Source organism: Nitrospira sp., assembly GCA_035968315.1.
GTDB lineage: Bacteria > Nitrospirota > Nitrospiria > Nitrospirales > Nitrospiraceae > Nitrospira_D.
Genome location: JAVYIN010000006.1, coordinates 114,155 through 171,825, shown reverse-complemented (window position 1 = coordinate 171,825; position 57,671 = coordinate 114,155). Strand labels below are relative to the sequence as shown.

Annotated in this window: 56 protein-coding genes (2 of these 56 running past the window's edge); 52 read left to right on the top strand and 4 right to left on the bottom strand. The window is 60.2% G+C overall.

Features of this window, described 5'->3' with window-relative positions; translation table 11 throughout:
• Positions 1-1,744 carry the end of a calcium-binding protein gene (locus RI101_09740; GenBank protein MEC4890327.1) on the top strand. Its footprint begins 5,561 nt before the window's first position, so the window shows 1,744 of its 7,305 coding nt (coding positions 5,562-7,305); its start codon lies beyond the left edge, outside the window; the stop codon is at positions 1,742-1,744.
• A gap of 166 nt (positions 1,745-1,910) precedes the next feature.
• Here the strand turns inward: RI101_09740 and RI101_09735 are convergent, their stop codons facing one another.
• A complete protein-coding gene (locus tag RI101_09735) occupies positions 1,911-2,096 on the bottom strand; it encodes a hypothetical protein (GenBank protein MEC4890326.1) in 186 nt (61 codons plus the stop codon).
• Between the two features lie 144 nt (positions 2,097-2,240).
• Between RI101_09735 and RI101_09730 the strand changes: the two genes are divergently transcribed.
• From RI101_09730 to RI101_09715, 4 genes are all read left to right on the top strand, one after another.
• The gene (locus RI101_09730) at positions 2,241-4,439 is read left to right on the top strand and encodes a type I secretion system permease/ATPase (GenBank protein ID MEC4890325.1); all 2,199 of its coding nucleotides are present in this window, start codon (positions 2,241-2,243) and stop codon (positions 4,437-4,439) included.
• An 11-nt stretch (positions 4,440-4,450) separates the two neighbouring features.
• Complete coding sequence (locus tag RI101_09725) at positions 4,451-5,842, top strand: HlyD family type I secretion periplasmic adaptor subunit (GenBank protein MEC4890324.1); 1,392 nt, start codon at positions 4,451-4,453, stop codon at positions 5,840-5,842.
• Between the two features lie 19 nt (positions 5,843-5,861).
• Positions 5,862-7,199 carry a TolC family protein gene (locus RI101_09720; protein MEC4890323.1) on the top strand — a complete coding sequence of 446 codons (1,338 nt, stop codon included), beginning with the start codon at positions 5,862-5,864 and terminating at the stop codon, positions 7,197-7,199.
• A 121-nt stretch (positions 7,200-7,320) separates the two neighbouring features.
• Positions 7,321-7,758: a hypothetical protein gene (locus tag RI101_09715; GenBank protein MEC4890322.1), complete on the top strand. Its 438-nt coding sequence runs from the start codon at positions 7,321-7,323 to the stop codon at positions 7,756-7,758.
• A gap of 124 nt (positions 7,759-7,882) precedes the next feature.
• Here RI101_09715 and RI101_09710 read toward each other — a convergent pair whose 3' ends face one another.
• Positions 7,883-8,008 (bottom strand): sodium-dependent bicarbonate transport family permease, encoded by a 126-nt coding sequence (locus RI101_09710; GenBank protein ID MEC4890321.1) that lies wholly within the window; start codon positions 8,006-8,008, stop codon positions 7,883-7,885.
• A 75-nt stretch (positions 8,009-8,083) separates the two neighbouring features.
• Between RI101_09710 and RI101_09705 the strand changes: the two genes are divergently transcribed.
• On the top strand, positions 8,084-8,281 hold the full coding sequence (locus tag RI101_09705; protein ID MEC4890320.1) for a hypothetical protein: 198 nt from the start codon (positions 8,084-8,086) through the stop codon (positions 8,279-8,281).
• Positions 8,282-8,422: 141 nt separating this feature from the next.
• On the opposite strand, the gene RI101_09700 is transcribed toward RI101_09705, so the two are convergent.
• Both RI101_09700 and RI101_09695 read right to left on the bottom strand, forming a co-directional pair.
• On the bottom strand, positions 8,423-9,151 hold the full coding sequence (locus RI101_09700; GenBank protein MEC4890319.1) for a hypothetical protein: 729 nt from the start codon (positions 9,149-9,151) through the stop codon (positions 8,423-8,425).
• 213 nt (positions 9,152-9,364) lie between these two features.
• Entirely contained in the window at positions 9,365-10,222 is an 858-nt protein-coding gene (locus RI101_09695; protein MEC4890318.1) for an HDOD domain-containing protein, read from the bottom strand.
• Positions 10,223-10,556: 334 nt separating this feature from the next.
• Between RI101_09695 and RI101_09690 the strand changes: the two genes are divergently transcribed.
• The 46 genes from RI101_09690 to hyfB all read left to right on the top strand — a co-directional run.
• Positions 10,557-11,930, top strand: coding sequence for a sigma-54 dependent transcriptional regulator (locus RI101_09690; GenBank protein ID MEC4890317.1), 1,374 nt, complete (start codon positions 10,557-10,559; stop codon positions 11,928-11,930).
• The gene (locus tag RI101_09685; protein MEC4890316.1) at positions 11,927-13,024 is read left to right on the top strand and encodes an ATP-binding protein; all 1,098 of its coding nucleotides are present in this window, start codon (positions 11,927-11,929) and stop codon (positions 13,022-13,024) included. Before RI101_09690 ends, RI101_09685 begins: the two co-directional genes overlap by 4 nt.
• Positions 13,025-13,249: 225 nt before the next feature.
• Positions 13,250-13,636, top strand: coding sequence for a response regulator (locus tag RI101_09680; protein MEC4890315.1), 387 nt, complete (start codon positions 13,250-13,252; stop codon positions 13,634-13,636).
• A gap of 64 nt (positions 13,637-13,700) precedes the next feature.
• Entirely contained in the window at positions 13,701-15,098 is a 1,398-nt protein-coding gene (locus RI101_09675; GenBank protein ID MEC4890314.1) for a sigma-54 dependent transcriptional regulator, read from the top strand.
• A 527-nt stretch (positions 15,099-15,625) separates the two neighbouring features.
• The gene (locus tag RI101_09670) at positions 15,626-20,509 is read left to right on the top strand and encodes a hypothetical protein (protein ID MEC4890313.1); all 4,884 of its coding nucleotides are present in this window, start codon (positions 15,626-15,628) and stop codon (positions 20,507-20,509) included.
• Positions 20,510-20,644: 135 nt separating this feature from the next.
• On the top strand, positions 20,645-21,607 hold the full coding sequence (locus tag RI101_09665) for an SUMF1/EgtB/PvdO family nonheme iron enzyme (protein ID MEC4890312.1): 963 nt from the start codon (positions 20,645-20,647) through the stop codon (positions 21,605-21,607).
• A gap of 26 nt (positions 21,608-21,633) precedes the next feature.
• A complete protein-coding gene (locus tag RI101_09660; GenBank protein MEC4890311.1) occupies positions 21,634-22,596 on the top strand; it encodes a formylglycine-generating enzyme family protein in 963 nt (320 codons plus the stop codon).
• Positions 22,597-22,720: 124 nt separating this feature from the next.
• On the top strand, positions 22,721-23,404 hold the full coding sequence (locus RI101_09655) for a hypothetical protein (protein ID MEC4890310.1): 684 nt from the start codon (positions 22,721-22,723) through the stop codon (positions 23,402-23,404).
• A 3-nt stretch (positions 23,405-23,407) separates the two neighbouring features.
• The gene (locus RI101_09650) at positions 23,408-24,016 is read left to right on the top strand and encodes a hypothetical protein (protein ID MEC4890309.1); all 609 of its coding nucleotides are present in this window, start codon (positions 23,408-23,410) and stop codon (positions 24,014-24,016) included.
• A gap of 15 nt (positions 24,017-24,031) precedes the next feature.
• The gene (locus RI101_09645; GenBank protein MEC4890308.1) at positions 24,032-24,511 is read left to right on the top strand and encodes a DUF4149 domain-containing protein; all 480 of its coding nucleotides are present in this window, start codon (positions 24,032-24,034) and stop codon (positions 24,509-24,511) included.
• Positions 24,512-24,623: 112 nt separating this feature from the next.
• The gene (locus RI101_09640; protein MEC4890307.1) at positions 24,624-25,892 is read left to right on the top strand and encodes a hypothetical protein; all 1,269 of its coding nucleotides are present in this window, start codon (positions 24,624-24,626) and stop codon (positions 25,890-25,892) included.
• 276 nt (positions 25,893-26,168) lie between these two features.
• On the top strand, positions 26,169-26,597 hold the full coding sequence (locus tag RI101_09635) for a DUF2231 domain-containing protein (GenBank protein ID MEC4890306.1): 429 nt from the start codon (positions 26,169-26,171) through the stop codon (positions 26,595-26,597).
• A gap of 26 nt (positions 26,598-26,623) precedes the next feature.
• The gene (locus RI101_09630) at positions 26,624-27,091 is read left to right on the top strand and encodes a hypothetical protein (GenBank protein MEC4890305.1); all 468 of its coding nucleotides are present in this window, start codon (positions 26,624-26,626) and stop codon (positions 27,089-27,091) included.
• Between the two features lie 129 nt (positions 27,092-27,220).
• On the top strand, positions 27,221-28,459 hold the full coding sequence (locus RI101_09625; protein MEC4890304.1) for an FAD/NAD(P)-binding oxidoreductase: 1,239 nt from the start codon (positions 27,221-27,223) through the stop codon (positions 28,457-28,459).
• A gap of 77 nt (positions 28,460-28,536) precedes the next feature.
• Positions 28,537-28,725 (top strand): DUF2892 domain-containing protein, encoded by a 189-nt coding sequence (locus RI101_09620; protein MEC4890303.1) that lies wholly within the window; start codon positions 28,537-28,539, stop codon positions 28,723-28,725.
• A gap of 26 nt (positions 28,726-28,751) precedes the next feature.
• A complete protein-coding gene (locus tag RI101_09615) occupies positions 28,752-29,804 on the top strand; it encodes an efflux RND transporter periplasmic adaptor subunit (protein MEC4890302.1) in 1,053 nt (350 codons plus the stop codon).
• A 9-nt stretch (positions 29,805-29,813) separates the two neighbouring features.
• Positions 29,814-33,077, top strand: coding sequence for an efflux RND transporter permease subunit (locus RI101_09610; protein MEC4890301.1), 3,264 nt, complete (start codon positions 29,814-29,816; stop codon positions 33,075-33,077).
• A 570-nt stretch (positions 33,078-33,647) separates the two neighbouring features.
• Positions 33,648-35,450, top strand: a complete 1,803-nt coding sequence (gene ftsH / locus RI101_09605) for an ATP-dependent zinc metalloprotease FtsH (GenBank protein ID MEC4890300.1) — start codon at positions 33,648-33,650, stop codon at positions 35,448-35,450.
• A 53-nt stretch (positions 35,451-35,503) separates the two neighbouring features.
• Complete coding sequence (locus tag RI101_09600) at positions 35,504-36,616, top strand: ABC transporter permease (GenBank protein ID MEC4890299.1); 1,113 nt, start codon at positions 35,504-35,506, stop codon at positions 36,614-36,616.
• A 94-nt stretch (positions 36,617-36,710) separates the two neighbouring features.
• The gene (locus tag RI101_09595) at positions 36,711-37,472 is read left to right on the top strand and encodes an ATP-binding cassette domain-containing protein (protein MEC4890298.1); all 762 of its coding nucleotides are present in this window, start codon (positions 36,711-36,713) and stop codon (positions 37,470-37,472) included.
• A gap of 12 nt (positions 37,473-37,484) precedes the next feature.
• Positions 37,485-38,447: an MlaD family protein gene (locus tag RI101_09590; GenBank protein MEC4890297.1), complete on the top strand. Its 963-nt coding sequence runs from the start codon at positions 37,485-37,487 to the stop codon at positions 38,445-38,447.
• Positions 38,448-38,588: 141 nt separating this feature from the next.
• A complete protein-coding gene (locus RI101_09585; GenBank protein MEC4890296.1) occupies positions 38,589-39,224 on the top strand; it encodes an ABC-type transport auxiliary lipoprotein family protein in 636 nt (211 codons plus the stop codon).
• 22 nt (positions 39,225-39,246) lie between these two features.
• Entirely contained in the window at positions 39,247-39,597 is a 351-nt protein-coding gene (locus tag RI101_09580; GenBank protein ID MEC4890295.1) for a cytochrome c, read from the top strand.
• Positions 39,598-39,607: 10 nt separating this feature from the next.
• Positions 39,608-40,090, top strand: coding sequence for a hypothetical protein (locus RI101_09575; GenBank protein MEC4890294.1), 483 nt, complete (start codon positions 39,608-39,610; stop codon positions 40,088-40,090).
• Positions 40,091-40,103: 13 nt separating this feature from the next.
• Positions 40,104-40,658: a hypothetical protein gene (locus RI101_09570; GenBank protein MEC4890293.1), complete on the top strand. Its 555-nt coding sequence runs from the start codon at positions 40,104-40,106 to the stop codon at positions 40,656-40,658.
• A 17-nt stretch (positions 40,659-40,675) separates the two neighbouring features.
• On the top strand, positions 40,676-41,125 hold the full coding sequence (locus RI101_09565) for a DsrE family protein (protein MEC4890292.1): 450 nt from the start codon (positions 40,676-40,678) through the stop codon (positions 41,123-41,125).
• Positions 41,126-41,203: 78 nt separating this feature from the next.
• Entirely contained in the window at positions 41,204-42,406 is a 1,203-nt protein-coding gene (locus RI101_09560; GenBank protein ID MEC4890291.1) for a sensor histidine kinase, read from the top strand.
• A 26-nt stretch (positions 42,407-42,432) separates the two neighbouring features.
• Positions 42,433-43,083 (top strand): response regulator transcription factor, encoded by a 651-nt coding sequence (locus RI101_09555; protein ID MEC4890290.1) that lies wholly within the window; start codon positions 42,433-42,435, stop codon positions 43,081-43,083.
• A gap of 201 nt (positions 43,084-43,284) precedes the next feature.
• Positions 43,285-43,653 (top strand): hypothetical protein, encoded by a 369-nt coding sequence (locus RI101_09550; protein MEC4890289.1) that lies wholly within the window; start codon positions 43,285-43,287, stop codon positions 43,651-43,653.
• Positions 43,654-43,886: 233 nt separating this feature from the next.
• The gene (locus tag RI101_09545) at positions 43,887-45,014 is read left to right on the top strand and encodes an outer membrane beta-barrel protein (protein MEC4890288.1); all 1,128 of its coding nucleotides are present in this window, start codon (positions 43,887-43,889) and stop codon (positions 45,012-45,014) included.
• Between the two features lie 149 nt (positions 45,015-45,163).
• Positions 45,164-45,598: an OsmC family protein gene (locus tag RI101_09540; protein MEC4890287.1), complete on the top strand. Its 435-nt coding sequence runs from the start codon at positions 45,164-45,166 to the stop codon at positions 45,596-45,598.
• Between the two features lie 187 nt (positions 45,599-45,785).
• A complete protein-coding gene (locus RI101_09535; GenBank protein MEC4890286.1) occupies positions 45,786-46,154 on the top strand; it encodes a cytochrome c in 369 nt (122 codons plus the stop codon).
• A gap of 95 nt (positions 46,155-46,249) precedes the next feature.
• Positions 46,250-46,468: a DUF2892 domain-containing protein gene (locus RI101_09530; protein MEC4890285.1), complete on the top strand. Its 219-nt coding sequence runs from the start codon at positions 46,250-46,252 to the stop codon at positions 46,466-46,468.
• A gap of 10 nt (positions 46,469-46,478) precedes the next feature.
• A complete protein-coding gene (locus RI101_09525) occupies positions 46,479-47,336 on the top strand; it encodes a c-type cytochrome (protein MEC4890284.1) in 858 nt (285 codons plus the stop codon).
• A 60-nt stretch (positions 47,337-47,396) separates the two neighbouring features.
• Positions 47,397-47,963, top strand: a complete 567-nt coding sequence (locus tag RI101_09520; protein MEC4890283.1) for a YeeE/YedE thiosulfate transporter family protein — start codon at positions 47,397-47,399, stop codon at positions 47,961-47,963.
• Complete coding sequence (locus RI101_09515; GenBank protein ID MEC4890282.1) at positions 47,960-48,490, top strand: DUF6691 family protein; 531 nt, start codon at positions 47,960-47,962, stop codon at positions 48,488-48,490. The genes RI101_09520 and RI101_09515 overlap by 4 nt, the downstream gene beginning before the upstream one ends.
• Complete coding sequence (locus RI101_09510) at positions 48,487-48,924, top strand: OsmC family protein (protein MEC4890281.1); 438 nt, start codon at positions 48,487-48,489, stop codon at positions 48,922-48,924. The genes RI101_09515 and RI101_09510 overlap by 4 nt, the downstream gene beginning before the upstream one ends.
• Positions 48,921-50,105, top strand: a complete 1,185-nt coding sequence (locus RI101_09505) for a sulfite oxidase (GenBank protein MEC4890280.1) — start codon at positions 48,921-48,923, stop codon at positions 50,103-50,105. The genes RI101_09510 and RI101_09505 overlap by 4 nt, the downstream gene beginning before the upstream one ends.
• A 17-nt stretch (positions 50,106-50,122) precedes the next feature.
• Entirely contained in the window at positions 50,123-50,752 is a 630-nt protein-coding gene (locus RI101_09500) for a c-type cytochrome (GenBank protein ID MEC4890279.1), read from the top strand.
• Positions 50,753-50,789: 37 nt separating this feature from the next.
• A complete protein-coding gene (locus RI101_09495; GenBank protein ID MEC4890278.1) occupies positions 50,790-51,800 on the top strand; it encodes a c-type cytochrome in 1,011 nt (336 codons plus the stop codon).
• Positions 51,801-52,075: 275 nt separating this feature from the next.
• Complete coding sequence (gene ppk2, locus RI101_09490) at positions 52,076-53,131, top strand: polyphosphate kinase 2 (protein ID MEC4890277.1); 1,056 nt, start codon at positions 52,076-52,078, stop codon at positions 53,129-53,131.
• Between the two features lie 20 nt (positions 53,132-53,151).
• On the top strand, positions 53,152-53,685 hold the full coding sequence (locus RI101_09485; GenBank protein ID MEC4890276.1) for a c-type cytochrome: 534 nt from the start codon (positions 53,152-53,154) through the stop codon (positions 53,683-53,685).
• Between the two features lie 136 nt (positions 53,686-53,821).
• The gene (locus RI101_09480) at positions 53,822-55,216 is read left to right on the top strand and encodes an ATP-binding protein (GenBank protein ID MEC4890275.1); all 1,395 of its coding nucleotides are present in this window, start codon (positions 53,822-53,824) and stop codon (positions 55,214-55,216) included.
• Positions 55,213-56,571: a sigma-54 dependent transcriptional regulator gene (locus RI101_09475; protein MEC4890274.1), complete on the top strand. Its 1,359-nt coding sequence runs from the start codon at positions 55,213-55,215 to the stop codon at positions 56,569-56,571. The genes RI101_09480 and RI101_09475 overlap by 4 nt, the downstream gene beginning before the upstream one ends.
• Positions 56,572-56,956: 385 nt before the next feature.
• A complete protein-coding gene (locus tag RI101_09470; protein ID MEC4890273.1) occupies positions 56,957-57,196 on the top strand; it encodes a hypothetical protein in 240 nt (79 codons plus the stop codon).
• Positions 57,197-57,253: 57 nt separating this feature from the next.
• A protein-coding gene (gene hyfB, locus RI101_09465) for a hydrogenase 4 subunit B (protein MEC4890272.1) crosses the window boundary here: on the top strand, positions 57,254-57,671 show its beginning. It continues 1,607 nt past the right edge of the window; the window shows 418 of its 2,025 coding nt (coding positions 1-418); its start codon is at positions 57,254-57,256; its stop codon lies beyond the right edge, outside the window.

Sequence of the window (57,671 nt, the reverse complement as noted above, 5' to 3'; positions counted from 1 at the left end):
GTTCGCATTCGTGGTTCAGACGGCGACGTGGACGGATGAGGATGCGCTGCACGGGGATACGCTGACGTACAACGCGACGCGAGCGGATGACTCGGCGCTGCCGTCCTGGCTTACCTTCGATCCCCTGACACGGACCTTCAGCGGGACGCCGCAGGGGCCGGATATCGGCATGATTGAGGTGCGGGTGACCGCTACGGATTCCGGCGCGCTCAGCGCCAGCAATAACTTTGCGCTTACGGTGCTGCCGATCACCGGGACGGCGGGCAATGACTCCCTCACCGGCACCGGTGGTGATGATGTTATCGAAGGTCTGGCGGGGGACGACACCCTGGCGGGTCTTGCGGGGAACGATCTGCTCACCGGCGGCGTGGGGGCGGATTGGTTAATGGGTGGAGAGGGGGATGACACCGTCCAGCTCTCGGTCGATGGTGTCTGGGGTGCTGGTTATGTGGCCAAGAACAGCGGCAGCCCTGGCAGCGCCGGGACGGGGCAGATCGTCAGTTTGACCGGGAAGAACCGGTCGTTCGATGTATTGCAGGGGGATGCGGGCGTCGATCGGATTGTGGGCAGTGCCGGCGATGATGTGCTGGCGCTGGACGATGCCTTCAGCCCGTTCCCAGGAACGGCCGGTCCGCGTGTGTCGGGCGTTGAGCTGATCGACGTCGGGGATGGCCACGACGTGGTGGATCTCACGAGTGCGACGTACGGGTATGGCGACGTCACGCTCCTGGGCGGGACCGGCGACGATATGCTCTGGAGCAACGCCGGGAATGATCGTCTAGAGGGGGGAGCGGGAAACGACAATCTGTACGGCGGCGCGGGCGTCGATTATCTGCTTGGCGGGGAGGGCAACGATACGCTCGACGGCGCGGGAGGGGCGGATACTCTCGTTGGCGGCCTGGGAAACGACACGTATCTTATCGATACCGTAAACGATGCCGTGAGTGAGAACGTGAACGAAGGCACGGATACGGTCAAGAGCAGCATCTCCTATGCGCTGGGCGCGAATCTGGAGAATCTGACACTCATTGGCACGGTGGCGGTCACCGGCACGGGCAATACTTTCAACAACGTTCTACGGGGCAACAGTGCGGCCAATGTGCTCACGGGTGGGGCGGGCAATGACACCTATGTCGTGAGCATGGGCGATACGGTGGTCGAGAACGCGAACGAAGGCATTGACACGGTGCAGAGCGATGTCTCCTGGGCTCTAGGGGCGAATCTTGAGCATCTCACCCTCACGGGCAACGCTGCGATCAACGCGACCGGGAACAGCGCAGCGAATACGTTGATCGGCAATGGCGCGGCGAACCAGCTCGCGGGGGGGGCGGGGAATGACACGCTGAAAGGCGGATTGGGCAATGACACCTATGTCGTTAACCGGAGTGAAGGGCGTGATGTGATCGCGGAGAATGACGGTACCGCCGGCAACCGCGATCTGTTGCTCTACGGCGCGACGATCAATCCGCTGGACCTTGTCCTCAGCCGGCAGGTCAATGATCTGCGCCTGGCGATTCATGGCGGTACCGACTCCGTGACGATTCAGAATTGGTACAGCGCCCCCACCACGGCTCAGGTAGAGACGATCCAGGCGGGCAACGGGCAGATGCTCGTCAGCGCACAAGTCGATCAGCTCATCCAGGCCATGGCCACGTTCAGCCAGCAGACCGGCCTCACGTGGGATCAGGCCCTCGATCAGCGGCCGCAGGACGTGCAGACGGTGCTGGCGGCAAGCTGGCAGTGAGAACGGCGCGACGAGCGGGACGAGCGAGAGGTGCTCGATCTGGTTTATTCGGTCTGTCTGGGGCCGGACGAGACAGACCGGAGAGACGAGATAGACCAGAGAGACCAGTCTGACGAGCAAGGCGTCAACTGGAACTTTGGTCGAGGTCGAGGACTTCGGTGAGGGCCTATTCGAGGATAGCGAACTCGCGATTGACGCGCAGGCTTTCTTTTCGGCCTTTCTTTGAGGTGTCGGCCAGCCGTTTGGCCAGAAGCAACGCGTGTGTTTGCCGGTTCATGCGGTCGATGGCGCGGCGAATATAAGCCGCCCTGGAGAGGTGCAGGGTGTCCGCGCACAGGCGGCTGGTTTCCAATACATCTTCTGGCAGCTTGAGAGAGATTGCTTCCAGGGTATGTCTCCTTGATATGCGCGTGAGATACTTTAGAGTGATAGTCGTAAACCGGGTGAGCTGGCAAGAGGCTCATTCATTCTCCTCCCAGGCCGATTGAGCCGTGTGATGCGAGACTTTTCAAAATCGGCTCAAACGAAGGCCTCTTCCGGAACCGTACAGACGCCGGTCTCACCTACTGATACGGGACTTCTTTGTCTCCTGATCCTGGCCCGCTTCTACGACCTGCCCGCCGATGGCGCCCAGCTCCGCCATCAATTCGCCCAGTCCGGTCAGCCGTTGTCCGATGCCGAGTTGCTGCGTGCGGCGAAACATCTTGGATTGAAGGCCGGGCCCCTGGCCACGCGTTGGGACAAGCTCGCCGGTGTGCCATGCCCTGCGCTGGCCAAGCGAAGGGATGGCCGGTTCGTGGTGCTGGCGAAGATCGACGGGGAGAAGGTCCTCATCCAGGATCCGGTCGAGGCTCGCCCGCTGGTGCTGTCGCGTGAGCAGTTTGAGTCGGCCTGGAGCGGAGAACTGCTGCTCTTCACCAAGCGCGCGAATCTCCGCCTGCAGGATCTTAAGTTCGACTTCACTTGGTTCATTCCGTCCCTCGTCAAATACCGCTGGCTTTTGGGAGAGGTGCTGCTCGCCTCATTCTTTCTCCAGCTCTTTGCCTTGCTGACGCCGCTATTCATCCAAGTCGTCATCGATAAGGTGCTGGTCCACAAGGGGTTCACGACGCTCCATGTGTTGGCGATTGGCATGATCGGGCTGGCGCTGTTCGACGCGTTACTCGGCGGACTCCGGACCTATCTCTTTTCGCACACGACGAACCGGATCGATGTGGGCTTGGGGGCGCAGCTCTTACGCCATATCCTGGCTCTGCCGCTCTCCTATTTTGAAGCGAGGCGTGTCGGCGATACGGTGGCGCGGGTGCGCGAGCTGGAGCAGATTCGTCAATTTCTCACGAGCCATTCCGTCACGGTTGTGCTGGATGTCGTGTTTACGGTCGTGTTTCTCGCCGTCATGTGGTTCTACAGTCCGATGCTCACGATCGTGGTGATGGCGTCGCTGCCGCTCTATGCCTTGTTGTCTCTGGCGATTACGCCGGTCATTCGGGCGCGGTTGCATGAAAAGTTCAATCGGGGCGCGGAGAATCAATCGTTCCTGGTGGAGGCGATCAGCGGGATTCAGACGGTGAAAGCCCTGGCGGTGGAGCCGCCCCTGTTGCGGAAGTGGGAGGAGCAACTGGCCGGGTATGTTCGCGCCAGCTTTCGCGCGACCAGTGTGATGACCGTGGCGGGTCAGACGGCGACCTGTCTTCAAAAGATCACGACGGTGGCTGTGTTGTGGGTCGGCGCCTACCGGGTGATCGACGGCGATCTCAGCATCGGCCAGCTCATCGCCTTCAATATGCTGTCGGCGCAGGTGACGGGCCCGCTGTTGCGGATGGTCAATCTGTGGCAGGAGTTTCAGCAGGTAGGGGTGTCGGTGCAGCGACTGGGCGATGTGCTGAATACGCAGCCGGAGCCTTCCTATAACCCGAATCGCACCACCTTGCCGCAGGTGGCCGGGCAGGTGGTGTTTGAGGAGGTCACGTTCCGGTATCGCCCCGACGGAGCGGAGATCTTGCGCAAGGTGTCGTTTGCGGTGGCCCCGGGGCAGGTGATCGGGATCGTCGGGCGGTCAGGTTCCGGCAAGAGCACGATTGCCAAGCTGCTGCAGCGGCTCTATGTGCCGGAGCGAGGGCGCATTCTCGTGGATGGGGTCGATCTCGCGCAGGTGGATCCGGCCTGGCTGCGCCGGCAAGTCGGCGTGGTGCTGCAAGAGAACTTTCTCTTCAATCAATCGGTCCGCGACAACATTGCATTGACGGACCCCGGGCTGGCCATGGAGCAGGTGATCCAGGCGGCGAAATTAGCCGGCGCGCACGAGTTTATCCTGGAATTGCCGGAAGGCTACGACACGATGGTGGGTGAGCACGGCTGTTCGCTGTCGGGCGGACAGCGGCAGCGGATTGCCATTGCCCGGGCGCTGGCCGCCAATCCGCGCATTCTCATTTTCGATGAAGCGACGAGCGCACTGGATTATGAATCGGAAGCGATCATCCAGCAGAACATGGCGCATATCTGCAAGGGGCGGACGGTGTTCATCATCGCCCATCGTCTGAGCACCGTGCGTCCAGCGCATCGCATTTATGTCGTGGAGAAGGGCGAGCTCCTGGAGCAGGGGACGCATGAGGACCTCGTTCGTGCTGGCGGGGCCTACGCGCGGCTCTATCAGCATCAGGACGGCCGCCCAGTGGCGGCGCCTAAGGGGTCATAGGAAAGTCTGGTATGGGATTGGGATTGCTCTCCCGGTATTGGTCGGTGTTTCGGGCGGCCTGGCAGGCCGAGCGTGGCGCGCCCCTTGGCACGGTGTCGGGCAGTCGTGCGACGGAATTTCTGCCGGCTGTCCTCGAAATTCAGCAGGCCCCGCCTTCTCCGATCGGCCGGGCCGTGCTCTGGACGATTCTCGCCGCCGTTACTGCCGGAGTTATGTGGGCGACGTTCGGATGGATCGATATCGTCGCGACCGCGCAGGGCAAGATTATTCCGAGCGGCTATTCCAAGGTGATTCAGCCCTATGAGGCCGGGGTCATTGCCGCAATCCATGTGCAGGATGGGCAAGCGGTCAGCAAGGGCGAGGTGCTGATCGATCTCGATCCGACGCAGAATCGGGCCGATCATGACCGGGCGTCGAACGAATACCGGGCCGCGAAGGTGGACGCGGCGCGATTGCGGGCGTTGATTGCCGGGGTGGCGGACTTCGAGGCTCCCCCGGAGAGCGATCCGTCCTATGTTCTGCTGCAGCAGCAGCTGCTGCGTGACCAGCTGGCTGAGTTTCAGGCCCGCGTGGCGGCGGCGCTGCATCTCATCGATCAGCGGAAAGCGGCGCGGGATCAAACGAAAGAGAATCTCCGGCGATTGGAGGCCACCGTGCCGATGGAGGCCGAGCGGGCGGAGTCCTATCGGAAACTGCTTGAGCACGAGGCGGTGACCAAGATGGATTACATGCAGGCGGAGGAGCAGCGGATCGACAAGACACAAGAGCTGGCGGGGCAGAAGAGCCGGCTTCTTCAGGATTTGGCGGCGCTGGCGGAAGCGGAGAAAAATTATCGCGTGTTGGTCTCCGAATTCCAGCAGACCAAGCAGGTTGAGCTGTCCACGCTGGAGACGAAAGCGGCCTCGTTGGTGCAAGACGTGACGAAGGCGGGGCAGAAAACCGACCTCCAGCGGCTCGTGTCTCCGATCGACGGCGTGGTGCAGCAACTGGCGGTGCATACGGTGGGCGGCATTGTGACGCCGGCGCAGGAGCTGCTCACGGTGGTCCCGCAAGACCATCCTGTTGAAGTGGTGGCGCAGGTCGAGAACAAAGATGTGGGGTTTGTGAAAGAAGGCCAGCCGGTTGAGATCAAGATCGAGACCTTTCCCTTCACGCTGTATGGCACGATTCCCGGCAGGGTGCTCAGCGTGTCGGACGATGCGGCGCCGATCGAGAAGGTTGGATTGGTCTATCCCACGCGTGTGAGCATGGACCGCGGGACGATTCAGGTGGAAGGGAGGCAGGTGAATCTGACTCCCGGTATGGCTTTGACGGTGGAGATCAAGACCGGCCAGCGGAGGATTATCGAGTATCTTCTGAGTCCGCTGCTGAAATCGGTGAAAGAAAGCATGAGAGAACGGTAAGAGTGTGATGAAGTGGCTCATGGGTAAGCTCCATTGCGGGCTAGTGGTGGGACTCTGGCTGTGCCTCTTGCCGGGCGCCAGCGCCGCTGCGGATGTATTGGCGACGCCGGTGCACGCGGCGGCTCCGGCTCCCTTGCTGTTGTCTCTGCGTGGGGCGTTGGATGCCGCGGTGGAGAATAATCCCGACGTCTTGCTCTATCGGGAGCGCATTGAAGCGGCGCGCGGCCAGGTGCAAACCCAACTGGGCGCGATGTTGCCCAATATTTCCGGGAACGTGCGGCAGTCCAGACAGACCCAGTTTTTGGGCACCTTCGGTCTCTCTCCGATTCGGACCGATCCCTTCAGCATTTTTGACGCTCGCCTGACCGCCTCGCAAAATCTGCTGAGCGTCAGCTTGATTCAGCGGTGGCGGGCTTCACGCGAAACCATGCATGTCACCGAGTTTGAGTCCGACATCCGGAAGTTCGATACGATGTCCAGTGTGGCTCTCCTCTATATGGAGGGTGTGAAGGCCTTGGCGATGGTCAAGATGCACGAGGCCAATCAGCAGGTCATGATGGAACTGCTGGCCATGGTGAAACATCGCCAGCGCGGCGGCGTAGCGACCGGCCTCGATCTGGTCAGGCTGGAAGGACAGTTGGCCAATGAACGCCAGGCGGGCGCCTCGGCGCGGTACGATGCCGCGCGAGCCAAGCTGGGGTTGATCAACCTGCTGGGATTCACCTTCGAGATCCCTGTGACGCTCACCGACGACTTTCAGCCAGAGGTGCGAGAGGCCCCACAGCCTCAGTCCGCGGTCGAATCCGCATTGACCAACAGGCCGGAAGTGATGGCGCAGTACACCCGTATGCGTGCGTCGGAGCTGACGTACTCCTCGATCACCGGCGAGCGGCTGCCGTCGCTTGTGGCTCAGGGAGACTATGGAACGATCGGCAATCGGTGGAATAGCACGATCGACACCTACAATATGGCGCTCTTGTTCCAAGTCCCGATCTTCGATGGAGCGCAGCGCGAAGGGAGGATCGCCGAGGCCCGAAGTCAATTGCGCCAGGAATCATTCCGCATGCGGTCGGTGCTCAATCAGGTGAAGATGGAGGTGCATGATGCGTTAGCCGCGTTGGGATCAGCGAAGGAGCAGGTCGTGATCGCCCAAGCCGGGTTGCAATCGGCGACCAGGGAGTTGGAGCTGGCGCGCGAACGCTATGCCGTTATCACTGCCGCCAGCCAGTTCGAAATAACCAATGCCATTACGGCGGTCTCGCGCGCCCGAGAAAATGCCGTGACCGCCCTGTTTCAGCTTAACGCTGCGCGGGTGAACCTCGCACGGGCCACCGGCACTCTCTCCACGCTTCAGTAGCAGAGGGGTGTGCGCGGATAGCACGCGTGCTCAATCGAATGTCCGGAGAAGCATGCGCGAACGGGTTCAGTCTCGAGGCCCAGCGAATGACGCTGCGGTATATAAAAAGAGAGGAGTCTGCATGCAAAGGGATTGGCGACGGATCGTCGGCATTGCGTGTATTGGGGGTATGGTATTGGGCTGGAGTCTTCAAAGTTGGGCGGCAGAACCGGTGACGCCTATCGGCACTCTTTGGGGGAATCCCAGTGCGTTGCATCGGAAAGTGATGAAGCTTGAAGGGATTGCCAAAGCGGTTGTGGGATATTCGGGAACGGATTTGGGCACCAACCAAGCGCTCTGCGGAGCCGATTTCAAACTCGACGACGAGACAGGTTCGATCGATGTGGCGTATCACGTGCGGTGCCAGGCCGGAGAAGACCGCGCGACCACCGTTGTGGACGGGCAGCGGGTGTCGGTGGATGGCTATCTTGAGGCACCTCCGACCATGCTGCACACCGGGGAAGGGAAGGATCTTGGCGTGATGTTCGTTGCCAGAACCGTGACAATTGTCAAAAGGTAATGTTGAAATTACAAATAGTTAATACTCATGTCTGAGCCTATATTGGGGAGGGGAGAGTTGCAGGAGAGACCGTCGAATCCATTCCTGCGGTGAGCAGGAGCCTCCTCCTCTGACGTGATGTGGCCTATCCGCTGAACGTGACGGTGGCAAACCAGTGGAGAAAGGGAATCCCAACGGTGATGTTGAAGGGAAAGGTCACGGCTAAGACCGGTACCATGGCGAGTGTGGGATTGGCTTCAGGGAGCGCCAAACGGATGGTTGCGAAGAGAAGAAAAGTTGTCAGGAACCATTGTTTGAAGTGGCCGGTAGCACTTGAGGGGCAGGCATGGGCCGACCATTACGCACTGCGTCAGCCGACATCGTCTACCATGTGTTGAATCGGGCGAATGCCCGGATGACGCTGTTTGAAGACGACGGGGATTATGCCGCGTTTGAACGGGTCTTGACGCAGGCCTGTGCACGCGTCTCAATGCGGCTCCTGCGTGCGAAAAACGGGGACATTCTACATTTTCTGGCAGCCTAGCGAGCTAATGATGATGTGACGATGCCACGCACGGCGTGGCGTCAGTTGGCGTCTACTGCTATGTCGAGGAAATCGGGGGTAGGTCTTGCAATGGTGCATCTTGAGCGTGCCTGAAAGAATGTGTTCAGAGATTCCTCCGGTCTACTTCACCAGCCACACGCGGTAGGTTTTCGAGGCGGCGGGCTTGGCGACTTTGAGCACGGCCACGGCGCCGGGGTTCAGGATGTCTTCTCCGGTCTGGGTCTTTCTGGCGGGATGCCGCTGAGTCTGTATCAGCAGGCCCTGGCTGTCGTAGAAGTCCACCATGATATCGGCGGATTCTCGCAAGCCGCCTTGATAATGGGTGCCGAGCCAATCGAGGCGCTTCAAGGCCTGGTATTGAACCGCAATTATCCCGCCATCGTCTTCTTGCACGGTCAGAATCCGCAGTGCCCGGTTGTGGTCGATCTCGTCCGTCTTGGCCGGTCCACCGGCGAGTTGTGCACGGATGATGCGTGTCGTATCCTCCGCCGAAAGATAGCCCTTCACGCGGCAGAACAGGGTCCGTCCACGTTCGGTCTGCTCAAGAATCTGCGGGTTTTGGACGTGGCGCGTCGCCAGGGTGTACGCCAGGTCGCGGAGCAGCGGGGAATCGATGACGGATGCGGTCTGCTCGCGATATAGCGAGGAGTTTACGACGGCCAGGCGCCAGGCTTCCCGGCAGGCCAGTGCTGCGGCCTCGGCAGGCGGTTCGGATTCGCGCGCGGCATACCGATAATCCCCGGTGATTTCGATGTGTCCATTTGACACGTCGGTACCCTGCCCTGCCGCAGGGGGCAATAGGATTATGGTGAGCCAGAGAAGGAAGAACGTGGTCTGCCAACCGAGCATGGGAACCTCCTCTTCTTGCGTGAGGGGATCCGTGTGGGGTGTCACTCCGCGTTGAAATGCTACCATGCAGGCTACGCGACAACAATGGGAGCAAGGGGCACGCGCAGAGAGGCTATCGCGCGGTGGACTAGGCGGCAGGATGAGCGATGGATGGCGGGCCTAGTGCCGTGATGGTCGTGCAGCCAGGCGAATCTTGCGGCGGCCGGTTGAGGTCTATGCCGCCAAGGCCAAGGGGTAGATCAGTTCGAGGGTCTCATGGAGCTGGCTGTGAGAGGCCTCAATCAGGGCTGGGGACTCCTCGGGTTTGAACCGGGTGGTGCTGAGGGCATAGGCATGGAAGGGGAGTGCTTGTTTGAGCTTCGCCGGGTCCAGATCGGCGTGGTCGGCCAGCACGCCGGCCAGGTGCACGATGGAGGCGTGGAGCGTGAATTCTCCGGCGTCGCTGGGTTTCAACTGATGGCGGATGGCTGATTCCATCTGCAGGGGCATTTCCCATGAGCGAATGAGTTCGGCGCCGACTTCGGCATAATCGGCCCCGATGCTTGCTTGTTCGATTTCGGCCAGCGGACTGCCCAGATTATTGGCCTCCACGAGGGCGGCCTGGGCTTGTTTGGGGATGGCTTGATAGAGGATCAAGTGGCCGATGTCTCTGAGCAGCCCCTCAATGAAGAACCGTTCACTATCTTCGATGCCGCAGGATTTGGCAATTTTTGCGGCCATAAGAGCGCAGAGGACGCTTTTCCGCCAATAGGCGGACAAGTCCATGAGGTCCGTCGTCATGCCGGAGAAGGTGCGCCCAATGGTGGTGGCCGTGACGAGGTCGCTGACGGCTTGCATCCCGATCAGATTGACGGCCCGGGAAATGGTATCGATTTGCTTGGGGAATCCGTAGAACGGGCTATTGACGATTCTCAGGAGGCGCGCGGAAATGGCCGGGTCGATCTTGAGCACTTTGGCCAGATCTTCCATGGTCGAGTCATGGTTTTCCACAACGGCCCGCACGCGGAAGTAAATTTCCGGCAAAGTGAAGACGGTGGAGCACGATTTCACGAGTTCTTGCGCTGATGGCATGGTGAGTAACCCTCCCTAGTATCGCGAGTATCGCGTTCGCGCTCCATTCGATGCGACTCTTCAGGATCCTTATCGGCTGCTACGTGGCAGTACTAAAGGAAAGGAGTGCCCTATTTCCCAATAGGGACATCTGTCCTGGGACGGTAGGTGCGGTGCTTACTGGCTTCAGGCTTGCAGAATTCACCCCAAGGCCGTGTGCAGATCGAGAAAAAGATAAAAACTGTTGCATTTGTCTCCAGTGGGAAGTGGCTGCTGTGGAGTTGTGCCACAGTGACGGCGTATGATTGTGTCTAGTGGCCGGGTACGTTACTAGGGTTCAGGGAAGGGGTTGCCAATGACTGAAGAATGGGGTGCGGTGCTGGTGGTGGACGATGACGCAGAGATGCGTGAGCTGGTGTCCGATGTGTTAAGCGGGCGTGGACACCAAATTACGACGGCGGGCAGCGGGCAGGAGGCGCTCAAGCTGCTGGCGGAACAAGATTTTGCGGTCGTTCTCACTGATCTGCGGATGAAGGGCATGCTCGGGACGGAACTCCTGAACGAGATCAAACGGCTTCATCCCGACATCGGCGTGATCTTAATGACGGCCTTCGGGTCGGTGGAAACGGCGGTTGACGCCATGAAGCACGGCGCCAGCGACTATCTGACCAAGCCGGTGAAGTCGGAGGAAATCATTCGGGTGGTTGAGCGCGCGGTGCGGGAATCGGCGCTCCGGCGGGAAGTCAGCCGGCTGCGCAAAGAGGTGCACAAAGAATACAGCTTCCATCACATTTTGGGGAAGAGCAAGGCGATACAAGGCGTGTTTGATTTGATCCGCCGTGTGGCCGATGGTCCGACCAATGTACTGATCACCGGCGAGAGCGGAACGGGCAAAGAGCTGGTGGCCAAGGCGATCCATTACAACAGCGACCGGAAGGATGCGCCGTTTGTGCCGGTGAATTGCGCGGCGATTCCCGAACAATTGCTGGAGAGCGAGCTCTTTGGCCATATGCGGGGCGCCTTTACCGACGCCAAGGCCGACAAGCGGGGGCTGTTCGAAGAGGCGCAGAAGGGCACGCTCTTTCTCGATGAGATCAGCGAGCTGCCGTTGATGCTGCAGGCGAAATTGCTGCGGGCCATTCAGGAGAAGGAGATCCGCCGGGTCGGGGCGAATAAGCCGGTGGCGGTCGATGTGCGCATCATCGCGGCCACGAATCTCCATCTGGCCGAAGAGGTGAAGGCCAAGCGGTTCCGCGACGATCTCTACTACCGGCTCAATGTGATTGAGTTGAAGCTGCCCCCGTTGCGGGAGCGGCGCGAGGATATTCCTATTTTGGTGGAGGCTTTCCTGAAAAAATGCGCCGCGGTGCGGGGCAAGAACGTGAAGGGCGTGAGCGAGTCGGCGCTGGCGATGCTGATGGACTATGACTGGCCCGGCAATGTGCGGGAATTGGAAAATGTGATCGAGCGCGCAGTCACGCTGAGCCGCGCGGAAATCATTTCCCCTGACGATCTGCCGACGGCGGTGCAGGGCGCGCGTGGCGACCGGCGGGTATTGGATGAAGCCGCCGAGAAAACGCTGTCGCTCCATGAGATCGAGAGAGAGTACATCAAGAAAATCCTCGAAAAGACCGGCGGGAATAAGTATCAGGCTGCCCATGCGCTGGGGATTGACCGGAAGACCCTCTATCGGAAGCTGGCGGATATGGAGGGTGCGAGTCAGGAATGAGCCGGGAGATTCTCCAAGATGAAGGCCAGTTTCGCCGGATCGTCGATGCCGCGCCGAATGGCATGCTGCTGGTCAATCAGGCCGGGACGATCATCATGGCCAATGCCTGTTTGTTGAATCTGTTTGGGTACCAGCAGGATGATCTCCTGGGCCAGCCGGTGGAGATCTTGCTGCCGGTTCCGCACCGCGGCGAGCATCCTATTCAGCGGAGCGAGTTTTTTGCCCATATGAAGGCGCGATCGATGGGGGGCGGGAAGGAACTGTTCGGGCTTCGCAAGGACGGCACGGAGTTTCCCGTTGAGATCGGCCTCACCCCGATCGATACGGCGGAAGGCCGGTGTATTCTCGCCTCGGTGGTGGATATCACGGAGCGCAAACGGCTGGAGGCGCAGTTGCGCCGCGCGGAGCGGCTGGCCGAGCTGGGCACGCTGGCGTCCGGCATGGCGCATGAAATCGGCACGCCGATGAACGTGATTTTAGGCCGGGCCGAATATCTGCTGGAGCGGACCAAGGAGGAGGGAACGAAGAAAGGGCTGCAGACGATCGTCAGCCAGGTGGAACGGATTACGCGTGTGATGAACCAGTTGCTCGCGTTTGCCCGGCGCAGCCCGATCGAGCGGGTCTCGCTCGATCTTCGCCAGACGGTGCAGGGGAGTCTCGATATGTTCGAGGAGCGGCTGGTCCGGAGCCGGATCAGAGTGGAGTTGTCGCTGCCTGAGGTGTGCCCCCTTGCGCATGCCGATCGCGATCAAATGAGCCAGGTCTTGATCAATCTCATCATGAATGCGATTCATGCCATGCCGGATGGAGGCGTGTTGCGCGTGTCCGTCGAGGCGCGGCCTGCCTGCGTCATGCTGGCCGTGAGCGATACCGGGCACGGGATCCCTCCCGATGTGCTGCATAAGATCTTCGAGCCGTTTTTCACGACCAAAGAGTTTGGCAAGGGGACTGGGCTGGGATTGACGGTGGTGAAGGGCATCCTCGAAGAGCATGGCGGGGGCATTCACGTGGCCAGTGAAGTCGGCACAGGCACGACGGTCACACTCTCGCTGCCGATTGCCGATGAATCAGGGCCGCAATCGTTCGGGCCGTAGCTGTGGCGCAACGCAACAGGTTGATCTATCCCGTTTGACGCTTTTCTCGCCAATGAAGAAACCTCTCGGTCTGTGTGCTCCGTTCATGCAATAGAACCCCATGCGATTGCAGGATAATTTTCGCAGGATTCATGGCGTAGCTATGGCACATCGCTTGCGAATGTTCCGGCATATGCCGGTCCTGATCGATGGGGGGCAGTTGTGAGTCAACAAGGAGTGATGCCGATGGTCTTGATAGTCGAAGATGACTCAGAAATGCGGAGTCTCTTGCGGGATGAACTCTGGGGCGAGGGGTATGTGTTGAAGGAAGCCCGGGATGGGGAAGAGGCGGTGCGGGTGGCGCGCGAGTCGCCGCCGGATTTGATTTTGTCGGATCTGAAGATGCCGGGGGGCGGAGTGGAGTATGTGAGCCGGTTAAAGCGCGCGGTGCCGAACTGCCCGCTTGTGCTGATGACGGCCTTTGGGGATGCCAAATTACAGGCCGAGGTCTTGGCGTCAGGTGCGACGGCCTACTTCGATAAGCCGGTGCATGTGTCGGAATTAAAGGCCACGATTAAACGGTTGTTGAACAATAAGGCAGAGGGCGAAAGGCAGGGGGCGAGCGCGAATTGAATGTCCGTCGGTTGAGTCTGATGTGAGTGAGCGCGTGTGTGCCCATACATAAGAAGGAGTGGAGATGGCCGGATCTCAATTTGAGCAGACCGCACAGGGCCCCTTTGATGATCCCATCCTGGCTGCGCGGCTGGAAGCGATTCAGCAGTTGGCCGGTGGATCGGCCGACCGGGTGTCGGTGATGGATCGCGACTTCAATGTCATTTATGCCAACGAAGCCGGGTGGCCGGGAGGCCCGGGGAGTGCGCCTTCCGATCGTTCCGCAAAGTGTTATGAGGCGTTTGCCAATCGGACGGATCCCTGCGAGGCCTGCCCGGCGAGCAAAGTCTTTGACTCGCCCGACGTGCAGTCCGTCGCGTGCAGCAGTCATGTAGATGGCGCGGCCTGCGGGATGCACCAAGCGTTTCCGTTGCGCTCCAGCGCGGGCACGGTGGGGTCGATGCTGGTGCTCTTCAAGCCGCAGGCACCCAGCCGGCGCGGTTCTGCCGAAGCTGTTCATACCAATCCCCCACCCTCGGGGGGGCGGGAGTCGCTCGGTGAGCTGCTGGGGCGGAGCGCGACGATGCAGCAACTGTTCGACACGATTGCCTTGGTGGCCGATAGTCCGGCGACGGTCTTGATTCAGGGCGACAGCGGGACCGGCAAGGAGCTGGTGGCAAAGACGCTGCATCGGATGAGCTATCGGCGTGAGAAACCGTTTGTGGTGGTCGATTGCGGGTCGCTTCCCGAAACGCTGCTGGAGAGCGAGCTGTTTGGCCACATGAAGGGGTCATTTACCGGCGCGACGGCGACCAAGCGGGGGCTGTTTGAAGAGGCCGATGGAGGCACGATCTTTTTGGATGAAATCGCCGACACGACGCCGGCCTTTCAGGCCAAGCTCCTGCGGGTGTTGCAGGAAGGCGAAGTCAAGCGAGTCGGCGGCAATCAGCCGATTAAAGTCGACGTTCGGATCGTCTCGGCGACGAATAAGGATTTGGTCGAGCTCGTCAAGGCCAAGTCGTTTCGGCAGGATTTGTACTATCGGCTGGCGGTGTTGCCGCTCTATCTTCCGCCGCTTCGCGAGCGCCGGGAGGACATCCCGCTGCTGGTGGAGCATTTTGTGGCGGCTTCCTGCAAACGCCATCGGCAGCCCTTGCGAACCGTCTCTCCGGAGGTGATGCAGGCCTTAAGCGAAGCGGCATGGCCGGGGAATGTGCGTGAGTTGCAACATTATATAGAGCGGGCCGTCGTGACGACCACCGGCGCCGAGTTGAGCTGCAAAGATGTGGTGGCCCTCGGGTCGAAGGCCAGCAGCGATGACGGATTGCGAACGGTCGTTCGCGATGCCGTGAGTCAGGCCGAGCGAGCCAGGATTATTGACGCCCTCAAAAAGACCGGCGGCAATCGGCTGCGGGCGGCCAAGTTACTGAAAATTAGCCGGGCTAGTCTCTACAATAAATTGCGCGATTACGATTTGCAGTAACCTTAAGTAGTCCCGAATGTCCCCAATTGGAATTATTTACGTGTCTAGCTGAATGGACAGTGCAACTTGTTGAAAATGCGTAGGGCGCGTGTTTGTCCCTGGTGGTTCTGTCTATGTCTGTGGAATTAGGTCTCTTTCGGCGGCAGGGAAAGATTCAGGGGAAGAAGCGCCGATATCGCGCCAGTATTGGAGAATCGGATTTGTGATGATATTGCCGCAGGTTAGGCATAAGGCTTGCGGTAGAGTGGGGCGCTGGTGAAGGCCTGGGTGATTTTGGACCGGCCTCCGAATGACCCTCTCCTTCGCAAGAAGGAAACCTTCACCAGCTCTTTTCCTCCTAAGACAAGGCCGGAGGATGCGGAGGCCGGTTCCCTTCATCGTTCAGCCGAACACGGAGCGGAAGTCGGTAATAGACAAGGGTTCTTTAACCAGCCGCCAATGATGGCGGGCTTAACCGGGGAGGCCGTGATATGAGGTCTTTTCTATTCCAACCTACACGCAAGCGGAGGCGCACGAGGGCGGCGCTGATGCTTCAAAGCGTGCTGCTGGCAAGCAGTTTGGTGGCGACACCATGGCTGTTTGCGGCAGAAACGGGATCGGGGTCCCATCAGGGACACGCGACTCCCGTCGCCATGCCGGGGTGGACCCAGCAACTGAAGGGGCAGACGGTGGTGGAAAACGCCATCGAGGGTCGCGCCGGGAACGCCGAGAAGATGGAGATGCAGCATCATCGCTTGATGGAGAAGCTGGAGCAGCAGGCGCAGAAAGACGCGCAGGCGACCCCCACCTCCGGTGCCTTCAACGAGATGTCGATGATGCACCAGTACATGGGCCAGGACGGCAGCAGCTTCCTGCTCATGACGGATTCGGGCAAGGGCGAGCCGGTGATGTCCTCCGGCGGCAAGTGCCCGGCCAATGCGCCGGTCAAGAAGTTCGATGTCTCGATGATCAATATCGAGATCAGTCTGAACCGGTGGCTCGATTTCTATCCCGGATACATGTACGTCCACACGGGCGACATCGCCAAAGTCCGCGCCGAAGAGGCCGCGAACAAGGCGGCTCGTGAAAAAGACGGATTTGATCCGGGCGCGGTGACGACCGGAAACCAGGGCGATGCGATTCAGCCGCTCGTCCTTCGCGCCAACCAGGGTGATTGCGTCAAGATGACCTTGCGCAACCAGATGGAGGCCGAAGACGGCAGCTTGGTCATTCAGGCGTCCAGCATGATCGTGAGCGCCACGGGGAAGCCCGCGACGACGACGAACCCGGACACGGTCGTGTCGCCGGGCAAGTCGCAGGAATTCGAATGGTACATCCATCCGAACATGCAGGAAGGTGTGCGGCAGTTCCATTCGTGGAGCAATGACCGCGAGTTGACGGTGTTGGGCATGTTCGGTGCCTTCATCGTTGAGCCGAAGGGCTCCAAATACCTCGATCCGCTCGGTACGGGCGCCGCGCCCGAAACCGCGAGCGGCTGGCAGGTCATGATCGACAACGGATCCGGTCCGGACTTCCGCGAGTTCGTGCTGTTCTATCACGAAATCGGCGACGAAGCGTTCCGTCCGCTGAACAAGAAGGGTGACTTCTTGCCGCAGCGCGATCCGCTGACCGATGCCTATCGTCCGGGTGGCCGCGCGATCAACTATCGCAGCGAGCCGTTCGGCATCGATCAGATGCATTTGCAGCATGAATATTTCGGGTTCGAGGACGAGTCGATGGCGTACAGCGCGTACACCTTCGGCGATCCTCCCACCACGGTGGCCCGCGGCTACCTCGGTGATCCGGTCAAGTGGCGGTTGGTGCATGGTGGATCGGAAGTGTTCCACAGCCACCATCCCCATAGCGGCACCATCCGCTGGCAGCGCAGCCCGCGTGCCGATCAGGAAGAGCATTGGTACAAGGGGCAGGACGGTCCGGTGAAGTACCCGGTCGTTCGCACCAAGTCAGATCGGGTGGACGTCGAAGTCGTCGGTCCGTCCGAGTCGCTCGACCTGGAACCGGAGTGCGGCGGCGGTGGCTGTCAGCACCTGGCCGGCGAGTTCCTCTATCACTGCCACGTGGCGCATCACTATGTCGCGGGCATGTGGGGGTACGGCCGGTTCTACAACACGCTCCAAGTTGGCGCGGCGCATACCGACACGATGCCGGATATGCGGGAGTTGCCGGATCGTCTGGGCCGCATGAAGCAGGGTGTCTCGTCGGACAAGCTGATCGGCACGACCGTCGATTGGTTCGGCAAGACCTTTAAGATCGTCGATAAGGGCCAGAAGACGAACTGGAAGTCCGATCCTGTGGTGGTGAACATCAAGGATTGGGTGGAAATGTTCGTGCCGGCCCAGGGCCAGCCTGGCCACACCAACGATGAAAAGGCCCAGATCCTGGCCTACGATTCGACGGTGTGGGACTGGAAGTGGGATGGGAACATTGCCCGCGGTGAACGCGAGAGCACGGCGTTGAACCCGAAGTATCCGGCGGCAGCCAAGTGGGATGATAGCACCAGACCCGCCATTCTCTTCGACCCGACCACGGGCAAGATGGCCTGGCCGCTGTTCAAGCCGCACTTCGGCAAGCGCGTGCCGTTCTCCGCGAACCACAGTGGCGCGCCTTGGTTGGAGCCGATCCACCAGGATGCCAACGGTGAGCGGACTTCCGAGCCGGCACAACCGGGCGAACAGGGACGCTGGAGTCTCTGTCCGGTGAACGCCAATCGGAAGCTCTACAACATTCACTTTGTCCGCATGCCGATCACCCTGGCCAAGAAGCAGGGGAAAGAGCCGGCCATGGTGGACAAGGACGGCCTGATCTATCTGCTCCACGAAGAAGAGCGGCTGACCAGGGCCAACGACGATCTCAAGCTTCCGGCGGTCATTCGCGCCAACGTGTATGACTGCGTGGACTTGTTGTTGACGAGCGAGTGGGATGACGACGACTACACGAATTTCCAGTCGTCCAAGATCAACATCCATCCCCACTTCTTCCAGTTCGATACAGGGAACTCGGACGGTGTGATCTCCGGGATGGAGTATGAAATGTCGGTGCGCCCCTTCACCATGTGGGGCAAGAAGACGAAGCACGGATTGCCTGCTCCGATGGTCGCCAAGATCGTCGGTGGGGCGAAAGCCGGAGCCAGCAGCATCAAGATTCAGATGGCTCCCGGCGCGACCGCGTTCCATGTGAACACCGAAGTCATGGTGGGCATGGATTGCTTGGAGAACGGCAACGATGCCACGGCGTCACTGCCGCGGGATAAGAGCTGCTCCGAAGTCGCCCGGATCAAGGAGATCAAGGGCGATCAGGTGACGTTCTTCAAGCCGTTGAAGAACAACCACCCGGCGAACGACCTCGTGTCGCCGGAGTTCGTGCGCTATCGGTGGTGGGTGGACGTGGATATGGGGACCGTGTTCTGGCATGACCACGCGTTCGGCGCGACGACCTGGCCGCATGGCGGGTTCGGCGTGACGATCGTGGAGCCGTTCGGGTCCACCTATCACGATCCGAAGAACGGCAAGCTGGTGTGGAGCGGTCCGATCGCGGACATCCATAGCAACGAGCCGATCGGTGCCGGTGTCAGCGGCAGCTTCCGTGAGTTGATGGTCTCCATCCACGACACGGTGCCGCACACGGTCAACGTCATTGAAGCCGGCAATCCTCCGGGACAGCCGATCGAAGTGGCGTTGGAAGCGGGCAAGACGGTGTCGTTCCAGATGCCCGATAAGATCATGAACGCACCGAACAAGTACATCAATGGCGGTACGCATACGACCGGCAGCGGTTTCAACTTCCGCGCGGCTCCGTTTGCGCAGCGCCTCTCGAACAATCCGGATACGTCAAAGCTGTTCAGCAGCGCGGTCCATGGGGATCCGGGCACACCGCTCCTGCGGGCGTACACGGGCGACACCATGGTGTTCCGCCTGTTGCATCAGCTGATGAACGAATCGCACGTCTGGACGATTGCCGGCCATACGTTCCTCACGGAGCGTTATGCGGGCGATGCCAACCGGAAGAACTCGATTCACGTCGGGATCGCCGAGCGGTATGACCTCGTCACCAAGGCGGGCGGATTCCAGGGCATGCCCGGTGACTACATCCACTTCAACGGCAGAACGTCACACTTCGCCGAAGGTGGATGGGGCATTGTGCGCGTGCTCGACAAGGAAGTGGCGGACCTCAAGCCGCTTCCTAAGGGTACCAATCCGCTGGGTATTCCAGCGACGCCCAGCTCGGTCTGTCCGGCCGATGCCCCGGTGAAGAGCTTCAACGTTGTGGCGTTGGATCGCCCGATGAAGCTCAACCCGAAGGCGCCGGATGCGATCGAAGTGGACTTCGAGCGGAAGATCGAAATGACCATGCCGGAAGGCAAGATCTTCGCGCTGGAAGAGGAAGCGACGACGGTCGCCAGCGGTGCGACACCGAATCCGTTGACGCTGCGCGTCAACCTTGGTGATTGCATCAAGGTGAATCTGAAGAACAAGATGAAGGCGAGCCGGGCGTCGTTCTTTGCGCCGGGCCTGGCCTTCGATCCGAAGGATAGCCAGGGCCTGAACGTCGGCAACAACGGCGGCGATCAGACCGTGGGGCCCGGCGAAGGCCGGAGCTACACCTACTATGCCCATCCGGCGAATAAGGAAACGACGTCGCTGGTGTGGGATGGCGGCAACATCATCGTCAATCCGCGTAACGGATTGTATGGTGCCATCATCGTCGGCCCGAAGGGATCGCAGTACCGCGATCCGGTGACCGGCGCGGATGTGTCGCAGAAGAACAGCTGGCGGGCGGACGTCATTGTGGACGCCACCTTGCCGGAAAACATGGGCAAGCGGAACTATCGTGATGTGGCCCTCTTCTTCCAAGACGAGGACAACATCATCGGGACCGCGTTCATGCCCTATGTGCAGAACGTGGCCGGTTTGACGTCGGTGAACTACCGCGCCGAACCGTACAAGTTCCGTGAAGAGCAAGGCTGCTCGCTCGGGAAGATTTTCCAGCCCTGTGCGGTGGATAAGCCCGAGGATCCCGTCACGCCTCTGATCGAGGCGCATGCGGGTGACGCCGTTCGCATCCATGTCATCGGTGCGAACAGCGAGCAGAACGGCATGTTTGCGGTCGAAGGCCACGAGTGGCCGATCGAGCCGTACATGGCCGGTGCTGACATGATCAGCGTCGTGGAGTATGCCGGATCCGAGACCCTCGATGTCTTCCTCCGTGGCGGTGCGGGCGGCCCGTATCGTCAGGTGGGTGACTTCGTCTGGTCCAACGCCCGGCTGCCCTACACGCAGTCAGGACAGTGGGGCTACCTCCGTGTGTTGCCAGCCGGCGATTCACGGATCCAACCGCTCGGCGCGGCCGGTATGGGCGCCAAGCAGGCGGATGCGCAGCCCGCAGTGAAAGCCATTCCGACCGCAATGAAGTAAGCGGGACGGACATGGTGTAACACCTGATGGGGGGGCTGCCTGTTTCATGCAGCTCCCCCATCGTGTTTCTACAGGCTGAAGGAAATTTGGTTTTCCAGAATTGGGCGAGAGGCGAGGGGCAAGGGGAACAACGGTATGAGGCGATGGGGCGCATTCAATGAGTCGCGAGTCGGGGTGATGCTGGTTGTGCTTGCCTCGTGCCTCGTGCCTCTAGCCTCGTGCCCAAGCCCTGCATTGGCCAATCACGAGTCCTCCGCGCAGCCGCCGCTATGGACCCCGTTGGATGATGTCGAACGGATGGCGGCCCTGGAGGTGCCTGGCGGCATGGTAACGGTACCGGCCGGAGAGTTTTTGATGGGGAGCGATCCGCGCAAGGATCGGGCCGCAGGACCGCAAGAGTTGCCGCAGCATCGCGTCTATCTCGATGCGTTCCAGATTGATCGGTATGAAGTGTCGAATGTCGAGTATCTGCGCTTTATTCTCGCCACCGGCGCGGACTGGCCGCCGTTCTGGCGGGCCAAACCCTTTCCTGACAAAATGGCGCTGCATCCCGTCATCAACGTCAGCTGGCAGGAGGCGGATGCCTATTGCCGCTGGACCGGCAAGCGGTTGCCGACCGAGGCGGAGTGGGAAAAAGCCGCGCGGGGCGAGGATGGGCGGGTGTTCCCCTGGGGCGATGAGCCGGCGGGATGGATCAAGAGCAATATCGCCCATCCCGGATCGAAGCGGGGCGCCAAGTATCCCCCCCTGGCCAACATCAACCGGTATGACAAAGGGGCCAGCCCCTATGGGGTCTATCAAATGGCGGGGAACGTCAGTGAATGGGTGGCCGATTGGTTTGATCCGGACTATTACGGGCAAGGGCACAATGCCAATCCCAAGGGGCCTGCGACCGGCGAGTTGAAAGTGTTTCGTGGCGGATCCTGGAACGAAGATCCGGAAGTCGCGCGGTCGGCTGGGCGCAATGGGGGCGAGGTCACGAGGAAAAGCTATTTAACCGGATTTCGCTGTGCGAAGTCTGAATTGGGCCAGCGGCAGGAGGCGAGTGGCGAAGGGGGGGATGGTGCGATCCCCGCGCCGCTTGCCTCGCGCCGCTAGCTTGCGACGAACAAGGAGGCCGAGAAATGGAACGGAAAGAAACGGAGCAGTTTCGGAAGTGGGAGTGGGGGATCAATGCCGTGTTGGTGTTAGCCGCGCTGCTGATCATGGCGCGCATGGCCTGGGGGCTCGATACCCAGGATATCGTGGTGGAATGGACGGAGGCCGGGAAGAAGCTCGCGACTGAACGGGTGGCAAACTGGAAGACGAAAGACGAAATGGTGCTGGTCCCGGCCGGTGAATTTATCATGGGCAGCGATAAAAAGACGGACCGGCTCGCCTATCGGGGGGAAATTCCCCAGCGGCGGGTGTATCTGGATGCGTTCGAGATCGGCAAGTACGAAGTGACCGCGTTGGAATACCTGAAGTTCGTCTTGGCGACCGACCGGAAGCCGCAATTGGATTGGCGCTATGACGGCGGCAATTTTCAGGAGACCATGGCGCATCACCCCATTATGCACGTGTCCTGGTACGACGCAGATGCCTATTGCAAGTGGGCGGGCCGGCGCTTGCCGACTGAAGCGGAATGGGAAAAGGCGGCGCGGGGCACCGATGGACGGCTCTTTCCCTGGGGACCCGAACTGGCCGGGCCGACCAGAGCGAATTTCGGGCGGACTGGATTGTCCGGCCCTGTGCGCGACCGTCCGGAGCGGTTGCTGCTGTATCCGCCGATCATTTCCGTTGATCGTTACGACAATGCGGTGAGTCCCTATGGCCTCTATCAGATGATTGGCAATGTTTCTGAATGGGTGAACGATTGGTATGACCAGGATTACTACAAAACGGCCCCGGACCGGAATCCCCAAGGTCCTGAAAAAGGGACGCAGAAGGCCTTCCGTGGCGGTGGCTGGATGGACAGCACCACCACGATGCGCGCGGCCATGCGCAACGGCACCGATCCCAATACGAAGATCAATTGGATGGGCTTCCGCTGTGCGCGCGATGCGCAGGGAGAGGCGGGATCAAAAGTTTCGCTGATGAAGAACTAGTGCACGAGTGAGTTTATGAAGGTACTTTTTACCAAGCTGATGTCTCGGGCCGGCGAGTCGGATTCAGCTGAACCGACAAAAGATCAGGACGATCTTTTGCCACCAACCCAGGGAGGGGAGCATCATGCAGGTTTGGACAGCCGTACGGAGCATTGGAGTGTGGTGTGCCGCAGTTGCGATCGCCGGGGGGCTCGGTGTGTCTGGTGCCTCGCCGGCTATGGCTGAAGAAGGCACCGGGAATCAGGTGTTCTTCAAGGGCGGGTTCATGAATTTGAACCATGACCGAGGGAACCAGACGTTTACGGATGTGGGGGGCGGAGCGACCGGTACTAACGGTGGGAATGCTGGTTGGTATGCGGGGGCCGGTCTTGATCTCGTCATGTCGAAGAATGCCTGGGGGGCCGTGGACAAGACCTGGGTGGTGGGCGAGATCGGATTGCAGTTTAACCGGATCAATTCAGCCCGAGTAAACAACGCGATTGGGTATGTAACGACTAGTACGAATGACATGCAGCAGGTGCAACTCACGATGATGACCATCAACGTGTCGCCAAAGATCAAGTTCATGGAGGGGAGTGCGTTCCGTCCTTGGATCATTCCGATCGGGCTGGATTTTCATGTGATCAGCCCACCGTCGAATAGGACGCAGTATCTGGATATGGGCGTGCAGTTTGGCGCGGGCTTCGAGATGCAGGTCTGGAAGGCGTTCATGCTTGGCGTGGATGCTCGGTACCACCTCACGGCTCGCATGACCAACACGAACAACGATTATTTCCAAGTCGGCCCCTATGTCGGGATTTCGTTCTAGGAGATGTCCAGCACGCGGGGCGTTGACGCCCCGCGTGCTGGCGCGACTGGGGTGCAGGCGATGAATTTGGTGGTGCACATTCCCCATCGGGTGACGGAAGAAGATTCCGGCGCGCTGAGCCTCGCTCAGCGCGCTCCCACCTTCATCATGGAATCGGAAGGGGAGGAGCGGGTCTGTATCGCCACATTTCCGGACCTGCCGAAAGGCATCGATCTGGCGCTGCAGCTGATCGGGGAATCCGTTCGCATTCACGGCGCCTGGGCCAGTATCAACGCCCGCCCGATATCCAATCTGACGAAGCTCTGGCAGCGATTGGAGTGTTATCGGGAAAGTTTGCTCGTGGACGATGTGCGCCGCCATTGCTTGGAGAAGTCGGCCCTTTTTCACACCCTGGTGGGGTGCGAAGTGAGCCGCTGTCCGGTGTCCTGCCAGTTTCTCTGCACGCCTTGCCGGTTGATGTTGCAGGACGATCTCGATCCCTCTCTCAGTGTCTCGATCGCGGACGCGGCCACGTTCGCGGAAGTCGAGTGGTGTCCGCACCTGGCGGCGGCGATGGCGCCGCCTGCCGGAGCCCAACCGATGCTCTTGAATCCCCGCTCAGCCCGTCCGTAGAGTGGCAGACCAGTCATGTTGCCACTTATCCTGGTCTGGATTCATCTTCTTGCCGCGGTCAGCTGGATCGGAGGGACGCTGTTTCTCTCCCTGGTCCTGGCGCCGTCGTATCGCGCATTGGCGTCCAAGCCGGATGCCGGCGCCCTCTTTCGGGCCACGGCGAGGCGGTTTCGTCTGATTGTGTGGAGTGCGGTCGCGGTGCTGGGGTTGACCGGGCCCATGCTGGTTGTCTCGCATGGCTGGCCGCTCTTCGAACCTGCGAGATGGCCGTCGCTGCTGGCGGTGAAGCTGTCGTTGGTGGGCCTCTTATTGCTCATGACGCTGGCCCATGATCTGGTGCTCGGTCCGCTGGTGCGGGCGGTCATGGCGGTGCCCGCCGATCAGCGGCAGGCCTCCGATCGCACGATTCTGACGGCGGCCACCTGGCTGCCGCGCTTGGCGCTGTTGCTGGCCCTTGCGGTCTTGCTGGCGGCGGTGATGCTGGCCCGCCAGTAGCCGGCCGGTTGATCTCTTTCCTTGATCCCTCTACTCTATAGTCAGTATGAAGCTGAGATGGCGCGCGGGAAATCCATCCTGTTTGCGCATGGCGGATCGAAGGAGGATGCCTATGAGTTGTAACCAATATATGCGCGCACGGGCTGCCCGTGCAGTCCAGGCCTGTGGATTGGGTGCGTGGGCACTGATGGGGGTGATGATGGCCCAGCCAAATGCGGCCTCAGCCTATGAGGTCTGGCTGACCGATCAATCCGATACAGGGAAGGAGAGCGGCGGGTATTTGCATATCTATGATGGCGCGCAGCTGGCGGCGAATCCAGCCACAGCCAAGCCCATGACCACGATCGATTTCTCGGGGGAGATCGGCAAGTTTTGCGAGGAGGCGACGAAGAAGCCGGTGCGCCGTCCGCACATGTTGTTCTTCAACAAGGCCCAGGACCATGTCATCCTGTCGTTCTTGAGCGGGCATGTGCTCTTCATGGATGCGGCGACGAAGAAGCCGGAAGCCTGTCTTTCGATGGGCAAGAACGTTCATGCAGCCTGGCCGACGCCGGATCAGAAGATGGCGATTGCCGCCAACATCGCCGAAAAGAAGTTTATCCGGATCTGGACGGACTACAGCGCCCACACGTTTACCTTCGATCCGGACAAAGACGTAGTGAATTTGACCGCCTTCGAAGGCGCCGAGCGTCCCGACACCTCGCCTATTTGTCCGATTACTGAAGCGTCGAGCCGCTATGCGTTCGTCACCTTGCGTGGCGGAGGCTTGGTGGTGATGGATGTGACCACCACGCCGATGAAGGCCGTGGCGAAGCTCGATAACAACCAGATTCATCCGGCCGGATGCGGGGGCGTCCAAGTCGGTGAGATGATGTACATCAATTCCGGCGGCGGCTGGCCGGTGGCGCCGCTGTCCTACGATGTGTATGCGATCAATCTCACGACGCTGCCCAACTCGATTTCGGCCAAGCTCATCTCCCAGCGGGACGAGAAGTTTGCCGATTCGCACGGGATGGTGGGCGTCGGCCGCTACGTGTGGGTGGCCGATCGGGCCGGGAACAATGTCGAAATCATCGACTCTCTCAGCAACTTGAGCGTGAGTGCGATCGATCTGGCGACCGAGGGGAATAAAGACCCGGCTCCCGATTTGATGGATGTCTCGCCGGACGGCCAGTATGTGTTCGTGGGGCTGCGAGGCCCCAATCCGCTGACCGGCAACGACAAGGGTGTGCATAATGCCAAGGGCACGATCCCCGGTGTTGGCGTGATTCATGTCGATGCGGACGGAAAAGTTGGGCATTACAAGGGACAGGCGGTGATTACGAATAAGAAGGACGACAAGGAGACCGCCGACACTCACGGAATTGCGGTCAGAAAATAATGAGCGCGATGCATGGGCCTCCGGATTCATGTCCGGGGGCCCGTGCTGTGTTCTCTTCCCTCTCTCCCCTCAAGTCCTCTTTTCCTCTCAGCGAGTGACCCGTTCTGCGACAGTGTGATTCATGGCTCTGTGGAAAGACTCCCCTTCTTGCCGGATCACTCCGTGCGCTTGAGGGCATCTACTTGAAATTCCAGCAGGAATAGCTCCGGTTGCTGCGAGGGAGTTACGGCCCTACGCTTGCATTCCGGTGAATGAAGGAACAAAAGGAGCATGACGATGCATCCCATTCATCCGATGCTGGTCCATTTCCCCATCGCACTGTTGTCGGCCACGGTATTTTTCGATGTGCTGGCGCAACGATGGCGGCGGGAGGAGTGCCGGATCGCCAGCCTGTACACACTGATATTGGGATTGGCTGGCGCGCTCGCCGCAGTCGCCAGTGGCGCCATGGCGGAGGAGGCGGTGGAGCATAGCGGGGTGCCCGAGCAGGTGCTTGAGCTGCATGAATCGTTGGGGTTCGCCACGTTCTGGATCTTTGCCGGATTGCTGGGGCTGCGGGCCGCCATCTGGCTTGAGTGGGTGCAGGAACGCCCGCTCGTTTCCCTGGCGCTCGGGGTGACCGGTGTTGCGGTGCTGCTCGTGGCCAGCTACTTCGGCGGCAGTCTTGTCTATGAATATGGCGCCGGGGTGATGGTTCCAAGGTAGCAACGAGCAGGGGACAAAGGAACGGGATGAAACAACGTATCGGCATGGTGGCGGTGATGTTGTGGGCGGTCACGATCGCTGCGGGCGCGTGGCTGTTTGTATCGGGGGTGACGAGGCCCGGAGCGGACGGCCGCACGGAGATCCGTTTGGCGGCGAGCGAGCGAGATCTGATTCTCGGAGAGATGCGGCAGCTCTTAAAGGCGGTGGATGGGGTCGTCAGAGGCCTGGGGGAGCCGCAGCCGGATGTGGCATCGATGGAAGCTGTGGCCCGAGGGGCAGGGATGGGCATGGCGGCGGATGTCAATCCGGCGATCATGGTCAAGCTGCCGCTTCCGTTCAAGCAGATGGGGATGTCGATCCATCGGGATATGGATGCGCTGGCCGATGCCATCAGCCGGAAAGAGAGTTCGCAGCAAATTCTGCAACGCCTCGCGAGCATGACGGCCCGCTGCACGGCGTGCCACGAGTTGTATCGGTTCTCTACGGAGCGGTAGACGTGGGACGCGTGCGGGCGGGACATCGCGAATCCATTTTGCCGGCGATGACTCCTATCAATCAGGATGAGGGCCTGTTGACACATGCTGAACGCTGACTGCTGACAGCGTGGAGAAAAGGAGGATTCCATGGCACGAGTGGTCATCATCGGCGCATCGATCGGGGGATTGCCCGCGGCCTATGAGGCACGGGCTCTATTGGACAAGAAGCATCGGGTGACGGTGATTTCAAATGTTGAGTCGTTTCACTTTGTGCCGTCGAATCCGTGGGTGGCGGTGGGCTGGCGCAAGCGGAAGGACATCAGTTTTGCGCTGGGGCCGGTATTGGAAAAGAAGGGGATCGAATTTGTGCATGCCACGGCCGACCGGATCGAGCCGGAGCAGAACCGGGTGGTCACAGCGAAAGGCGAAGTGCCGTACGACTATCTGATCGTCGCCACGGGTCCGAAGTTGAATTTTGGCGCCGTCCCAGGCCTGGGCCCCAGCGGCTATACCCAGTCGGTCTGTAATGTGGACCATGCCGAACAGGCCTGGGGGGCGTATCAGAGTTTTCTCAAAGATCCCGGTCCGATCGTGGTCGGCGCCGCTCAGGGAGCCTCCTGCTTCGGGCCGGCCTATGAGATGGCCTTTGTCATCGACGCGGACCTGCGTAAAAAAAAGCTCCGCAAGAAAGTCCCGATCTATTTTGTGACGCCGGAGCCCTACATCGGGCATATGGGGTTGGCCGGTGTGGGCAAGTCGCGGCGGCTCATGGAAGATGAATTCGCCGAACATTCCATCAAGCCCATCTCGAATATGTCGATCAAGGAAGTGCAGCCGGGGAAAATGCTCTTGGATGACGGGCAGGAAGTGCCCTTCCGCTATTCGATGATCATCCCGCCGTTTGCGGGGGTGGATGCCGTCGCCGGGACGGCTGGGTTGTGCAACCCCAAGGGGTTTGTGAACATCGATGCCTACCAGGCGAATCCCAAGTATCGAAATATCTATGCGGTGGGAGTCTGCGTGGCGATTCCTCCGGTGGAGCAGACGCCGGTGCCGACCGGTGCGCCGAAGACCGGGTACATGATCGAATCGATGGTGTCGGCCGCCGTGCACAATATCAACGCGGACATTGAGCACAACGCCAAGAGGGACACGGCGACGTGGAATGCCATCTGTCTCGCCGACATGGGCGATACGGGGATGGCGTTTGTCGCGCTTCCGCAAATGGCCCCTCGAAACGTCACCTGGGCCAAGAAGGGCAAGTGGGTGCATCTGGCCAAGATCGGCCTGGAGAAGTATTTCCTGATGAAGATGAAGCGGGGCGTGAGCGAACCGTTTTTCGAGAAGGCGATTTTGAACGCCATGGGGATCAATAAGCTGGAATGAGCTGGGTGTGACTCAGAAGCAGGCTGAATCCTTTTTTTTGCCGAAGGCTCCCATAGGCAGGAGAAAAGGAGGCCCCTATGAAACTCAATGAGATGTTGCGGTTGATTGCCGGGATATTCGTGTTGCTGGCCGTATTTCTGGGGGCCACCGTGCATCCCTATTGGAATTATTTTGCCGCCTTCGTGGCGTTGAACCTGATTCAGTCGGCCTTTACCTGTTGGTGTCCGATGATGGCACTGTTGAGGAAGCTCGGTGTTCGGGAGTAGAACGGTGACCGCAGGGGAGACGAGACGTGAATCGACTGCTGATTGGCCTGCTGTTGTTGGTATCGTTCGGATGCGGCTCGAAGGAGGAGCCGGTTGCGGCTGTTGTGGCGGCCGCGCCGCAGACGACGATTCAGGCTGCGGTCATCGATGTGGCGATGGCCCAGGTGCCTGTGCGTGTCGAGGTCACGGGGCAGGTCACAGCCATCTTTCAGGCCACGCTCTCCAGCCGCATTCAAGGCACGATCGATCGTCTTCTGGTCAGAGAAGGGACGCGCGTGGCGAAGGGGCAAATCCTGATTCAACTGGATAATCGGGACGTGCAAGCCGACCTGGCGCGCGCTTCGGCGGAAGTGGAGAATGCGCGGGCGCAACTCATTCGCATGAAGGCGCTCTTGACCGAGGATGCCGTCTCGAAGCAGGAAGTGGAAAATGCCACCAGGGCCTTCAAGGTGGCCGAGGCGAGTCGGAAAGCGGTCCTGGCCCAACTCAGCTATACCGTGGTGAAGGCCCCGTTCGATGGTGTGATCACCGAAAAGAGGGTGGAGGCCGGCGAGTTGGCGTCGCCTGGTCAGCCGTTGCTGCAGATGGAAGACCCCCGGCAGCTGCGTCTCGAGGCGACGGTGGCCGAAGGGGATCTGAAGGCCGTGTCTCTCGGTGACAAGATTCCGATCCTTATCGATGCGCTCGGTGCCGCCCCCTTGCATGGTGTGGTGAGTCAAATCCTTCCCGCGGGCGATCCTCAAACCCATACCTTCATGGTCAAGGTGGATTTACCGGTGACCCCCGGCCTGAAGAGTGGCATGTTCGGCCGGTTGCAGTTGGACAAGGGGATGACCCAGACCATCCTGGTGCCCTCCTCTGCCGTGATCGAGCGTGGAGAACTGACCAGCCTGTTCGTGGTCGGGGCCGATCGGATCGGCCGGCTCCGGTGGGTGAAGCTGGGACGCCGATTCGACAAACAGGTTGAGATTCTGTCCGGTGTGAATGCCGGCGAACGGGTGCTGCTCGACGGTGCCCGGGGAATCGACGGCGCCATGGTGCAGGGCATTCATACAGTCACGTCCCCGACAAACCCATAGCGACAGGACATGATGGATCAGTATCGCCCAGGGCTCAGCGGCCGGATTGCCGCCCTGTTTATCGGCAGCAAGCTGACGCCGCTGATCATGCTGGGCGCGTTGCTGCTGGGGCTGTTTGCGATTGTCGTGACTCCCCGCGAAGAAGAACCCCAAATCGTTGTGCCGATGGCCGATGTCTGGCTGCCCTTCCCCGGCGCCTCCGCCAAGATTGTCGAAGAACAACTGACCAAGCCGTTCGAGCGGAAGCTGTCTGAGATCAAGGGCGTGGAGTATGTGTATTCCATTTCACGGCCCGGCGGCGCGCTGATCATCGTGCGGTTCTACGTCGGCCAGCCGATGGAGCAGAGCCTGGTCGATCTCTATGACAAGCTGATGTCGAATCAGGATCTGTTGCCCCCGGGAGCAGAACCCTTCCTGGTGAAGCCGAAGGACGTCAATGACGTGCCGATTGTGACTCTCACGCTGTCGAGTCAACGGTACGGCGAATTTGAACTGCATCGGCTGGCCGAACAGGTGCTGGAAGAGGTCAAGAAAGTGGCCGGAACCTCGGCCGGATTTATTGTCGGCGGTCAGACTCGGGAACTGAAGGTGCAAATTGATCCCGCGCGGTTGAAGGCCTACGGTCTGACACCGTTGCAAGTTGCCGGCGTGATCCGCGGGGAAAATCGGGCATTGCCGACAGGCCGATTCGATGCGCGCAATCAGAGTTTCCTGGTGGAGACGGGCCGCTTCATCCGGTCGCGTGACGATCTCGACTCGCTGGTCGTGGGCGTCAGCGAACAGCGGCCGGTCTATCTGCGCCAGGTGGCCGAGGTCACGGATGGGCCAGCTGAGGCAAACAGGTATGTGTGGTTTGGTTTGGGCGCTGGGAGTGCTCGTGAAACGTCAGACGTGAAACGTGAAATGAGAGAGCCCACGTCCCACCTTTCACCTTTTACGTCTCACGAATCTCCGGCGGTGACGGTGGCGATCGCCAAGCAGGGCGGAACGAATGCGGTGACGGTGGCCGAACAAGTGCTTCGCACAGTCGAGGCGATGAAGGGGCTCACCATTCCGGCGGATGTGCGCGTCACGGTGACGCGCGATTATGGGGAGACGGCGCAGGAAAAGGCCAACGAACTGCTGTGGCACCTGCTCACCGCCGTGGTGGCGGTGGTCGTCTTTCTCGGCATCGCGCTCGGACCGCGCCCCGCCGTGGTCGTGTCTTTGGCGATCCCGCTCACGCTGGCCTTGACGCTCTTCACGTCGATGCTGATCGGCTACACGATCAATCGCGTCACGCTATTTGCCCTGATCTTCTCGATCGGGATTCTCGTGGACGATGCCATTGTGGTTGTCGAAAACACCTACCGGCATCTGACGCTCCGCTTGAAGCCTCATCAGGAAGCCTCGATCTATGCGGTGGACGAAGTCGGGAATCCCACGATCCTGGCCACGTTTACGGTCATCGCCGCCTTGCTGCCCATGGCATTCGTCTCCGGGTTGATGGGGCCCTATATGCGTCCGATTCCCGTAAACGCCTCGATCGCCATGTTCTTCTCGCTGCTGGTTGCGTTTATCGTGATTCCCTGGTTCTGCCAGACTTGTTATCGGCCTGGCGTGAAAGTCGCGGGAGTGGATCATGAGGGGGACGAGCAGGGGCTGACGTCTCGTCTATACCGGCGTGTGCTGTCGCCGCTGCTGGCGCATCCGGTTCTGGCGTACGGATTTTTGGGTGGCGTGGCGTTGTTGCTGGCCGGGTCTTGCCTGTTGTTCTATACCCGACATGTCGTGGTGAAGATGATGCCGTTCGACAACAAGAGCGAATTGCAGCTCGTCGTGGATATGCCGGAAGGCACCACGCTGGAAGAAACGGCGCGAGTCACGCAGGCGCTCGGCCGCTTCGTGAGGACCGTTCCTGAGGTGCGGGATTATCAGGCCTATGTGGGCACGGCTTCGCCATTCAATTTCAACGGATTGGTGCGGCACTATTATCTTCGAGAACAGCCCCATGAGGCGGACATTCAAGTCAACCTGGTGGCGAAAAGCGAGCGTGCCGCGCAAAGTCATGACATCGCTCAACGGATTCGTCCTCAGGTTCAGGAAATTGCCAAGCAGTACGGGGCCAATGTGAAGACTGTCGAGGTCCCGCCCGGGCCTCCGGTGCAGTCGGTACTGGTGGGAGAAGTCTATGGGCCGGATTACACAAGCCAGATTGCCGCTGCGCGGGAGATTCGAGCCTTGTTTGAGTCCACGCCGGGAGTGGTCGATGTGGATGATTACATCGAAGCCGACCAGGTGAAATATCTTTTTACGGTGGATCGGGCCAAGGCGGCACTGGCCGGGATCCCATCCGAGGACATCGTGAACACCTTGCGCATGGCGCTGGAAGGCACAAAAATCGGGCTGGTCCATATTCCCCAGGAGAAGAGCCCTGTCCAGATCGTGCTGCGGCTGCCGTTGGCGGAGCGGACGGGGCTTGAGCACATCGGTGAAATTGGATTGCGGACGAACACCGGCGGGATGGTGCAACTGTCCGAGTTGTTGACCGTCGAGCAGCGGATTCAGGACCACGCGATCTACCACAAAAATCAGAAGCCGGTGGTCTATATCGTGGCCGATGTCGGCGGGCCCGGTGCGGAGAAGGCCGAGAGCCCGGTCTACGGTGTGCTGGGAGTCGGGAAAAAACTGGACGCGTACCGTCCGGCCGAGGGCTATCAGATTGAGCAATATTATGCGAGACAGCCCTGGTCGGAAGAGCAGCTGGCGATGAAGTGGGACGGGGAATGGCAGATTACCTATGAAACGTTTCGCGACATGGGCATCGCGTTTGCGGTGGCGATGCTCCTGATCTATCTGCTGATCGTCGGGCAGTTTCAATCATTCCTGACGCCGCTGATCATTATGGCCCCGATCCCGCTCACCCTGATCGGGATTCTGCCTGGCCATTGGCTGACCGGTTCCTATTTCACCGCGACCTCCATGATCGGTTTTATCGCACTCGCCGGCATCATCGTCAGGAACTCGATTTTGCTGGTGGACTTCATTCAGCTTCAAGAGCGAAGCGGCGCGTCATTGGCGGAGGCCGTCATCAAGGCCGGCGCAATCCGCACCAGGCCAATTCTTCTCACTGCCGCTGCCCTCATGGTCGGGGCCTTTGTCATTATTCTGGATCCCATCTTTCAAGGTCTGGCGGTGTCGTTGCTGTTCGGCGTGGCCGCCGCCACGCTGCTGACACTGGTCATCATTCCCGTGTTGTACTATCACGTGATCGGCAAGAACCGTGTCGTGTAACGGCGCTGGCTGTTGCGACTGATGTCGGGCCGTGCCATCAGCGAATACAACCAATCTATTGGAGCGTATGGCCGTGTGTATAGGTGGGATGGGGAGAATACCTACCATATTTTGTAGCTTGGCAAATCCAATGGGAAGGCTTATCATCCCTTCTCAATTTATTTCCTGGACTCTTGAGAGGTCGTTCATGTCGCATGAGACGATCGAACACCCCTCGCCGATGCCGGCTCCCCACACAGCCTGCTGCCCCCATGCCCGCCTCATCGACGACGTCTTGAGTCTCGATGGGAAGCGTACGGGCCAGGTGCGTTGTCTCGAGTGTGGAGCAACGTTCGAGGACCCCTACAAGGGGTGTAAATAACTCGATCGGCGGGCGACTAAGCAGTCGAGCCTCTGTTGCGTTCCGCGACAGCGCTTGGTCTGAACCTGTAGCAAGACTCCCCTGCGCTTCTCTCCCCTGGTCAGCTCAGTTCCCGGATTGCCCAATAATTTCGCGCAAGTTCGGTGAGCGCTTTGGGGGGCGCAGGCTCCCTCCTTGCAATAATTCAGCATAGAAGGCAGGCTGTGCCTATGAACAAAAAGATCTCCTTTTCCATCTGGTATGTGTTTCTCGCCATCTGGGCCGTGATCCTGGTCCACGATTTCATCCATGCCTTGAGCAAGGTTGAAGAGCTGCCCTATAGCCAGTTCAAGACCTTGGTGGCCACAGGCAAAGTGGCCGAGGTGTCGGTGAGCAGTCATGTGCTGACCGGGAAGCTCCAACCCGAGGGTGAGGCGAAAGAGCAGAAGTTGTTTACGACGATTCGTGTCGAGGACCCCGATCTGGTGCGGGAACTTAATGAGCACGGTGTCATATTCGCCGGGGTGATCGAAACCACCTTCTGGCGTGATCTGCTGTCGTGGATGTTGCCGGTCGTCGTGTTTCTTGGGATCTGGTTTTTTATTTTCCGCCGGTTGGGCCAGGCGCAGGGCGGTTTTATGCAGGTGGGGCAGTCCAAGGCGAAGATTTATGCGGAAAAGGATACGAAGGTGACCTTCGCCGATGTGGCGGGAGTGGATGAGGCGAAGGAAGAACTCCGCGAGGTAATCGAGTTCCTCAAGACACCGGAAAAGTTCACGAAACTGGGCGGAAAGATCCCAAAGGGGATTTTGCTGGTCGGTCCGCCGGGAACCGGCAAGACGCTCTTGGCCCGCGCCGTCGCGGGCGAAGCCGGGGTGACGTTCTTCAGCATCAGCGGGTCGGAGTTTGTGGAAATGTTCGTGGGGGTGGGCGCGGCCCGGGTTCGTGATCTGTTCGAACAGGCCAAACTGAAGGCTCCCTGCATCATCTTCATCGACGAACTCGATGCGTTGGGAAAGGCGCGCGGCATGGGGCCGATGGCGCATGAGGAACGGGAGCAGACTTTGAATCAGTTGCTGGTCGAGATGGATGGGTTCGATCCGCGGATTGGCGTCATTCTCATGGCGGCCACCAACCGGCCCGAGATTCTTGATCCGGCCTTGTTGCGGGCGGGCCGGTTCGACCGCCATGTCCTGGTGGATCGGCCGGATAAGAGCGGCCGGCTCGCGATTCTTCGCGTGCATGCACAACAGGTGACGCTAGGCCCGGACGCGGATCTCGAAAACATCGCGGCGATGACCCCCGGTTTTTCCGGCGCCGATCTGGCGAACATTATCAACGAAGCGGCGCTGTTGGCCGTGCGCCGTGGCAAGGACCAGGTTGGCATCTCCGAACTGCAGGAGGCGGTTGAGCGCGTCATTGCGGGGCTGGAAAAAAAGAATCGCGTTCTGAATAAGATGGAGAAAGAACGGGTGGCGTATCACGAAACCGGTCATGCCCTGGTGGCGCTGTCCTTGCCGGGAGCGGATCAGGTTCAGAAAATCTCGATCATTCCGCGCGGCATCGCGGCGCTCGGCTATACGCTGCAACTCCCGACGGAAGACCGATTCTTAATGACGAAATCCGAGCTGGAGAACAAAGTGGCGGTGCTCCTTGGCGGGCGGATTGCCGAAGAGCTGATATTTGGCGAGGCCTCGACCGGCGCGCAAAACGATCTGGTGAAAGCCACCGACATCGCCAAGAGCATGGTGAAGGCCTACGGGATGAGCGAGAAACTGGGGGCGATTACCTTGGAGCGGGAGCGGCAGCCGCAGTTTCTTCAGCTTCAAACGGCGCAGGAAAAGGGCGATTATTCGGAAGAGACTGCCCGTGAGATCGACTGCGAAATCCGGCGGATCGTCGATGGACAGTATGAACGGGTGAAACAGTTGCTGGCGGGCAAGAAAGCCGCCCTGCTCGCCGGCGCGACGATGCTGCTGGAGCGGGAAGTGATCAGCGGGGCGGAGTTGCGGGCGATCATGGGAAAAGGCTGAGGCGCGAGCGAGCCGCGAGACAGGATCGTCCTCCTGCAATAGGGAGCGTGACTGTGGGCCAGCCGGCATCGGTTCAAATTTCGGGCAAGGTGATCTACTGCCGTGGGCGGTGGACGTTGCCAAATTTGGCGGATCTCGAACGCCAAATTTTGGCGCTTCGCTGGCCTGAGGGCAGTGGGGTGCTGTGCGATGCGAGCGACATGACCGCCTTGGATACAGGCGGTGCCGTGTTGCTTCAACAGACTCTTCAGACCATCTATCGCAGGGGGCCGAAGCCGGCGGTGGAAGGCCTGCGGCCGGAGTTCGAGGGGCTCGTTCAGCTGGTCGGCGCTCAGCGGGCGGGCCGCGCTGCGGAGCCTTTGGCGGCGCGAAGAACCGGCATGGAGCGGCTTGGGCGGGCCGCCTGGTATCGATGGGAGTGCGGCCGTCGTGGCCTGACGTTTCTTGGCGAGAGCACCGTGGCCTTGTCTCGTGTGGTGTTGCAGCCGCGGTTGATTCGCTGGCAGTCGCTCTTGCGGATGCTCCACATCGATGGCGTGAATGCCTTGCTGATCACGGGATTGCTCACCTTTCTGGTGGGCGTCGTGATCGCCTATCAGGGCGCCGAACAGTTGCGAAAATTCGGGACGAACATTTTCATCGTGGATTTAGTCGGGATCTCGCTGTTGCGGGAGATCGCGCCGCTCATCGTGGCCATTTTGATTGCCGGACGCTCGGGGTCGGCCTATGCCGCTGAGATCGGGACCATGAAGGTGACGGAAGAGCTGGATGCGGTGCGCACGCTCGGCATCTCCCCGATGAACCTGCTCGTCATCCCGAGAACGCTGGCGCTGGTGATTGCCTTGCCGTTGCTCACCGTGTACGCGGATGTGCTGGGGGTCTTTGGGGGCATGCTGATCGCTTCGGGGCAGCTCAACGTGAGCTTTACGGAGTTTGTGTCTCGATTTGAAGAGGCTGTGGCGGTGCGGCATTTTCTGATCGGGATCGGCAAGGCCCCGTTCTTTGCCGTCATCATCGCTCTCGTAGGATGTTATCAAGGTTTTCAAATTCGTGGCGGCGTGGACGATGTCGGGCGGCATACCACCATCAGTGTCGTGCAGGGGATCTTTTTGGTGATCGTGTTCGATGCGATTTGCAGCATTCTGCTCAATTGGTGGGATCTGTGATGGGAAGTATGGGCAAGAGGCGCGAGGTAAGAGGCTAGTGGGAATTGCCGAGTCTCAGGCTTCACCGCCAACCTCGATTATCGAGGTCAGCCATGTGGCAACTCGGTTCGGGGAGGCCGTGGTGCATGCGGATGTCAGCCTGTCGGTGCGGCAAGGCGAGGTCTTTGCCATCGCCGGCGGAAACGGGTGTGGCAAGTCCACGTTGTTGCGCGAGATCGTGGGATTGCTGACGCCTTCGTCCGGGGCCATCCGCCTCTTTGGCGTGGACAGCCGCTCGCTGGAGGAATATGACGGGACGCCGCTCCATCGGCGGTTCGGGGTGATGTTTCAGCACGGGGCGCTGTTCAGTTCATTGACGCTGGCGGAAAACGTGGCGGTGCCGTTGCGTGAATATACCGTCATGAGTCCGGCGCTCATTCGTGAGATCGTGGCCGTCAAGATTGGGATGGTGGGACTGCCGCCGGAGAGTGCCACGAAATATCCCAGCGAGTTGAGCGGCGGGATGCGGCGGCGGGCGGCGCTGGCGCGCGCGATCGTCATGGATCCCGAGCTGTTGTTCCTGGATGAGCCGACGGCCGGTTTGGATCCGATGATTGCCGCTGGCTTCGACGACCTGGTCCTCTCTCTGAAAGGCCTGTTGGGACTGACGGTGGTCATGGTCACGCATGATTTGGATTCGCTGTGGCGCATCGCCGATCGGGTGGCTGTGTTGGGCAACGGCCGGGTGTTGGGAGTCGGGACGATGCCGGAGCTGGCGCAATCGGAGGACCCCGTCGTGCGGGAATACTTCCACGGTCCGCGTGGGCGCGCCGCGAGCGAGCAGGCGGCGTGGAACGGGCGGGACCGAAATGTGTGACGGGGGCGCTGCATGGAACCGAAGGTGAACTATCTCGTTGTCGGGTTGTTCGTCGCCGTGTTGGGCGCCGCGATCCTGGCCGGTGTGTTGTGGCTGGGGAAGACCGACTATCGGGGCGTTTACGAGCGGTATGAAGCGTATATGCGGGAGTCTGTCGCAGGATTGAGTGTGGATTCGACCGTGAAGTATCGGGGGGTGGACGTTGGTCGCGTGAGAGACATTGCGCTGAATCCAGAGAATCCCGAGGAGGTGCGGCTGACTCTGGATATTGTCCGCGGGACCCCTATCAAGACCGATACGGTTGCGGTTCTTCAGACGCAAGGGCTGACCGGCCTGGCGACGGTCAATTTAACCGGGGGCAGCCGTGAAACGCCCCCGTTGCAGGCCTTGGAGGGACACAAATATCCGGTGATCCAGACGGGGCCGTCGCTGTTCTTCCGGCTCGACGAAGCCATTTCGCGGCTGCTCTCTGAAAAGGGGCTGACCACACTCCTGGCGGATTTGGATACGGTGGCCAAGGGAGCGGCGGAAGTGCTGGATGAAGACAATCGCACGGCGCTGAAACGCACGATCAAGGATCTCTCGGATGTGGCGCAGATGGTCGCGGCCCACAAGGCGCAGGTAGAGCGCGGCCTGGAGGGCGCGGCGCAGAGCGCGGACAATCTTGTGAGGGTGACGGGCGCGCTCAATGAACAGGTTCCGGTCCTGCTGGCGAAAATCAATACAAGCGCGGCCTCGTTGCGGACCGTGGCGGAAGAGCTGGCCCATGCCAGCAAGGCCGTGGGAGCAGTGGTGAAGGAGACGCGTCCCGAATTGGAGCAGTTTTCGCGGCAGACGTTGCCTGAGGCGGGCATGCTGGTGGCGGAACTCCGTCAGCTGGCTGCCACGTTGTCTCGTGTGGCGCGCGATCTGGAGCGCGAGCCCAACTCGCTGGTGTTTGGTCGAACGCCGCCGCCGCGCGGACCCGGTGAATAGCAGGATGCTGAAAAAGTCCCCCAGCGTCGTTCTCGCATCGCTCAGAGGCTCAACGTACCGAAGCGTACGCCTCGCCCCTTCGCTCGCTGCGGCCTTGCCGGATGGCCTTTTTGAGCATCCTGCGATGGAGGAACTGGGCACATGATGAGATTTGGGGTGATAGCAGTTTTAGTGGCCTGGATGGCGGTGGGTGCTGGCTGCCTGTCGCCTCGCGGCGACGCACTGCCCCTGCATACCTATCAGCTGGTTCTCGGTGAGTCTTTCGGTGAGGCTCGACCGGCTGACAGCAACGGACCCTCGCTCCTCGTCAGTCCCGCTCAGGCCGAGCCTGGGTTTGAGACGCCGCGCATGGTGTTTTTCAAACGGCTGTATGAGGTGGAGTATTTTGCGCAGAGCCAATGGGCCGACGCGCCGGCGCGCATGTTGACGTCCTTGCTCATTCAGTCGTTGGATCGGAGTGGATCTTGGCGCGCCGTCCTCCCCTTGCCGGGAGCTGGGCGTGGAGATTATCGTCTCGACTCCTCTGGGTTCGCCGTGCAACAGGAGTTCTTGCAGCAGCCCAGCCGTGTGCGCATGACGGTTCGCACGCAGTTGATCGACCTCAAGGAGTCCAGAGTTGTCGGGGCCCGAACCTTTGAGGCGTTGGAGGACGCGCCCAGCGGCGATGCCTATGGCGGCGTGGTGGCGGCCAATCGGGCGATGGCGGCGCTGCTGGATCAGATCGGCGCCTGGCTGCAGGGCTGTGTACGGCGCGCACCTGTCTGCGGGCGTTCGTGACACGACACAGAAAGGGAACGGCATGACGATCACTCGTGGCTCCTTGATCTGCGCCATCATGGCCTGCTGTTGGTTATTGGCACCCACATCCGGGTTGACGGCCGGTGAACGCAATCTGGTGCGAGGGAAGCTGTTGTATGAAAAATATTGTCTGGCTTGTCATGGTCCGCAAGGAAGAGGGGACGGGGTCATGACGTTGAACCCGCCGGTGGCGGATCTCACGTCAAGCGAGGTGCTGCTCAAGCCGGACTCCCGGCTCTTGAAGAGTATTCACGAGGGACGGCCGAACACCGCGATGGATGCCTGGCAGTCCACGATGTCGGACGAAGCCATCCGTGACGTGCTGGCCTATCTGCTGACATTCCCGCGATGATGTGGCGGTCATGAAGCTGTCATGGAAAACCGGGCTGAGTTTCGGACTCACCTCGGGCGTCATCACGACACTCGGCCTGATGGTGGGGCTGCATTCAGGAACTCATTCGCGTGCCATTGTGCTCGGCGGGATTCTGACCATTGCCGTTGCCGATGCCATGTCGGATGCCCTCGGCATTCATGTGTCCGAGGAATCGAAGAACAGCGGTCCTGCGAGGCATGTCTGGGAAGCGACGCTGGCGACGTTCGCCGCGAAGTTCGTGATTGCGATGACCTTTGCGGTTCCGGTTTTGATGCTCCCGTTGGATCAGGCGATTGTGATCAGCGTCGTCTGGGGCCTGCTCTTGCTGGCGGTGCTCAGCCTGTTTGTTGCGCGAGCACAAGCGATTTCTCCGTGGAGGGTCATTGGCGAGCATCTACTGATCGCCTTGTGCGTGGTGATTCTCACGCATACGCTCGGTGATTGGGTGCAAGAACTTATTAAGGCGGAATGAAAGGACCTCTCCCGTGAGCCACGATGCCATGACGATGCCGCGAGGCTCCTCCCTTGCGTCCACCTACGAGCATTTGCTCATGCTCTGGACCTCCGGGGTCCGCGACTATCACACCATGCTTTCGGACTATTTGACGGCCAACTCTATCTTTGTCGCGGTCATCGGGTTGATTGTCTCGCGGGAGTCGCTGGCCTGGTCATTCACGGTCTTGATCGGCCTCCTCTGCGTGTTCGGCATTCTCCTGTGCCTGCAAATGGCGATTGTCCTGGGCCGGCTGTCGGGCCAGAATGCGTTGTGGGAATGGCGGCTGCGCGGAATTGAACAGGATCCGGAGTGGAAGGGGCAGAAGCTGATCACAAGCGTCTATCAGCTGCACGAAACGAGGCAGCCGATCGAAGATCGACGGAATGAGCCTCCGGTGTTCCAGCCGAACTGGGCGTTTCGCCAGCACCGGCAGTGGTGGGCTCATCGAGCGATCAGTTTCCCCTGGTTTTTCGGATTCGTCTACGGCGCGTTTCTGCTGTGGGCGGTGACGCAATTGATGCGACAGGTGACCAGTGCCCCGTGAGGGGAAAGGGGATGTCTATGTGGAAGCAGATCGCGCTGATCGTCCTGCTCGTGGCTGCGTGGGGGCCGCGTCAGATGGTCTTGGGGGCGGACTCCGTTGAAAGCGGCGGCACGCAGAAGCTGCATCGCGTGGTGATGCAGCTGAACTCGGGCGAGGAGAAGGTGCAGCGGGGCGTGTTGAACAATATCCGGCACCTCTATCAGGAAGTGGGGCGTGAGCGGCTCCAGCTCGAACTGGTGGCGCATGGAGCAGGGCTGTCGCTGCTGATGACAAGCACGACGACGCTTGGGCCTGAATTAGCTCAATTGAAAGCAGACTACGGGGTGAAGATCACGGCCTGTTCCAACACGATGAAGGCCATGAAGGTGACGCGGGATGATTTGATCGGCGAGGTGGGGGAGACGGTGCCGGCGATGGTGCGGTTGATGGAGCGGCAGGAGCAGGGATGGGCGTATATCAAGCCTTGACCGATGTTGCATGTTGACTCTGATTCTCGATAGGATTTCTCCCATTCCATTTTCCGTGAGAGTTCCGCCGGTGCATCTATGAGCTCACGACGGCCGCTCCGTCAGCCCCCTCCTGCCAGACGATCTGACCAGCCTGTTGATGCAGTCCGGTCTTCTGAGCGCCCGCGCTCGGAAGAGGCAGTTCAACATGAGGATGACCGGCAACGCCTCTTGCACTACCTTGGCGAACGGGTCAAAGAGCTGACGGCGCTGCACGGCACCGTTCGTCTGTTGCAAGACCGTACGAAACCGCTGGAAGAAGTTCTCACAGAGGTGGCGGCCCTTCTTCCGCCGGCGTGGCAATATCCCGACATCGCAGTTGCGCGGATTCAATTCGACGGCATAACTGTCAGCACGCCGGATTTTCAAGAAACTCCCTGGATGCAACGGGCTCCACTGGCCACCTCGACGGGACGAAAAGGATGGATCGAGGTGGCCTATCTGCAGGAGCGGCCCGTGGAATCGGAGGGCTCCTTTCTTCTCGAAGAACGGCACCTTATCGATTCGCTCGCCGACAGCCTGTCCTCTTACCTGACCCGCCGGGAGGCGGAGGAAGGGCTTCGGGATGCCCATGGCCAGCTGCAAGCGCTCTCCCGCCAACTGATGCAAGTCCAAGAGCAGGAGCGGAGAGTGCTGGCTCATGATCTGCATGATGAAGTTGGAACGGCGCTCACGGCGCTGAAGATGAATCTTCAGACCATGCAGCGTGTGGCCGATACGAGGCAAGTCGCAGAGACGTTGAATGATAGTTTGGGGATTTTGGACTCTCTGCTGAAGCGCATACGGGATCTCTCGCTGGATCTGCGCCCGTCGCTGCTGGACGATCTCGGGTTGGTGCCCGCGATTCGATGGTATGTCATGCGGCAGGCCGAGCGGGCCGGAATTGTGGCGCACGTCGACGCTGAGGACTTGCCCAAGGAGCCCTCAGCCGATAAGGCAGTGGTCTGCTTTCGGATCGTGCAGGAGGCGGTGACCAATGTGCTGCGTCATGCGAACGCATCCAGGCTGGACGTGACGCTGCGAAAATCCGGGGCAGGATTCGAACTGCGCATCAAAGATAATGGCGTCGGTTTTTCCCTGCCGGAGTCGAAGGCCGGCGCGTCCGATCGGTGGACGCTGGGGCTGCTTGGCATGCAAGAGCGGGCACGAGCGTTAGGAGGAGCCCTCGTGATCCGCTCGGAGGCGGGACGAGGGACCGAAGTGCGTGCGCAGATTCCTCTGGAGAATGCGGGCACGGCGTAACGTGTTGGAGCGGGAGGAGGCCTCTCATGCCGATCCGGGTCGTTCTGGCAGATGATCACGTGCTCATCCGGGCGGGCTTGCGGGCGTTGTTGCACAGTTTGCCGAACGTCCAGGTCGTCGGCGAGGCGAGCGACGGCCACGAGGCGGTGGCTGTCGTCGAGAAGATTCAGCCCGACGTGGTGATCATGGATATCGCCATGGCGAATTTGAACGGGCTGGAAGCGGCGAGTCGCATCACGCGGCAATGGCCCAAGGTCCGAGTGATCATCCTCTCGATGCATGCCAATGAAGAGTATGTGGGGCAGGCGCTCAATGCAGGGGCTACGGGCTATCTGCTCAAGGGGGCGGAGCCGGCGGAACTCGAACTGGCGCTCAAGGCGGCGGTGCGGGGTGAAACGTATTTGAGCCCCAGTATTTCCAAGCCGCTCGTTCTGGACTATCTCGAACATCGGAAAGACAAGCTTGGACCGGCCATTGAGCTGACCGCCCGCCAGCGGGAGGTCTTGCAGCTCATCGCCGAAGGCTGTTCCACGAAGGACATTGCCAGGAAGTTGGGCGTGAGCGTCAAGACGGTGGATTCGCATCGCACCGAATTGATGCGCCGCTTGGACATTCACGACGTGGCGGGTTTGGTCCGCTATGCGATCCGCCGGGGCTTGGTCTCGACGGACGCCTGACATCGTGCCACTCATGTGCCGCACCGCCTGTTCGGCAGCCAACTCGGGTGGAGCAGGTGACGGACCTATCCACCCGGCGAGGACTCAGGTATTTCCCGCCCGCTTCTCAGGTTTCAACCCGATAGGCCCCTGTTCCCTCCTCCTGTATCGTCGTAATTGAGAAAGTCGATGATGCTTCTGGAATAGTGAAGGAGGTGAACCATGAGGCTCAATTGGACGCAGGCACTTTCCCGTGCGCTTCCCTTGCTGGTGGTTCTCGGATTGACCGGCTGCAGCACGGTCCTTCCGGTGGACCTGCAAGCCAAGCTGGCATCCAACGGGAGCGCGGACGACCATATGGCAGCGGCGGTGTTGTATCAGAGTCGGATCAGTCGGCTGGAGGCGGACGCTGACCGCTACCAGGCGCTCGCATCCACAATCAGCTTGCATGAAGATCCTAAGGGGTTCAGGCGGAGCGCCTTGTTGACGGCCGCGCAAGAGGCGCGCAGTCAGGCGAAGCAGATGGAGGCGCGCTATGCCGAGCATGTTGAACAAGCGCAAGCGATGTATGGGAAGACAAAACAGGATTGAAGGGGCCTAAGAAAATCGGGCCAGTCGGGTGAGTAGGCCGCAAGAGATGGAATGAGGCCGGCGCTGGCTCAGTGAGGGGTGTCCGCCTTGTGAGAAAGGCATCTGTTGGGGGGGGGGCAATTTATGATGCGCTGCCTCTCCCTCCACGAAATCGGGCTTTCCTGAATGGCTGGAAGCGGTGCAGAGGGATTGGCGCGTCCGTTCTGACGATTCTCGCAATCGGGATGGCCGTTGTGGCCGATGGTGCAGCTTCAGAAAATGCGGGTGTCGCCGACGGTCGGCCGATTGCTTCTGAGGCATCCCCCTGGGAAGTGGGCGGCTTTGCCGATGCCGCCTACCTGCTGAATTTCAACTTTCCTCCCAATCACCTGTTTCGAAGCCGGAGTACGACGCCACGAGCCAATGAGCTGGACCTCAACATGGCCGGACTCTCTTTCAGAAAAGACGCGAATGCTTCCTCACGGTGGGGGGCGGAGCTTCTTGTTCATGCAGGAGAAGATGCCAAAGAGTTCGGCTTTGCGAATAACGCACCGAAAGTAGGCGCATCAGACCAGCTTCGGCATTTTGGCAGCGCGAACGTGTCCTATCTCGCCCCGGCCGGTCACGGGCTGCGAATACAGGCCGGTTTGTTCAATAGTCTCATCGGCTATGAGTCGCTGTACTCGAAGGACAATGCGAACTATACGCGTGCCTGGGTCTCGGATTATTCCCCCTACCTCATGTTCGGCGTCAATGCGAGTTATCCGGTCACGCAGGAACTCACAGGCACGGTCTTTGTCATCAACGAATATTTTCATCTCGCCCATGCCAACGATCTGCCCAGCTATGGGGCCCAACTGGCATGGAAAGGGGCGTCCCGGTTTTCCTTTCAGCAGACCGTCTACTATGGCCCGGATCAGTCACAAACGGATATGAAGTTCTGGCGGTTCTTTTCCGACAGCATCGCGAAGTTCCAGGATGGTCCGGTCACCGTCGGCTTCGACTATCAGATCGGCACGGAACGAATGGCCGGGCTCCCAGGGCATCCTCGGGCCTTTTGGACCGGCGCGTCGATGCCGATCCAATGGCATGTGAGCGGGCCTTGGAGTGTGGCGGTTCGCCCTGAATTGTACTGGGACCGGAATGGGCGGCTGACCGGGTCCGAACAATTCGTGAAAGCGGTGACCGCGACGGTGGAACATCGCCGTCCAGGTCGGTTAGGAGAGACCATCCTTCGCCTGGAGTATCGTGTCGATGAATCGACCGGACAACAGGGCGGTTTTTTCACTGATGCCCCGACCTCGTCCGGCTCACTTGGACTGACGCCTTCTCAGCAACTCCTCATTTTTTCCGCCGTCTGGACCTTCACCACCAGGCCTTGATCCGCAAGGCGAGAGAGCCCGCAGACATGGTTAACGGCAGGTGTGCCTTGGCCGGTTTTATGATATGGCTGGTGCGAGGATGGCAGTGCGTGGGGCAATCTTGCAGAAGGGGTGAGAGCGGATAGGCGGGGCAAACACCAGGAGGGACCATGGAATCGAGACCGAAAATGTATCTGTATCATACGGCGGTGAAGTGGACGGAGCAGCGGAAGGGCGTGATCTCCTGCGCGGGGAAGCCCGATGTGCAGGTGGCCACGCCGCCGGAGTTCAAAGGGCATGACGGCATCTGGTCGCCGGAAGATCTATTCGTGGCGTCGGCCAATATCTGTTTGATGACGACATTTCTGGCGGTGGCGGAGCGGGCTGGATTGGCGTTCACGGCCTATGAAAGCTCCGCCGAGGGGCGGCTCGAACTGGTGGATGGCAAGTTTCAGTTTACGGCGCTCACGCTCAAGCCAGTGATAACGCTGCCCGCGGGGGGTGATCCCGTCAAAGCCAAAGAACTTATCGAGAAGGCGGAAGCGAATTGTCTTATTTCGAATTCCATGAAGGCCCAGGTGACCTTGGTGCCCACCATTACGTAATCGTTCTCTGCTGGGGCATCTTGGGACAGACCCCTCAATGGGCCACGGGGCATTTCTCGCCACTCCCCGCAGGCCGGCTGTCCGCCGACGACTAACTCACTGGCAAATTGCAGAATTTTATGCGCCAGCGCATAGCGCACTCCTGGCACATCGCTCGCAGTAGTTTCCCTGAGGAAAGGGGTGACCTATGCGTATCGCCGGCATCGCGCTCAGTATCTTGGTTGGAATGATCTCAGCCGGGTTCGGCGGCGGTGGAGGGTTGAAGGATCTCCCTGCGCCGGCGGCGCAACGTGATGCGGTGACGGGCCGAGAGATCTATACCAATACCTGTATCCGGTGCCACGGAATCGATGGGAAAGGGGCGATGGGTCTTCAGCTCGTGCCCAAGCCGGCTGATCTCACCTCGGACGCGATTCAACGGCGATTGGATGCCAGCTTGTTCAAGCGCATTCATGACGGCAAGCCCAATACCGCGATGGGGGCCTGGAGCACCGCGTTGTCCGATGATGAAATCTGGGACGTCCTGGCGTACGTGCGAACGTTTCGGCAGGATTAATCGGTCGGGGCAAGGATGAATCTCTTTGCCATCTCTTGACTCCAAGGAAGGAGGGACGCATTGCGCTCCGTAGTCTATAACCGGGAGGTTTCATCATGACATGCAATGTCGGAGGAATTGAACGGCCTATCCGAATCGTCGTTGGGATTGTGGCGCTGGGGGTTGGCGCGTTTGCCGGGTTGCCTCCGGTGGGAACGGGGATCGCATTCGTGGTGGGTACGATTGCGCTGGTGACAGGGGCCATCGGTTTTTGCCCCTTGTGGACGGTGCTGGGCATCAATACCTGTCCAACGGGCTGCTGTCCCAAACATTAAGAGGTTGGTCATGCGCCGTATTGCGCTGGGGTGTTTGCTGTTGGCGGCCGCCGGAAGCGTTGCCGCAGGGTGTATTCCTCCACCGAGGGTGGGGCAGGCGGCTGAGTCCAATGATTCTTCGCAGAAACACGAACCGGCGTTCGATGCGTTGTTTGCCCCGCCGTCTCCGGAGACGATCCGGGGCGACCAGCGCGGCGAGCAGATCCGGTTGGGCTTCAAGATTGTCGCCGACACGCAGGAATACGGGCAGCCCTATGTGGGGAACAAGCTGAACTGTACCAATTGCCATCTCGATGCGGGGCTGAATCCGAATGCCGCCTCCTTTGTGGGCCTCAGCCGGCTGTATCCGGAATACCGGGCTCGGGCAGATCGGCAGATGAGTCTGGCCGATCGGATCAATGAGTGTTTTGAGCGCAGTTTGAACGGCAAAGCCTTGCCGCCCGACAGTTCGAAATTGGCGGCGGTGGTCGCTTATATCGATTGGCTGTCACAGAATGTGCCGAAGGGAAGCGCTGTTCCCTGGCGAGGGATTCCCCGCATCACAGCTACTCGGCCGCCGGATGCCGTGAACGGCAAGACGGTCTTTGCCAAGAAATGTGTCTTTTGCCATGGATCTGATGGACAAGGGACGATGGCCGCGCCGCCGCTATGGGGGCCGGGTTCGTATAATATCGCGGCAGGGATGGCGCGTGTGAGTGTGGCGGCGTCGTTTATCAAGGCAAATATGCCGCGCGGTTGGGGATGGACGGTGACCGACGACGAAGCGTTTGATGTGGCGGCATTTATCCTGGGGCAGCCGCGTCCTGATTTCCCGGCCAAAGCGCAGGATTGGCCGAAGGGCGGGAAGCCGGTGGATGTGCCGTATTAGGGCGTGAGACGTAAAACGTAAGACGTAAGAGGATGACGTGGTGAAGTGAAAGCGCGAACGATGACCAACTTCCCAAATCCCCAGAGGGCTGATTCACCGGATCATACGACTGCTCCGGCCATTCCCTGGTGGACCGGTGGGCTGGGGATCGGTCTCGTGCTGATCGTGGCCGTCGCGCTGGTGCAGCCGATCGGAGTCTCGACGCAGTATGTGGTCTTGGACGGGGTGCTGCTGCATCAGGTGCTGCCGGACGTCGCCGACCAGAGCGCCTACCTGTCGGAGGCGGCAGGTGGCTGGACGCTGGCGACCTATGAGTTCTTTTTTGTGCTGGGCATTCCGATCGGGGCCTTTCTAGCTGCATGGGCCACCAAGCGATTCAGTACTAGGCTGGTGCCCGGTGAGTGGGCTCATCGGTTTGGACCGATTCCCGGGCGGCGTCTGGTCTGGTCGTGCATCGGGGGATTTTTGCTCCTGTTCGGTGCGCGATTCGGCGGAGGCTGTACGTCCGGCCACATGATCAGCGGCGTATCTCAGCTTGCGGTCAGTTCGCTGGTCTTTTCGGCGGTGCTCTTTGTCAGCGCGATCCTGACGGCGCGATGGCTATATGGCGATTGGGGGAAGCAATGAAGCTGCTGTTGGGATTGGTGTTGGGGGCCGCCTTCGGAGCCGTGCTGCAATTGTCGGGAGCCTCTAGCCATACGAAAATTACCAATGCGTTGCGGCTCAAGGATATGACCATCATGAAAGTCATTCTGACGGCGATCGGGGTAGGGTTGATCGGGGTGCATCTTCTGGATGCGCTGGGACTGGCCCACATGAAAGTGAAAGATTTGTATCTCCCGGGAATGGTGGTGGCCGGTGCGATCTTCGGTGTCGGTTTTGCCGTGACAGGGTATTGTCCCGGCACCGCGCTGGCCGCGGCGGCGGAAGGCAAACCGGATGCCTGGGCGACGGTCTTTGGCGGGTTGCTCGGCGCGCTGGTGTTTGCTTTCATGTTTCCGGATTTGGAAACGGTGTTGATGGCCCTCGGCCAGTATGGGCCGGTGACCATTCACGAATCATTCGGGATGCCGGGCGTTATGCTGGCGGTTCCGCTGGGTGCGCTTTGTCTTTGGCTGGCGGTCAGGCTTCCTGATCCGGGAGGTGCGCGATGACGCTCACGGTGGCCTATCATGGCGGGACGCGATATGACGTCACGAGCGGACGGCATCGGATTATCACCGATCAGCCGGTTGAAGATGGCGGGCACGATGCGGGGATGAGCCCTGTTGAACTGTTTGTCGGATCGGTGGCCAGTTGTGTCGGGTATTTCGTCGGCCAATTCTGCGCACGGCACAACATCTCCCGGGACGGCTTGACGGTCGATGCCGAGTGGACGATGGCCGAAGGCCCGCATCGCGTCGGTGCGATCGCCTTGGCCATTCATCTGCCGCATCGCATTACGCCGGAACAAAAGGAGCGGCTGTTAAAGGTGGCGCATGGCTGCACCGTCCATCAATCGGTTGCCGTGGCGCCGAACGTGTCGATCAAGTTGAACCCGCACGGTCATGCGCTCCCCCAGCCGCCGGAAGGGAAGGCCGGGCTATGAGTCTCTCTCGGCGGGCCTGGCTGGGGAAGGTCCTGCAAGGCCTTGGCCTGAGTGCGATGGTGAGCCATCGTCCTGTTGCGGCACGAGCCGCCGGAAACGATCCGTCATCCAACGAGTCCGGCCCCTTGATCGCACGGGTCACCAGGCCCTATGACGCCGAAACGCCGGTGCGCGAATTCACCTCGTTCCTCACTCCCACTCATCGTTTTTTTGTGCGGAGTCATTTTGGGCCGCCTGCGCCGGAGCTGATTGCCGAGGCCAACTGGAGACTCCGTGTCGGGGGGCTCATCGAGCAGCCGTTGGTGCTTACGCTCAAGGAACTCACGCAGTTCGAACGGGTGACGATCACGGCGGTCGTGCAATGCAGCGGCAATGGGCGGGCCTTTCATCGTCCGAAAGTCCCCGGTGTGCAATGGGAGCGGGGCGCGGTCGGCAATGCGCAATGGACCGGCGTGCGGCTGCGGGATGTGCTGGCCAAAGCCGGCCTCCGCCATCAGGCCAAGCATGTCCAATTGCAAGGCGCCGACCGGCCGGTGGTGGCAGCGGTGCCGCTGTTTATCCGCAGTATTCCGTTGGAGAAAGCCCTGCATCCGGACACGCTTCTCGCCTATGAGATGAACGGGCGCCCCTTGCCGCTGTTGCACGGCGCCCCGCTGCGGGTCATTACGCCGGGCTGGATGGCGGATTCCTGCATCAAATGGCTGACCGACATCACGGTGCAGGCGGATGAAGCGAAGGGCTACTACATGCAGACGGCCTATCGTGTGCCGGTCACGGCCATTCAGCCGAACTCCGGTCTGCCCGGCACGTCGATGGTTCCCGTGGAAGCGATGGTGGTGAAATCGCTCATTGCCTCACCGCCAGAAGGGACGCAAGTCGGGCAGGGGCCGGTGACGGTGCAGGGGGTGGCCTGGAGCGGAGAGACGCCCGTCGCGGCCGTGGAGCTGTCGTTTGACGAAGGCCAGACGTGGGAGCAGGCGAGGCTGGTCGGTGAGGACGAGCCCTATGCCTGGAGGCAATGGCAGTTTCTGTGGAAACCCAAGGGGCCTGGTTCGGTGACGATTCTCTCTCGCGCAACGGATGCGGGCGGAGAGGTGCAGCCCCACACCAGCCCCTGGAATCCCAGCGGGTTTTTATGGAACGGGTGGGATCGCGTGACGGTGACGGTCTCAGGCGCATGAAACGTGAGGCGTGAAACGTGAAACGAAACGATGCCGTTCGTGTTCGATCCGTGGGGCTCGCGCTGCTCCTCGGGTGCATCGGGCTGGCGGTGGTCACGTCGGCGCAAGAAGACGAGCTGGCATCGGTGAGCGCCGCGTTGGCGCCACGGGCCGAGGGATTGATTATCGCGCGCTGTTCCGTGTGCCATAGCCCGGATCTCGTGTCTCAACAGCGGTTGCCCAGAGAGCGCTGGCTGGCGACGGTCGACAAAATGAAACATTGGGGCGCGGAGATGTCCGAGGATGAAGCCGCGCTCCTCGTGCGGTATCTGTCGGCGCGGTATCATCCGGGCGCGCCGGATCATCTGGCCCCGCTCGATCAGGAATTGAGGAAGGCGGAGCCGCTCACGCAGGAACCGGTGGCGGAAGGGCCGCTCGTCGGCCTGGCTGACAGAGGCGCCGGTATTTTCGAGCACAACTGCCAGGCGTGCCATGGAGCCGGTGCAACCGGCGGGATGGGGCCGAAGCTGGCGAAGAATCCTATTCTCAAACATGACGATCTATTTTGGGAAACGGTGCTCCACGGGCGCGGGCCCATGCCCGCCTGGGGTTCCGTGCTGAGTCATCAGGATATTGCGGATGTGCAGGCCTGGTTGTTATCGAAGTAACGGTGAGCCGTGCTCACCACAGCCGAAAGGAGCGGTTATGAGTTTGAGGAAAGGGATGCTGGCCGGCGGGGCGCTGTTGACGCTGGTGGGGTTGATGTCCGCTCCGCGTCTGTTGTTCGGAGCCGATCAGCCCCGGGCGAAGGAGCTGATCCAGCAGGCCTGTGTCCAATGCCATCGATTGGAAGGGCAAGCCGACTCGCGATTCAACCTGCGCGCACCCGATCTCATTTGGGCCGGCAGCAAGTACCAGCGTCCCTGGCTGATCCGATGGCTGACCGGGAAGGAGGCGCCGCTCTATGCGAAAGGGTATCGCTGGGATCTCAGCGAAGGTCCGGTGAAACATCCCGTGGTCACCGAAGCGGAGGCCGGCGCCATCGCCGACTACTTCGAGAAGAACAACAAGGATCCCCGGGTGAAAGTCGGCGCGTATGATGTGACGAAGGTGACCAAGTTCGAAGCGGCCTTCGGCGGCATGGCCTATAAGGCGCATGCCTGCCTTGGCTGTCACACGATTGAGGAAAACGGGACACTCATCGGCGGGCAACAGAGCGCGGCATTGGAGAAAGCCGGCCAACGGTACAACATGGACTGGCTGTTCCGGTTTGGGTTGAATCCGCAAGATTTCGTGCCGCACAGCGGCGAGTTCTTGGCCGATGCGACCGAGCCTCAATTGCGCGCGGTTCTTGGATTTCTCGCTGTTCAGGGTGTGCCGGACTTCACGTACTATGAACCCTGGACGGCACCCGAGTTTGGGAAAGCCAGCGTGGGGCGAGGGAAAGTGATCTATAAAGAGTATTGTATGCAATGCCATGGGGCGACCGGCAAGGGCGACGGTCCGGCTGCGGCCACCCTGGAGCCCAAGCCAGCCATTCATGCCAATATCAACTTCAGCGAAGTCCCGACCGAGTATCTCTACAATATGATCAACCATGGCGGGGCGGCGATGGGCAAGTCTGCCAACATGCCCTATTGGGGGTTGACCATCGGGCAGCAGGGCGTGGCCGATGTCATGGCCTATGTGAAAGCGACGTTCAAGGGACCGAAGTAGAAGAGCGGAGTCTATAGCTGATGGCGTATGGCTCGGAGGCAGCCGGAAGGATATCCGTCTTGCTCCTATGCTACCGGCTATCAGCCATACGCTCTTTTCTTCTGATGGATGTTGGAGGAGCAATCGATGGCCACATTTACCATTTTCGGCAGTCGGGGTGCCGACGACCTGACGAGGGCATGGGCATGCCGGATTCCAGCAAAGAAGTGGATCAACGCGGCAGGAACGTGGCATTCTGATGGTCTGTTGTTTCTGTGAAAGGAAACGGTAGCGCTATGGCATCTGACGAAGAATCGACCGGCAAGACCAAAGACCGACAAGAATCTCACGCGGAGGCTGAGGCGCTTGCCGGACGTGACGGCAAGCTTCTGGCCGATGAGTTGGAAACGATTCCGACTGTCGTGCCGCGGGAAGGGGACGGCTACCGGCAGCGGAAGGCTGGAAAGAGCGCCATGGCCGCCGTGCGGAGCGGAGAGGCGGCGCTTGCCCTGACGGAAGACGATCTTCGCCGCATTAATACGCGGAAAGGGCTGCTGCAATTATTGAAGAGCAAGGAGGTCGATCTTGAAGAGATCCGAAAGACCTTGCTGTATGAGCAGGAGCTGCGGGCGCTGCAAGTGGAGCTGGTGCGGCTGCAACGATGGGTTCAGAACGAAGGGCAGCGGATTGCGATCCTCGTCGAGGGACGCGATGCCGCCGGGAAGGGCGGCACGATTCGCCGCTTTACGGAACATCTGAACCCTCGCGCAATGCGCGTCGTGGCACTGCCGAAACCGACGGATGAAGAGAAAGGCCAGTGGTATTTCCAGCGCTATATCCGCCAGCTTCCCAATAAGGGGGAAATCGTCTTCTTCGACCGCAGTTGGTACAACCGCGCGGTGGTCGAGCCGGTGATGGGATTTTGCAGCAAGAAGGAACATCAGCGGTTTCTGCAGCAGGTTACGGAATTCGAGCATATGCTCTACGAAGACGGCGTGACGATCATCAAGTTCTGGTTTTCCATATCCAAAGAGGAGCAGGCCAAGCGTTTTGAGGCACGACGCCAGAATCCGCTCAAACAATGGAAGCTGAGTCCCGTCGATGAGAAGGCGCAAGAGCTCTGGGACTCGTACACCCGCTACAAAGAAGAAATGTTCAGCAAGACCCATACGACGTTCAGCCCCTGGATTATCGTCAAAGCGAACGATAAGCAGGCGGCCCGTCTGGAAAGCCTGCGCCATGTGCTGAATCTCCTGCCGTATAAAGGGAAGGACACGGCCCAGGTCCGGCTGACACCGGATCCGAATGTGATCACGCGGTTCCATCGCAAGATGGTCGAACTCGATTTCTAGCGGATGGAACGAGGAGAATCATGCGCCCCTCTCGTATGCTGACCGCTCTTGCCGCAGCCGGTGTGTTGACTGCATCGGCCTTATGGGCGGATGAGCGCCATGTCATGCAGCCGCGCGTGCCGGCCGGCACGCTGGCTGAAGCGCGCGCGCTGGCCAGCCCCTTGCCGGACTCACCGGAGACCGTCGAGAAGGGCAAGGCCCTCTACAATGGCAAGGGGACCTGCTTCAATTGCCATGGGAGGGACGGGTCGGGCAATGGCATGGCGGCGGCGGGCCTCGATCCCTCGCCGAGAAATTTCCAGCATCACGGTTTCTGGCGCCACCGCACCGAGGGGGAAATCTTCTGGGTGATCAAATATGGCTCACCCGGGACGTCCATGATCGGGTTTGGAGACCAGCTCACCGACGACGAAATCTGGACGATTATCCAATATGAGCGGAGCTTTGCCGGAGACCATGTCCCCGGCATGATGGGCCATGGAAGAGGCGGGGGACCCATGATGGGACCAGGCGGCGGAATGGGCGGCTGCGAAGGCGAAGGTTGTGGCCGATAGCGGAATGCGGAAGCACGAGGAGTCTCATATGGAGTGCCGGGTTGTGCCGCCATGGTTCCTACCGCCGGAAGAGTGACAGGCTATACCGAGTGTCTTTCCCGTGATAGCATGAAAGCAAAGGTTCCCGACTATCACGATGTTTAGGCCTATCCCCACATCCGCCTGGTTTCGGCACATTCCGTACCGTCTCATTACCTCTGTCCTCCTCCTTTTGGGCCTGGTTGTCTCGGTCATCCTCTTGTTTAACTTGGAGCATGACAAACTCTTGCTTCAAGGGCTTACGCAAGGACACGCGGTACCCACGGAGTGGTTCCCGGCCCTCTGGCAATCGAGGCATGACCTGATCGCAGTCACACTGCTTGTGTTCTTGGTTAGCGCGATCGGGATTGCCGCGGTCATCACCGTTCTCCATTACGACAGCACCAGACGGACTCTCGAGGAAGTGAAGGGGCTTGCAAGAACCATCCTTGACAGCATTCCGACCGGGGTGCTGACGATTAACCGCAGCGGCCAGATTACCGCCGTCAATCCTGCGGCCGTGGCAACGCTGAAACGATCGACGGAAGAATTGCTCGGCCAGTTCTATGGACGGATGTTTGCCGAGGGAGACTTAATTCGTAGGGCACTCGATGAGGCGCTCCATAATAACCGCCATGTGGACCATCAGGATATACCGTATCGCACCGGCGACCAGGCGCACACCATCCGCCTCACCACCGCGGATTTGACGGGAGGCGATGGGCGTCCGGTCGGCGTCATTGTGCTGCTCAAGGATGTCACGGAACTGCTGGATCTGGAGCGGCGCGTGCGGGTCGCAGACAAACTCACGGGACTGCATACTCTGTCAGCGGGTGTTGCGCATGAGCTGCGCAATCCCTTGAGTGCCATCGACTTGAACCTTCATCTGCTAGAACAGGAGCTGCAGGGTGGCTCACGTTCCGCAGCGGTAGTGGATAAATACCTGCACGTCTTGAACGCGGAAACCCGCCGGCTCGGAGCCATCCTCGACAACTTTATGAAATTCGCGCGACCCGGCACGCTCCGTCTGCATGCGGTCGACACCGGGCAATTACTCTCCCACATCATGTCTCTGTTGCGGTATGAAGCGCAGGATCACCATATCCAGCTTAAGTCCAACACGTCCGATCCCTTGCCCGCGATCATGGGAGATGAGACCGAAATCAGCCAAGTGCTGGTGAATGTCATCGTGAATGCGTTCCAGGCGATGCCGGAAGGAGGCCTCTGCCAGGTGGCCGCAAGGGGATGCAAGGCGGACGAAAAGGAATGGGTGGAGCTGACGGTCCAAGATAGCGGAGTGGGTATCAAGCAAGACGAGCTGCCCCGGCTGTTCGAGCCGTTTTACACCACCAAGGCTGCGGGTAGCGGACTCGGTCTGGCCATCGCCTATCGCATTGTCGAGGATCATGGAGGAACGATCCAGGTGTCCAGCACCACCGGCAGAGGCACCACGGTTGTGATCAGGCTCCCCGCCGTCACGGCCACACCGTGCGCGTTGGTGCGTGACCGATGACCGGACACGCGCACATCCTCATTGTGGAAGATGAGGTGAATATCCGGTCGGCGCTCGTTACCATGCTGGAAAAGCTTGGGCACAAGGTGCAAGGGGCGGGAACCGCGGAAGAGGCGCTCGCGCTGCTCGAACACACGAAGGCGGATGTGGTGATCACCGATTTACGGATGCCCGGCCTGGGCGGCATGGAGTTCCTTCGGCGCATGAAAGAGAAATGGCCAGAGACGGAAGCCATCGTGATGACCGCCTTTGGGTCCATCGATACGGCCATCGAAGCGATGCGGCTGGGGGCGTACGACTATCTCACCAAGCCGATCGATCGGGACCGGTTTCACATCGTGGTCGAAAAAGCCCTGGAGCGCCGTGCGCTGGCGCAGGAGAACAAACAGCTCAGGGAGCGGCTTGAGGCACGGACCAGATTCGACGAGCTGGTGGGCGAGAGCGAGCCTATGCAGCGGGTGTACAGCCTGGTGGACATGGTCGCCGACAGCGCAGTCACCGTCTTGCTGACGGGAGAAAGCGGCACCGGGAAAGAGCTTGTGGCCCGGGCTATTCACCATCGAAGTGCCAGGGCCGCCGGGCCGTTTGTGACGATGAATTGCGGCGCATTGCCGGAGAACCTCTTCGAGAGCGAGCTGTTCGGATATGAAAAGGGCGCGTTTACCGGCGCGGTGACGACCAAGGCCGGGCGGTTCGAGCTGGCTCATGGCGGCACGCTGCTGCTGGACGAGGTCGGGGAATTGTCGTTGAAGTCCCAGGTCGATTTTTTGCGCGTTCTGGAGACCAAAGAATTCCGGCGCCTGGGCGGCACGAAGGTGATTACGGTCGATGCCAGGATTATCGCGGCGACCAACCGCAACCTTGAGGAAGCGGTCAAGCAGGGCCTGTTTCGGGAAGATCTTTATTACCGGCTTAACGTCGTGCCGATCCGGCTTCCGCCGCTGCGTGAGCGGGGCGACGATATTCCGCTCCTGGCCGACCGTTTTCTGAGGGAGTGTGCCGCGCAGCATCATCGCGCACCCAAAGAGATCTCCCGCGAGGCGATGCGGCTGCTCCGGCTCTATGCCTGGCCCGGCAATATCCGCCAATTGCGGAATTTGATGGAGCGGCTCGTGATTACGGTGAAAGATCCGGCCATTCAGCCGGAGCATCTCCCTGAAGAAATTCGGGCGAGCAAGGAGGACGCCCGTACGATGGTCGTGGCATTGGGGTCTTCCTTGAAGGAGATCGAGCGGGAAACAATCCGGCGCACGCTGGCGGAAGTGACCAACCATCGAGAAAAAGCGGCCAATCTCCTCGGGATCAGTCTTCGCGCGCTGCAATATAAGATCAAAGAATACGGTATTCGCGAGTAACCTCCAGAAAAATGCGCCTCCCCGTCGTTCTCTCGCAACCCGCAAGCGTTGCACACCTGGCTGATCGAAAAACCGTGAATTCCGCGTACCCGTTGCGTTTCTGCAAGAATTGCACGGCGATCTTTTTCGTCCGGTGGGTGAATCTGCAAATCTTGCAGACTATCGGGAATGGTGTGTCTCCTACCCTCTCGGTAAGGATCCTCCGATCCATATAAATCCGCAGATTCATTCCCCCAGACATGAAAACCGCCTGGAACGTATTTGTGGCATCGTGCATGCACAGCATGACGGTATCAGCTGTTTCTTAATGCATGGCTCTGTTGAGATGCGGCACGCATGAGTGCGCGTGTGGTGGTTCGTGCCGGAGATCTAGTGAGGGTGTTTTATGTCCGATTCCTTTTGGATTCATCGCCTGACGCAATTGCAGCAACTATTGGCCGACTGCCCGACCGACCTGATGTCCCGAAGTGAGCTGGCCAGGCTGCTGGAGGAACTTGGCCAGTATGAGGAGGCGTGTTCCCACTGGACTGCCGTGCTGGCTGCCGATGCAAATAATCTGAAAGCGAGAGAGGGCATGAGCCGCTGCAGGACCAGGACCGGCCGATCGTTGCAGTCAGGAATCTAATGGGGAGGGGTGCGCGCGTGGCTGTCGAAGACAGGGGCTGGCCGATCGGATGACGCGATGCTGACCGTATTGTGGGTGCTGCTGGCCTGTTATGCGGCTGGTATTGGGCTGCCGCTCTGCCTGCGGCGCCCGCAGGCCCAGAGCCTCGCGGCAGGCGTGTGCGGCATCCTGGCAACCGGCTCAGGTGTCGCTCTCGGCCTGCTTGGCCTCACGGCCTCCGTCCCGATGCGGCTCTCGATCAATTCGGCGATTCCTCTGCTGACGTTCGCCTTCCGGCTCGATGCCCTCGCGGCGTTCTTTGTGTTCACCGTTTCTCTCGCCGGGTTGGCCGCGTCCATCTATGCCATCGGGTATCTGCGGTCTTTTCAGGGCCGGGTGTCAGTGGCCGCACTGGGATCGCTCTTCAATGCGTTCCTCGGCTCCATGACGCTGGTGGTGCTCGCGGACAACGGGTTCTTGTTTCTCCTTCTCTGGG

Coding starts and splice junctions, on each gene's coding strand:
- RI101_09730 (MEC4890325.1), top strand. CDS start 2,241: ATGCGAGACTTTTCAAAATCGGCTCAAACGAAGGCCTCTTCCGGAACC.
- RI101_09725 (MEC4890324.1), top strand. CDS start 4,451: ATGGGATTGGGATTGCTCTCCCGGTATTGGTCGGTGTTTCGGGCGGCC.
- RI101_09720 (MEC4890323.1), top strand. CDS start 5,862: ATGGGTAAGCTCCATTGCGGGCTAGTGGTGGGACTCTGGCTGTGCCTC.
- RI101_09715 (MEC4890322.1), top strand. CDS start 7,321: ATGCAAAGGGATTGGCGACGGATCGTCGGCATTGCGTGTATTGGGGGT.
- RI101_09705 (MEC4890320.1), top strand. CDS start 8,084: ATGGGCCGACCATTACGCACTGCGTCAGCCGACATCGTCTACCATGTG.
- RI101_09700 (MEC4890319.1), bottom strand. CDS start 9,151: ATGCTCGGTTGGCAGACCACGTTCTTCCTTCTCTGGCTCACCATAATC.
- RI101_09695 (MEC4890318.1), bottom strand. CDS start 10,222: ATGCCATCAGCGCAAGAACTCGTGAAATCGTGCTCCACCGTCTTCACT.
- RI101_09690 (MEC4890317.1), top strand. CDS start 10,557: ATGACTGAAGAATGGGGTGCGGTGCTGGTGGTGGACGATGACGCAGAG.
- RI101_09685 (MEC4890316.1), top strand. CDS start 11,927: ATGAGCCGGGAGATTCTCCAAGATGAAGGCCAGTTTCGCCGGATCGTC.
- RI101_09680 (MEC4890315.1), top strand. CDS start 13,250: ATGGTCTTGATAGTCGAAGATGACTCAGAAATGCGGAGTCTCTTGCGG.
- RI101_09675 (MEC4890314.1), top strand. CDS start 13,701: ATGGCCGGATCTCAATTTGAGCAGACCGCACAGGGCCCCTTTGATGAT.
- RI101_09670 (MEC4890313.1), top strand. CDS start 15,626: ATGCTTCAAAGCGTGCTGCTGGCAAGCAGTTTGGTGGCGACACCATGG.
- RI101_09665 (MEC4890312.1), top strand. CDS start 20,645: ATGAGGCGATGGGGCGCATTCAATGAGTCGCGAGTCGGGGTGATGCTG.
- RI101_09660 (MEC4890311.1), top strand. CDS start 21,634: ATGGAACGGAAAGAAACGGAGCAGTTTCGGAAGTGGGAGTGGGGGATC.
- RI101_09655 (MEC4890310.1), top strand. CDS start 22,721: ATGCAGGTTTGGACAGCCGTACGGAGCATTGGAGTGTGGTGTGCCGCA.
- RI101_09650 (MEC4890309.1), top strand. CDS start 23,408: ATGTCCAGCACGCGGGGCGTTGACGCCCCGCGTGCTGGCGCGACTGGG.
- RI101_09645 (MEC4890308.1), top strand. CDS start 24,032: ATGTTGCCACTTATCCTGGTCTGGATTCATCTTCTTGCCGCGGTCAGC.
- RI101_09640 (MEC4890307.1), top strand. CDS start 24,624: ATGAGTTGTAACCAATATATGCGCGCACGGGCTGCCCGTGCAGTCCAG.
- RI101_09635 (MEC4890306.1), top strand. CDS start 26,169: ATGCATCCCATTCATCCGATGCTGGTCCATTTCCCCATCGCACTGTTG.
- RI101_09630 (MEC4890305.1), top strand. CDS start 26,624: ATGAAACAACGTATCGGCATGGTGGCGGTGATGTTGTGGGCGGTCACG.
- RI101_09625 (MEC4890304.1), top strand. CDS start 27,221: ATGGCACGAGTGGTCATCATCGGCGCATCGATCGGGGGATTGCCCGCG.
- RI101_09620 (MEC4890303.1), top strand. CDS start 28,537: ATGAAACTCAATGAGATGTTGCGGTTGATTGCCGGGATATTCGTGTTG.
- RI101_09610 (MEC4890301.1), top strand. CDS start 29,814: ATGATGGATCAGTATCGCCCAGGGCTCAGCGGCCGGATTGCCGCCCTG.
- ftsH (MEC4890300.1), top strand. CDS start 33,648: ATGAACAAAAAGATCTCCTTTTCCATCTGGTATGTGTTTCTCGCCATC.
- RI101_09590 (MEC4890297.1), top strand. CDS start 37,485: ATGGAACCGAAGGTGAACTATCTCGTTGTCGGGTTGTTCGTCGCCGTG.
- RI101_09585 (MEC4890296.1), top strand. CDS start 38,589: ATGATGAGATTTGGGGTGATAGCAGTTTTAGTGGCCTGGATGGCGGTG.
- RI101_09580 (MEC4890295.1), top strand. CDS start 39,247: ATGACGATCACTCGTGGCTCCTTGATCTGCGCCATCATGGCCTGCTGT.
- RI101_09575 (MEC4890294.1), top strand. CDS start 39,608: ATGAAGCTGTCATGGAAAACCGGGCTGAGTTTCGGACTCACCTCGGGC.
- RI101_09565 (MEC4890292.1), top strand. CDS start 40,676: ATGTGGAAGCAGATCGCGCTGATCGTCCTGCTCGTGGCTGCGTGGGGG.
- RI101_09560 (MEC4890291.1), top strand. CDS start 41,204: ATGAGCTCACGACGGCCGCTCCGTCAGCCCCCTCCTGCCAGACGATCT.
- RI101_09555 (MEC4890290.1), top strand. CDS start 42,433: ATGCCGATCCGGGTCGTTCTGGCAGATGATCACGTGCTCATCCGGGCG.
- RI101_09550 (MEC4890289.1), top strand. CDS start 43,285: ATGAGGCTCAATTGGACGCAGGCACTTTCCCGTGCGCTTCCCTTGCTG.
- RI101_09540 (MEC4890287.1), top strand. CDS start 45,164: ATGGAATCGAGACCGAAAATGTATCTGTATCATACGGCGGTGAAGTGG.
- RI101_09535 (MEC4890286.1), top strand. CDS start 45,786: ATGCGTATCGCCGGCATCGCGCTCAGTATCTTGGTTGGAATGATCTCA.
- RI101_09530 (MEC4890285.1), top strand. CDS start 46,250: ATGACATGCAATGTCGGAGGAATTGAACGGCCTATCCGAATCGTCGTT.
- RI101_09525 (MEC4890284.1), top strand. CDS start 46,479: ATGCGCCGTATTGCGCTGGGGTGTTTGCTGTTGGCGGCCGCCGGAAGC.
- RI101_09520 (MEC4890283.1), top strand. CDS start 47,397: ATGACCAACTTCCCAAATCCCCAGAGGGCTGATTCACCGGATCATACG.
- RI101_09515 (MEC4890282.1), top strand. CDS start 47,960: ATGAAGCTGCTGTTGGGATTGGTGTTGGGGGCCGCCTTCGGAGCCGTG.
- RI101_09510 (MEC4890281.1), top strand. CDS start 48,487: ATGACGCTCACGGTGGCCTATCATGGCGGGACGCGATATGACGTCACG.
- RI101_09505 (MEC4890280.1), top strand. CDS start 48,921: ATGAGTCTCTCTCGGCGGGCCTGGCTGGGGAAGGTCCTGCAAGGCCTT.
- RI101_09495 (MEC4890278.1), top strand. CDS start 50,790: ATGAGTTTGAGGAAAGGGATGCTGGCCGGCGGGGCGCTGTTGACGCTG.
- ppk2 (MEC4890277.1), top strand. CDS start 52,076: ATGGCATCTGACGAAGAATCGACCGGCAAGACCAAAGACCGACAAGAA.
- RI101_09485 (MEC4890276.1), top strand. CDS start 53,152: ATGCGCCCCTCTCGTATGCTGACCGCTCTTGCCGCAGCCGGTGTGTTG.
- RI101_09480 (MEC4890275.1), top strand. CDS start 53,822: ATGTTTAGGCCTATCCCCACATCCGCCTGGTTTCGGCACATTCCGTAC.
- RI101_09475 (MEC4890274.1), top strand. CDS start 55,213: ATGACCGGACACGCGCACATCCTCATTGTGGAAGATGAGGTGAATATC.
- RI101_09470 (MEC4890273.1), top strand. CDS start 56,957: ATGTCCGATTCCTTTTGGATTCATCGCCTGACGCAATTGCAGCAACTA.